This window comes from Candidatus Didemnitutus sp. (genome assembly GCA_019634575.1).
Taxonomy (GTDB): domain Bacteria; phylum Verrucomicrobiota; class Verrucomicrobiia; order Opitutales; family Opitutaceae; genus Didemnitutus.
Window position 1 is genome coordinate 57,187 of the sequence record JAHCAY010000002.1, and the last position, 56,511, is coordinate 113,697.

The following is a 56,511-nucleotide window of genomic DNA, read 5'->3' on the forward strand; positions in this document are numbered from 1 at the left end:
TGAGGGGAATCGAGCTCATGGGTTAAATTCAGGATTGGGTGACGATGATGCGGAAATTGTCGACGCCGACGACGCGCAGCGCCGCGCCTTTCGCGACGTGGCCCGAACGGCTGAACGCCTCGTAGCGGCGCCCGTCGATTTCGACATAGCCGCTCGGCGCGAGCGTGGTGAGCGCGAGCGCATCGCGGCCGACGACGGCTTCGGCCACGGCCGGCGGCGGCTGACTGGTGGCGCTGACGGTGGATTGCACCACCATGCGTTTGCCGAATGCGGTTTTCGGCAGCACGACGAGCTCGAGATAGAGCATCGCGCCGACCAGAGCCAGCGCACCGAAGCTCGCCATCAAGCCGCCGTTGAAGCCAAATTCGCGAAACGACAGCAGGCTGCCCGCCGCGAGCGCCAGGCCGCCGATGATGCCCGCCACCGCACCCGGCAGGAAAATTTCCGCCGTGAGCAAAAGCGCGCCGACGACAAACAACAGGATGATCGCGTTCATGCTTTGTCCTCCTCCACCACGAGGGCGAAATCGTCCCGCGCCCGCACCACGACGCGTGTGCCAGGCGCGATGCTGCCGAGCGCCGCGCGCGCTTCGTAACGTCGCCCGCCGACTTCGATTTGCCCGCCCGGACGCAAGGCCGTCGCGGCAACGCCGCTGGCCCCGATCAAGTCCGAGACGCGTGCGCCGCCGGTCGACGATTGCGCGACCGAGCCCGCAACAGAGTTCACCGTCAGGCGATCCCAAATCCAGCCCTGCGGGAGGAACCGCAGCAGCGCGACGCCGAAGGCCACGGAGAGCAACACGCCGAGACCAACATTCGACAGCGGACGCGCAAACGCCTCGCCCGAAAACTGAATCGGCTCGTTCGGCCACAAATCCGCCATCGACCACACCAGCGCCACGAGCATCAACACGAGACCCGTCACCGCCGGCAGCGCCACACCCGGGAAAAACAGCACTTCCGCGAGGACGAGCAACAGACCGAGCGTGAACAGCAACACCGGCTCGTGCCCCGAAAAGCCCGCCACATAGTGGCCGAAGAAAACCACGAGCAGCAGGAGAATGCCCACGCCGGCGAACAGGCCGTGCGACGGCATCTTGAATTCCAGGAACAAGGCCAGCAGTCCCAAGCCGGTCAGGATCGGCGCGAACGCGGTCAGGTATTGCGCGAGCGATTCCGACCACGTCACGCGAAACTCGCGCACCTCGAAGTTCCCCGCGCCGAATTTCTTCGTGAGCAACGCCGAGATGTCGTTCGCTATTCCAGCACCGAGCAGCGGTTGCGCCGGTTCGCCGTAGGTCTTCATCGCCTCGCTCGCGGTCAACGTGAGCAGCTCGCCTTTCGGTTTCAGGACCGCGTCGCCGACCTTCAGCTCGAAATCCTCGTCGATCATGGCGGAGACGACTTGGCCGCGCAGGCCTTTGCCTTCGGAAATGGAACGCACCTCAGCGCGCAGAAAGCTGACGACCTTCTGCCGCATCGTCTTGTCGATGTCTTTGCCCGAGGAGTCGACCGGCGCGGCGGCACCGATCTTCCCGCGCGGCGCAAACCAGATTTCCTCCGTCGTCGCGGCGATGAACGCACCGGCGGAGAGCGCCTGATCGTCGACAAACGTCGCGGTCTTGCCCGGAAATTTGCCGAGCGCCTCCATGATCTCGAGGGTCGAATCGAGCGCACCGCCCGGCGTCTTCATGTCGAGCACGACCAAGTCGGCCTTCTGCTCGACCGCTTCCTTGAGACCGCGGCGGATGATGTAGAGCGTGGGCTTGGCGATCTCGTCCCGCACGGGAATGACAAAGGCGACGCGCTTGGCCGGCGCGACCGTCGGCGACGAGGCGGCATCGGCGACGGGATCCGCCGCGAACGACACTCCCACCGCCATGAGGAAAAGAGAGGCAAGACGCCCGAGGTTCACAGCCCGACACGATACCGGAGCGCACAGCCGCTGCAAGCGTCCTCAACTTACAATGCGGCGAAGCGTTTCAAATTTTTCGCATCCGACACGCGCGCGCCGCGATTTGGGTTGGTGTGTCGCGGCATTTTTCTTTCAAACCAAGCCCAACATGGAACGCATCCCGTATCTGGGGCACACGATTTATCGCTGGCAGGTCGGGCCGTCGACCTTCCTCGCCCTGCCGGAAAAGGGCGCGCGCCTGATGCACTGGAACGTCACGCTCGGGGACGGCAGCGTCCGCGACCTCATCCACTGGCCGGAATTGGACCAACTCGACGACATCGCGAAGGTGCGCGGCGGTAATCCGATTCTCTTCCCCTTCAACGGCCGCACCTACGATCGCAGCGAAATCGGTTTCTGGCGCGCCGACGACGGCGTGCGCCGGCCGATGCCGATGCACGGCTTCGCGCGCCAAGGCGAGTTTCGCGTGAAGCGCCTCGACGAACGCGGCTTCTCCGCCGTGTTCGTGCCGGGCGCCGAGGCGAAGGAAGGCTACCCGTTCGACTACGAGTTCGTCGTCAGCTACCGCTTCGAGGCGAACGCCGTCTACGTCGAACTCGAGCTCACCAACCTCGGCCAGGCACCCATCCCGTGGTCGGCCGGACACCATTTCTATTTCAACCTGCCCTGGTCCGAGGGCCTGACGCGCAAGGACTACGTGCTCGAAGTCCCCGCCGCGCGGACGGTGCGCCGCAACGAATCCGGCCAACTCGTCGACGGCCCGCGCCTGCAACCGCGCGAGACCTTGGACAATCCGGCGCTCATCGACACCGTCCACACCGCGTTGCGAGGCCACCAGTTCCAAGTCACCGAACGCACGACCGGGGCGCGGCTGCGCTTCCGCACCGGCTTTTCCAACACGACCGCCAAGGATGCCGCCGTCGTCACCTGGGCCGCCGACGACAAGGTCCCCTATTACTGTGTCGAACCGTGGATGGGACCGCCGAACGCGCCGGAAACCAAGATCGGCCTACACCATGTCGGGCCCGGCCAGACACAGAAATTCCTCGTCGACATCACGCACGGCTGAACGGCGTTTTTTCTGTTACCTTTTTCGCCGACACGCGTCTATTTCCCGACCATGAATTTCCCTTTCGCGTTCATCGAAGGCATCGGCGGCCCCGAGCTGATGCTGATCCTTTTCATCATTCTGCTCCTTTTTGGCGCCAACAAACTCCCGGAACTCGCCAAAGGCCTCGGCAAATCCGTGAAGGAATTCAAGAAAGCCGCCGCCGACGTCGAATATCAGTTCAAGGAGGCGATGGAGGAAAAGTCGGAGCAATCCGCCGAAGCGAAGCGCTTCGCCCCCAAGCCAGTCACTCCCCTCGCCCCGCCGCAGAACGTCGCGCCCGCCACCCCGCCGGCGAGCACCGCCCCGGGTGCCGCGCAACCGCCGCCGGATCAGCCCAAGGCCTGAGCCACGGCGGCGACGCCCCGCTCAATCGAAAATCGGCCCGCGGCGAAACCGCCACAGGCTGATCGCCACGAGCACGGCCGACATGCCGAGCAGCACGCCGAGCGTCGGCAACAGCTCGGCGAACGTGCAACCGTTCCAGAGCACAAGAGCGAAGCCTTCCATCGACCAGTAGACGACGGTCAATTTGCTGAGTTTCTGGATGAATTCCGGCATGAACGATGTCGGAAACCACGCGCCGCCGATCGAACTCATCGTGAGGATCAACAGCGTCGCGAGACCCGACGCCGCCGCCTGCGTGCGCGTGATCGACGCCAGCAACATGCCAAACGCCGTGCACGCCATCGCGGCGACGAGGCAGATTACGACGAGATTCCCGAAGTTCGACAGCACATCGATGCCGAACATCAGACGTCCCGCGAAGAAGAGCGTCACGAGTTGCACGAGTCCGAGCGCGATGCCGAAGAGATACTTGCTCCACAACAGGTGCGACCGGCGCACCGGAGCCGAGAGCAGCCGGAGGAAAATGCCGGCCTTCTTCTCCTCGAAGAGCGACGTCGCCATGCCGCTGAGCGAGAAGAGCAGGAACATCATCGCCCAGCCGCCGACCACGCGCGTCGCTGCGGCGTTCGTCACCTGCGCGCCGGCGAGCTGCTCCTTCTCGATCTTGATCACGCGCTCCATGAAATCGCCGAGGCCGCTCGTGCTTGCGTCGCTGCTGCCGTCGGCCCTCGCGGACACAGGCTTCGCACGCGGAATTTCGCCGCGCGCCATCGTCTCACGCACCTTGGCTTCATCGAGGCTGAACGCGCGACTCACGCTGCCCGCGATTTCGCCGTAGAACTTGTCGGTGTCCTTCGCGCCGATGAACTCCACCGCCTGCTTGCGCAGCGATTGCATGAGCAACTGCGGCGCGGCGGTATAAACGGTTTTCTGGAGCAGGCCGGTCACGGTCTGCGTCTCGATCTCGTTGCGCGGATTGGTGAGGAACTTCATGCGCAACCCGAAACGCGCGTCGCTCGTCGCGTCGGCCGGGAATACGAGCGCGAACCGAAAGCGGTCGCTCTTGAAACCCGCGCGCACCACATCCTCGGTCAGCGCCCGCGCCCGCCCTTGTGCGTCGGTCTCCGTCTCCACGACGCGGAACGCCTTTTCGCGTTTCAGCGCGTCGACGAGCGTCGCGATCTCCGGCGCGCTGCTCTGATTGACGATCGCGAGCGGGATGCCGACCGGACCGGTATCCTTGCGATTCACGCCGAACACCTGGCCGAAGATGTAGATCAGCACGATCGGCACGAGAAACGTGAGCCCGACGGCGACGCGGTCTTTCTTGAAGTTGAGGTAATCCTTGCGGAGGAGCGTGAGGACGAGGTGCATGGCGGGGTTATTCGCGCAGGGTTTTGCCGGTCAGATGGAGAAAGAGATCCTCGAGCGTCGGACGCTTCAGCGTGAACGCGCGATCGGGCAGCCCGGCCGCTTGCGTCGCGGCGAAGAAGTCCGCCAGCCGCACGCCCGCGCCGAGGAGCACTTCGCAGCGCTCGTCGTGTTCGCGCAGCGTCCCGAAGCGCGCCAGCACCGCGACAGCGGCGGGCGGCGTGCCGTTGCGCGAGAAACTCACGACTTCCGCCGCCGGCAACCGCGCGAGCAATTCCTCCAGCGTGCCGAGCGCGAGAATCTTGCCGTGGTCGATGATGCCGATGCGCGAGCAGAGGCGCGTCGCTTCCTCCATGTAGTGCGTCGAGTAGATCACGGTCAGCCCCTCGCGATTCAGCCGCTGGAGCAGATCGAAGATCGCGTTGCGCGACTGAGGATCGACCCCGACGGTCGGCTCGTCGCAGAGCAGCAGCGTCGGCTCGTGCAGCAGACTCGCCGCGAGATTCAACCGCCGCTGCATGCCGCCGGAGAAGGTCTTCACCGCGTGCTTGCGGCGATCCGCGAGCTGCACCGCGGCCAGGCATTCGTCGATGCGCGCGGCGAGCGCCTTGCCGGCGAGGCCGTAAAGGCGGCCGAAGATGCCGAGGTTCTCCTCCGCGGTGAGCTCCTCGTAGAGCGCGACCGATTGCGGCACGAAGCCGGTCGCCCGCACGAGCTCGGCCGGCCGGCCTGCAAGATTCACGCCGCCGAGCCGCAGCGTCCCGGCGCTCGGCGCGCGCAATCCCGCGATGAGCGACATGAGCGTGCTCTTGCCCGCGCCGTTGGGTCCGAGCAGACCGAAAAATTCGCCGCGCTCGATCGTGAGCGAGACGTCGTCGAGTGCCGTGAGCGCGCCGTAGCGCTGGGTGAGATGATCGAATTGCAGCATGGCGGGTGAAGCGGGACAGGAGCGAATTCAGCCGGCATCGCCGTCGCCCGCGACGCCCTTTCGGCGTCCGAAAGTCATGGTCAGGCATGACCCGCCCGAAATCGTCCCACGCGTGGGAATCGCCGATACCGCGCGCGTGACGCGAACCCTGGTCTTTGCGAGTTCCCACTTTGGCCCGAAAAAATTCATTCCGCGCAGCCACGGCCACTTACGCAACGCGCCGCAACTTGGCACCGCGCTTGCGTGTAGTGGTGGCATCAACCGATACGAACCATGAAGAAGATCACTTTCATCCTCTCCCTCGTGAGCGTCACCGTCACCGCCGCCTCCGCCGCCGTGCAGAACCAGAACGAAAACGTCATCAATCTCCCGGCCTACACCGTCACCGCCCCGCGCTACACGGAAGCCGAGAAGACCATCGCGCAAAGCCTCGAGTCCTTCCGCAACCAGGCCAAGCCCGCGTTCGCCGTCCGCACCGCGCTACCCTCCCTCAACCTGGTCGCGCAACGCGTCGCGCAGGACGAGCGCTCGGTCGCCATCGCGACGAAGACGCCGACGCAAGTCCGCTCCTGATTTCCCATTTTAGTTGTGTGTGTGTCCAACCCGCCCCACGGGGGGCGGGTTTTCTTTTGCACCAGTCGCGCCGCTCACGTTATGTGCACCCGTGACTGAAGAAGCGGAAGCCCCCGATCCCGTCCGCGTTCCGATTACCGGCGAACTGGATCTGCACACGTTTCGACCCACCGAGATCGCGCCGTTGCTCGACGACTATTTCGCCGAGTGCGTGCGCGCCGGCATTTTCACCGTGCGGGTCGTGCACGGCAAAGGCACCGGCACCCTGCGCGAAACCGTCCACGCCCTTCTGCGCCGCTCGTCGCGCGTCGCCGGCTTCCGCCTCGGGGACGAGCACAGCGGCGGTTGGGGCGCCACGCTCGTCACGCTGCGACGCGACGCTTGACCCACCGTCCGCTCAAGATTCCAGCGGACGCGGCCCCGGGCGCTTCGCCTTCGGCAGCGGCCCCCAGAGCCGCAGCATCAGCTCCGCGAGATTCAGCATGCTCACCCGCTGCCCGCCGCCGGGGCTGAGCGACCGCAGCGCCGGCACCTGCGCCGTCCGCTCGCGAAAATAATCCCAGAGCTCGCGTTCGAGTCCGCGCGCGACGTCGCCGGGCAAGGCGAACCGCTTCGCCGCCTCGACGGTTTTCATCTGCCAATGTCGCAACTCCTCCGGCTGGCGTTGCCAGTAATCGAAGAGCGATTGTTCGGAGCGATTCAGACTCATGGGGCAGAGGTTTTTACACGTTTGGCGGAGCGAAGGCGGCGTTGCATTTGAACATTCTATCTGTCTGACTGTCGGCAGTTATCTCAACCCGACACACACATGTGGCAAAATCTTAAAGCACAAATTCCGGCGGTCATCCTCACCGCCCTTCTCGTTGGCGGCGCGATTTTCTGGTTCCACCAAAAGACCGTGCAGGATCTCGCGACGCGTCAGCAAACCGAGATGAATGCGTTGCGCGAGCAGACCAACGCCGAACTCAAAGCCTCCGCCGAGGAGACCCGCCGCCACATCGAATCCGTCAACACGCTGCTCAAGGACGCCATCGCGAAGCGCTCCGCCGACGTCTTCCTGACCGAGGAGGAAGTCCAGAAGCTGAATCAGGAAAAGATGAACCAGCTCGCCGAGGCCATCGCCGCCAAGGTCATGCCCTACGGCACCAACATTCCGAAGACGCCCGAGGAAGCCGAGAAGCTCCAGAACGAGCAAATCGACAAGGTCGGCGGCCGCCTCGCCGAGAAGATTTCCCCGATCCTCGCGGAAATGTCGAAGGACCAAAACCTCACCCGCGAGTCCATCGCGCAGTATTCGCAACGCATCTCGAATCAGATCAGCGGCGCTCTCACCGCCGAAATGGCCCGCAATCAGGAGCTCAACAACAACGTGATGACCGCCCAGACCATCGCGCAGGATTCCATGAAGCTCTCGCACGAGATCACCGCCCTCTACCTCAGCAGCTTCAAGGATCAGGGCCTCCTCACCCGCCTGCTCTCGCTCCCCGCCAACGTCGTCCGCGACGCCGCCAGCATGAGCATCGTGAACAGCTCCGACCGCAAGAAGATGGAAGAGCGCCTTGTCTCCGAGATGAACGCCCTCCAGAAGCGCCTCGACGAGCTCCAAGCCGCCGCGCCAAAGAAATAACCGGCCCCTCCCACGCGAGATAACTTTCCAGCCGCGCCGCCAGGCGCGGCTGTTTTGTTTTCGGCCACGACAAACTGCGCCGCCTTCCCGGACCGTCGACTGTGCTGCGGCCAAACTTGCCGCCAAGCCTCTCCGGCCAAAGTCTTCCGCCGTGCCGCCGCTCCGCCTGACCACCGACCACGCCCGCCGCTTCATGCGCCGCGCGCTGCTGCTCGACGAGCCCGTCGCCGATGTCGCCGCCGCCCTCGCCCGACTCGGCTATGTGCAGATCGATCCGCTTAACATCTGCGGCCGCATGCACGACCTCATCCTCCGCCACCGCGTGGCCGGCTACCGCGAAGGCGATCTGATGCGCCATCTGCACGGCGACACGTCCGTGAAACCCGCGACGCAACGCGTCGCCTTCGAGCATCATCACCCGCAAACCGGCATCCTCGTCGCCTTCGGCCACGAAGCCTGGCCGCACCTTCTCGCCGCTATGCGCCGCCGCACGCATCGCTCCGGCTCATGGTCCGGTCGCCTTTCCGCGAAGCAAAAAATCCTCGCCGAAAACCTCCTCTCCGCGATCGCCGCCCGCGGCCCGCTCAGCGCGGAAGACTTCGACGACCACGGCCCCTCGCGCCAAGTCTGGGGCGCATCTTCGCTCGTCAAAGCCACGCTCCAGAAACTCTTCTTCCACGGCCGCCTCCTCATCGCCAAGCGAGGCACCGGCAACCGCCGCTTCTACGATCTTCCAGAACGCGTCCTGCCGGCCGAAATCCTCGCTGCACCGGAGCCCGCCGCCCGCGCCACCGCGCACTGGTGCGCCGAGTTGAAACTCCGCCAGCGCCGCCTCTGCACACTCAAACGCGACGAACTTCCCCTCGTCGCCGACCTCGTCCAGCCGATCTCCGTCGAGAACTGCCCGCCCCTTTACTGCCTCCGCACGGACCTGCCGCTGCTCGAGCCCTCAACTCCCGGTCCGCAACACTCGGCTCCCCCGCTCCACCTCCTCGCCCCGCTCGACCCACTGATCTACGACCGACGCGTGACGTCGGCCCTCTGGAGTTTCGACTACACGTGGGAAGCCTATACCCCGCCCGCCAAACGCGTCCGCGGCCACTACTCGCTTCCGATCCTCGCCGGCACCGAACTCGTCGGCCACGTCGACCCCAAAGCCGATCGCGCCACCGGCCGCCTCCGCGTCGAAGGCCGCTCGATCAAACGCGGCCACAAATCCGCCGACGCCGTCCGCGCCCTCGCCCACTGGCTCGGATTGAAATAAAAACTCGCCCGCCTTTTCGCCTCCGCGCTTGATTGCCGCACGGGCCGTCACGCACTCTGCACAGTTTGTGGACGACCTCCTGCTCACGCTCAAAACCACGTTCGGCTACGGCGCTTTTCGCCCGTTGCAGCGCGAGATCATCGAGACCGCCCTCGCCGGAAAGGACGTTTTCGCCCTGCTCCCCACCGGCGGCGGCAAATCCCTCTGCTTTCAACTCCCCGCGCTTCACCGCTCCGGCCTGACCGTCGTCGTCTCGCCGCTGATCGCGTTGATGAAGGACCAGGTCGACCAGCTCCAAGCCGCCGGCGTCGCCGCCACGTTCCTCAACTCCACCCTGTCCGCCGACGAGGCGAAATCCCGCCTCCGCGGCCTCCACCGCGGCGAGTGGCGCCTCCTCTACGTCGCCCCCGAGCGCCTGATGCTCGACGAGTGGAAGGAGAACCTCGCCAACTGGAACATCACCGCGCTCGCCATCGACGAGGCACACTGCGTCTCCGAATGGGGCCACGACTTCCGCCCCGAATACCGCCAGCTCGCCCGCCTTCGCAAACTTCTCCCCGAAGTGCCCGTGATGGCGCTCACCGCCACCGCGACCGAGCGCGTCCGGGCCGACATCGTCAAGCACCTGCAGCTCCGCGAGCCGGCCGTCTTCGTCGCCAGCTTCAATCGCCCGAATCTCACCTACCGCGTCCTCCCGAAGGACCAGCCGCTGAAACAAATCATCGAATTCGTCCGCAAGCGCGAGGACGAGAGCGGCATCATCTACTGCGCCACGCGCGCCACCACCGAGCGCGTCGCCGAGGCGCTCGCCGGACGCGGCTTCTCCGCCCGCGCCTACCACGCCGGCCTCGACGCCGAGGAACGCGCGCGCAACCAGGAACAGTTTCTCCGCGACGACACCAAGATCATCTGCGCGACAATCGCCTTCGGCATGGGCATCAACAAACCCAATGTCCGCTGGGTCATCCACCACGACCTGCCGAAGAACATCGAGGGCTACTACCAGGAAACCGGCCGCGCCGGCCGCGACAGTTTGCCGAGCGACTGCCTCCTGCTCTTCTCCGGCGGCGACGCCGCGAAGCAGACGCACTTCATCGACGAGATGACCGACGAACACGAGAAGACCGTCGCGCGCAACCAGCTCCGCCTGATGATGCACTACGCCGAGAGCGCCGTCTGCCGCCGCAGCGAGCTGCTCGCCTACTTCGGCGAAAAATTCCCGCTCGGCGAATGCGGCGCGTGCGACAACTGCCTCGAACCGCGCGAGACCTACGACGGCACCGTCGTCGCGCAGAAATTTCTCTCCTGCATCTACCGCATCCGCCAAACCGGCCGCTTCGGCGTCGGGCTGAATCACATCATCGAAGTCCTCACCGGCGCCGAAACCGAAAAGGTCCTGCGCTGGAATCACGACCAGCTCACGACCTACGGCATCGGCAAGGAACTCGCCCGCCCCGCCTGGGCCGCCGTCGGCCGCGAACTCATGCGCCTTGGCTACGTCGCGCAAGCCGAGGGCGAGTTTCCCATCCTCGAACTCACTGCGGACGGCATGAACGTCCTCCGCTCGCGCGAAAAGATCACGCTCACCAAACCGCTCTCTCTCCCGAAAGCGAAACGCGTCACCCGCCGTGAGGGCGAGATCGAGTGCGACGAAATCCTGTTCGCCCGCCTGCGCGAGCTGCGCAAGAAACTCGCCGACGAGCGCGGCGTTCCCGCCTACGTCGTCTTCGGCGACGCCACACTGCGCCAGCTCGCCCGCGAGTATCCGATCGACGTGGACCAACTCGACGGCATCACCGGCATCGGCGAGAAGAAGCGCGCCGAATACGGCCCGACCTTCGTCGCCGCCATCGCGCAGTTTCTCGACACGAACCCGCGGCTGAAATTCAGCGACTAAATCCGACTCATGCCTTTGAGCGCGCGCCTCGATTCTAGCGATCCGCACTGAAAGGTGGTCGTCGCCGTCCCCGGCGACGACGGGCGTCAGTCGGGACGCCGACGCCCACCGATTGCCTGATCTCGCCTAAGCACGCCGACGCTCAGCTGCCGCCATCCGCCTGATCGGTGGCGACGAGGACCATGAGCGCAGCGAGAACGATGACGACGGCAATCATACCGCAGATTCCGGCTGCGCGACCACTGCAAGCTCCGTTTCGATTTCAGCCACGCGCGCCGCGATCGCATTCACGACATCCGCGGCGTCTATCCGCCCACGGCGCTCGAGCGCAAACGCCAGGTCGGCCAGTTCACCGCGGAAACGCTGCAACCGGCCAGCCACGGCCGGAGCCACTCCGGTTTCGTTCTGCATGACGGTTTTCACCAGCTGTTCCACCACTCCCGGATGCTGTGCGCCGCCTCCCGCGCGACGGTCGGCAGATTGTGCACCGCATCCTGCGCCATCGGCAGGTGCTTGACCGCGAGCCAAAGCAGCACCGCCACCACGGCGAGCCACACGACCCAATCGACCGCCATCGCCGCCGACCACGCCCACGGCGGTCCGGAAAACGCCCCGTGATAGAACGCCCGCCGCGCCGCCTTCAGCGGCCACGCCACCATGCCATAAGCGAACAACATCAGCAGCAACGCCGCCCACACCGGAAGGCTCGCCGGGAGGGATGCCCCCAGCAGCGTTCCCGTCGCCAGCAATGTGATCACCGCACACACCATCAACACCGCCAGCAGACCGTGCATCACGGAAATGAAAGGCAGCGCAAAGGTCGGCGTCGGCGGCACGCCGCTACCCTCGCCGAAACACGTCGCTCGCCCCCACGCCCCCGCGCGCATCTCGCGCCGGAACGACCGGCGCCAACCGCGCATCTCTTCCCGGAAGCGTCGCTTCCACTCGCGCCGCGCGTGGTGATCGTGGAAATCGCGCATCGCGCCGTAGTAGCCGGCACGAGCGCGCTTGATGAATTCCTGCGCCGTGAACGGCTCCCCCGCCGACGCCGCCCTTTCTTCCGGCGACTTGGCCACTGGAACCACAATCACGAGGAGCAGATAGGCCAGCGCTCCCGCGCCCCACGCGAGCGTCAGCAGCACGAACAGCACGCGCACAATGGTCGGATCCACCCCGAGGTAGGCGCCCAGACCGTTACACACGCCCGAAACCATCGCCCCGTCGTAGATGCGGTAGAGTCGCTTGACCGGCCCCGCACCCGCGGTCTCTTCCGTCCGCGCCGTGCGCTCACCGCGCGGGGACTCCTCCCGCTTCGCGTCGCCGGGCGCCGCTCCGGGTGCCGTGTCGTCCTCGATCGGCCCCATTTCCGCCAAGACGGCGGCGACCTCCGCTGCCGTCACGACGTTCTTGTGTGCACTCAGCCGACCGCGGAATTTCTCCCCGATCGAGGTCTCGATGTCGGAGAGAATTTCGTCGCGATCCGGATTCTGGCGCAGCCGAGCGCCCGCCGCTTCGAGATAAGCGCGCAACGCGTCATAGCCGGTTTCCTCCAGCTGATAGGCCGTGCCGCCGAGATTGATCGTGATCACCTTGTTCATGGGAGGAAGGCCCGCGGGCCGTTCATTTTTGTCCGAGATTCTTCACGGTGGCGCTGATCTTGTCCCAGTAGCCGAGAGTCTCGCGCAGTTGCGCGCGCCCCGCCGCCGTCAGCTCATAGTATTTGCGCGGCGGTCCGGCCTCCGACTCCTGCCACTCGTAGTCGACCAGCCCTTCCCGGCGCATCTTGCTCAGGAGCGGATAGAGCGTGCCCTCCTGCGTGGCGAAATCGGTCTCGCTCAGCTGCGCCAGGATATCGGCCGCATAGACCTTCTCACCGGCGATGATCTTCAACACGAGGAACTCGAGGAGTCCCTTGCGGATCGCGGTGAATTTTTCGTCGATGGCCATGATTTCGGGCTAAACAAGCTACCTTGTTCACGCAAGGTAGCTGGCGACACCCCGCACACAAGCGAAAAATCCATTCCTCTCCTTCCGGAGTCATCGCGCTCTCCGCCTCAGAACGGCATGAGCCCACCGCCGCCGCCGAACAATGCGCGCAGCAGGACAACCGACAGAAATGATCCCACCACGACGGTAAACGTCTTCGACGTGAGCGTGATCGTGACGGCTTGGGCGAGCGATTGGTTGTAACTCACCTTCCGCAGCACCACGACGAGGATGAGCGCCGCCGTCGCCTCGTCGGCATACATTGTCGTGCCCATCCCGAGCGCCCACAGCGCAATCGCTCCGACCACCGCGCGCGCCACCGTGTCCGCGATCGCCGCCATCGCGAGGCCGAACCACGAGATCTCCACGTCCCAATACTTCGTCGTGAGCTTCAACGCCGCGAGCATCATCACCGCCTTGATAATGAGCTCGACGATGAACGTCAGCCAGCGCGGCGGTCCACGATCGTGATCCCGCGCCGGCGGCGGCGGATTCTCGAGCTCTTCAATCTGCTTCTCCATCTTCGTCCGCGCCGCCGCGTCCGCTTCGATCATCTGCTGCTCCACGCTCTTCTCCTTTGCCGCGGAGATCGGCGCGGCTTTCGCCGGCGCTTCGGTTGCCGCCTTCGTTTCGATCGGGCCTGCGGCTGACTCCGCCGCCTTGGGCGTGTCGGCCATCGGCGTTGGCATCGGCGCCGCCACCGGCCCGTCTGTTACCGGCAAACCCTGCACGACCGCGACCTTCCCGCTCTCCAGCTCGATCCGCCCGGTCTTGAAGATCATCACCTCCCGGGCACCGCGCTTCAGTTCTGAGACCGGTTTGCCGAGCTCCTTCACGACCTCCTCGCGCGCCTGGCCGTAATAAACTGCCGACACCGGCGTCACCGACAGCAGCAAGCACGCGACAGCGAGGACGAGGATTCGCATGGCTCCCGAAAAAGTCGCGCCCGACCGACCCCAGCAAGACCTTTTCCGTCAACGCGTCGTCAAACGGCGCGCCGCCCTCGCACGCACCGCGCGGCCTGTCCGCGTCGCGCGAGAACCGGGACATTGCGCCTTGCGCGTGGCGTCGTATCGACAACGGATAACGCATGCCCGCATCCGCGCCGCTGTCCGAGAATCTCCCGTTCGCCTTCCGCGGCGAGCGTGTCGAAGCGGCGCGCGTCGTCGCCCCCTCCGCAGCACAGCGCCTCCGCGCCGCCCGCAACGCCACCGGCAAACCCAACTCCGACGTGCTGCGCGAGTTCATCGGCGTCGCGTCCGACCGCGCGGAACGCCGGCTCGCCGTCGTCGATTTTCCCGCCGCGATGAGCGAAGCCGAAGCGCAGCTCTACGCCGCTCCGTTCGCCGCTCTCGCGCGCACCGGCACACCGCTCCACTCGCCGAGCCGAAACGACGACCTGCGCAACGCCCTCGCCCGGCTCGAGCGTTTCCTCGCCTGCCCCGCCGCCGACCCGGAACCGGCTTTCGCCTGGATCGAGGGCGACGTCCTGCCCGACAACTCGCTCGTGGTGTGGGCGCGCGACGACGACTTCAGCGCCGCCGTGCTGGCATCGCGAGCCTTCGCGCTCTGGAGCGTCCGCGTCGGCAACCCGCTCGCAGCGCTGCGCTCATTCCCGTTTCCGTGGCCGCCCGCGACCGCGTTGAGCGCGCTCAGCCGCGCGCAGGAAGAACAGCGCTTCGCGCTCGCGCGGGCCGCGCGGAGCGACGACAGCGACGCCCTCGAGGCGGCGCTGGCGGCGGCCTACGGCTGGCCGGCGGACCTGGCGGACGCGGAGCTGCTAGCCCGCCTCGACGCGCTGCACGCGACGCGCCGCTAGTTCTTGCCGTCCCGACCGAACAGGCTGCGGCCCACCTTCCACAACCCCGCGGCCACGAAGCCCGCGAGGCACATCACGACGAAGAGCCCGGTGAGAAGCCGCAGCGTGCCGGCGCCGCCCGTGCCGCCGAGCGCCTCGATCTGCGCGAGGATGTCGCGCGCGAGCCGCATCAGCAGCACGATCGCCGCCACGCAAGTGATCGCGACGGCCCAGCGCAGGGCCTTGCTGGATGGGGCCGCGGGCGCGGGCGGGACGTTCTTGGCGGAGCGCGGCTTCTTCACGGGTTCTCGCCCACGAATTTCCATGAGGTGCGGTAGTCGCGCGGGAGCTTGGTGCCGGTCAGATGCGCGCGGACCATTTCGATCGGCATCGAGCCGCCGCGCATGATCGCGTCGTGGAACTCCTTTTCGCCCATCTTGCCACTCTTCACGAGGTCGGCGTAGAGCGCGCGGATCTGGATCGCGCCCATCATGTAGCCGACCTGGTAGAGCGGCGAGTAGTCGCCGTTGAACGAGCGGCGCACCTCGCCGGTGGCGGTGTGGCGGTCGTGGCCGACGCGATCGACGAGGAAGTCGATGCACTGCTGCGGCGTCCATTTGCCGAGGTGGAAATTGAGCGAGAAGATGATGCGGGCGCAGCGGTGCGTGCGCCAGAAGAGCGCGCCGGCGCGGTCGAGCGGCTTCTGCTGGAAGCCGAGGTCCCAGAGGTGGAACTCCCACCACAGCGCCCAGCCCTCGATCCAGAACGGCGTGTCGAAGGTCCGGCGGTGTTGGTTGTAGCGATCGAGATACCAGAACTGCATGTGGTGGCCGGGAATCAGCTCGTGGAAGACGGTGGCGCGGCAGAGGTGGATGTTGTTCGCGCGCAGGCTGTCGAGCTTGTCCTTGTGGTCCATCGTGTCCGTCGGGAACGACACGATGATGCGGTCGCCACCGAGGAAGAACGGGTTCACCTTCTGCCGCTCGGGCGACATCATGGTCATCGTCCAGTCGTCGACCATGTGCGGCGGCACGGTGAGGAGATTGCGCTGCGTCACGAAATCCACCGCCTCATAGGCGAGGCCAGCGATCATCTGCGGCTGGTCGCCGGGCGCGACGTAGTCGTCTTTCATCTTCTCGAGCGCCTTCTTCCAGTCGTCGCCGTAGCCGAGTTCCTGCGCGACCTTCTTCCATTCGGCCTCGCACCAGGCGAATTCCTTCTCCGCGACGGCGATCAGCTGCTCGGGCGTGTAGGGAATCATCTCGTGCTCGAGATCGACCGCGAGGCCGTCGGCGCCGATCGGGTCGCCCACGATCGGCTCGTCCTCGCCGGGCTTGGCTCCGACGACCTTCTCGCGGAGGAATTTCGCGTAGTCGTCCAGCGCGGTCGTGAGTTTCTTGTAGGGTTCGCGCGTCCACCAGCCGAACTCCGGATCGTAGCCGTCGTAATGCTTGAACCAGTCGCCGAGCTGCTTGCCCGTGGCATCGAGCTGGTTGATGGCGCGGAGCGCGACGATCTTGTCCGGCTTGATGGCGTTCTCGGCCGGTTTGTCGCTCAGGCCGGACTCGAGCGCCTTGCGCACCGCCTCGAGCTGCACGCGCGCGTCGGCCAGGACGGCGGCGGAGGCCTTGCCGTCGGGCCGGGCGTATTCGCGGCGCTTTTCCTGAAGGGTCGCCAGCTGCTCGAAGAACGGCAGCAGCGGCACGATCTCGGCCATGCGCTTCTGCTGACGGTCGAGGAGCGCGAGCTGGAACTTCAGCTCGGCGCGCATCAGCTGCCAGTCGATGCGCCCCTCGGCACCGAGCGCGTCGTAGTTCATGCCGTCGAGCTTCGCCTGCCAGGCGCGGTAGAACTCGCCCAACCGACGCAGCTGCAGGGGCGAATTCGCCACCGGATGCATGACGAGCAAGCCCTCACGGTCGGCGTTGTAGCGTTCGACCAACTCGCGCAGCTCGCTCGACTGCGGCTTCGCGTAGGCCGCGAGGTCAGGCACGTAGTCGGCGGCGGAGCGCTGCGATTGCGCCGGCTGGCCGTGGCGAAAGCTGTCGTCGGCCGCGAAGGCGGAGGCTGCGAGTGATCCGAGGGCAAGGAGGCAACGAACGGCGTGGTGCGTCATGGGCAAACGGGGTCCGCGCAGTGTTCCGCGAAACACCCGCGCCGCAAGCGCGGAGTCCTGGCAAGCCGAGGTGGCCGCCGCCGTCCTCGGCGGCGGCTGAGATCTTCGCGGCTTCAGTGATCTTGGAAGCCGCCGCTCGGGACAGCGGCGACCACCGGTCCGAGCGCCGACGCGGGCGGAATGCGCGCGCTACTTCACCGGCCGCCACACCGCCATCGGCGCCACCCCGCGGTTGTTCCAGGCGAAATACGGCACGGCGGTCGCACCGTCGACGTCGAGCACGGTCACGCCGCCGAGCAGGTCCGGGCGCGCCTGCGGCACGAGCTTCGGCGCGCGGGCGACCTTTTCGGGGATCGCCTGGTCGGCCTGCTCGAAACAATAGACGACCGGTCCGCGCTCGAAGGCCACCTGCCCCTCCGTGGCAGCGATCGCGGGATGACCGCGCACGACTTGCGGCGGCATTGCAAGGTCCACCTCGATCGTGTCGCCGGTGCGCCATTCGCGCGTCAGCCACACGTAGCCGTCGGCCTCGATGAGCGCGGCGCGCTCGTTGCCGAAGCGCACGGACCAGTCGGCCGTCTTCGGGTTCTCGTAGCGGTAGAGGTCGGACGGCACAGGCCGGCCCTGCGCCCAGCCGGGGACGCGGAGCTTGAGCGTGAACGTCGTGGGCTTTTCCGGCGCGAACGTCAGTATCACGCGGCCGTTCCACGGGTAGTCGGTCGTCTGCGTCACGCGCACCTTTTGTCCGGCGACGCTGACCTCGCCTTCGCTGGTGGCGTAGAAGTTCACGTAGAGCGCGTCGTCCTTCACCGCGTAGAAATAGCCCGACAGCGCCGCGAGCGTGCGCATGAGGTTCGGCGGGCAGCACGCGCAACCGAACCACGGCGCGCGCCCAGCATGCGAGTGGTTGTTCTTGGCCGCGCCGTCGTAGACGAGCGGGTTGGGATAGAAGAACCGGTCGCCGCTCGCCGAGACGCCGCTGAGGAAGCCGTTGAACGCCGTGCGCTCGAACACGTCCATGTAGCGGCTCTCGCCCGAGAGCAGGAACATCCGGTGCGCCCACATCATGAGCGCGACGGCGGCGCAGGTCTCGTTGTAGCCGTCGTGCGGCAGCTCGTAGTCGGCGCCGTAGGCCTCGCCCTTCGCCAGCGCGCCGACGCCGCCGGTGAGGTAGAGCTTGCGCGAGGCCATGTTCGTCCAGATGCGCTCGATCGCGTGCTGGTAGCGCGCATCGCCCGTCAGCGCGGCGACGTCGGCCATGCCGGAATAAAGGTAGTTCGCGCGCACGGCGTGTCCGATGGCCTCGGTCTGGTCGACGACCAGCGCCTGCTGCTGACTGTAGGGGCTCCCCTTCGGACCGCGCGCATCGAGGAAGATTTGCGCGAGCTTCAGCCAGCGCGCGTCGCCGGTCACGCGGTAGAGTTTCACCAATCCCATCTCGACGATCTCGTGGCCGGGGGCGATGCGGAGCTGGCCGTCGCCGAAGTCACGCCAGAGCAGTTCGGCGTTTTTCAAACAGACGTCGAGCAGCGTGCGTTTGCCCGTGGCCTGGAAATGCGCGACGCCCGCCTCGTAGAGATGGCCGCAGTTGTAGAGTTCGTGGCTGAGCTCGGGGTCCTTTTCCCAGCGCTTCACGCCCACCCATTTGTGGCCGGGCGAGTCGGGATGCATCGTGCGGAACGTGTAGAGGTAACCGTCCGGCTCCTGCGCCGCCGCGATGCGCGCGATCCAGCCGTCGAGCCGCGCCGCGAGCGCCGCGTCGGGCCGCAGGCTGAGCACGTAGGCCGCGCCCTCGATCGCCTTGTAGGCGTCGGTGTCGTCGAACGGGTAGATCGTCGGCGGCTGGATCTGGAAATCCTTCTCGCCCGCCGCGCGGCGGCGCATGACCTCGGCCGCGAGATCGAAGTTCCGCAAACGACCCGACTCTTCGCACTGCTCGAGCGCGAAGGGCACGGTGACGGTGCGGTTCGTCTCCTGCTTCGCCTTCCAAAATCCGTCCGTCACGCGCACGGCCGTGAACGACACGGGACGAATCGGGTAGTCGGCCGCGCGCAACGCGAGCGGGGGAAGCGAAGCCGACACAGCCAAGGCGAACGCTGCAAATCGGGGTGGCAACAGCATGGCGCGAGGCTCCGCCAGTGCGACCCACCGCGCAAGCGCGCGGCGTGTGCACCGACAACACGTCGAGAGTGGCGGGAGCTTCCAGCTCCCGCTACTCTCCCGCTGCTTTTGCGCGACTCAGAACCGCCACTCCAATCCCGCGAAGACGCCGGCGCCGGGCTGCGGGTAGCCATGGACTTCCTCGTAGTGCTCGTTGAGGAGATTCTCGACGCGCGCCTTGACCGTCAGCGTGTTCGTCGCCTGCCACGCCGCGTAGAGGCGCGCGACGGTGTAGTCTTCGGCGTCGATTGTCGCGAACGTCGCCGCGTGCACATCCTCGCGTTGCGCGGCGAACGCCACCCCGGCACCGACGCTGAACCCGCCGCCGAAATCGCGCCAGAGATCCGCCGAGCCGCTGTGCCGCGGACGACGCAGGAGGCGCGTGTGTTGAGTGAGGTTGTCCGCCTCGAGATACGTGTAGGCGAACCGCACCTCGGTCGCGCTCGTGCCGGGCAGCGTGAACTTGCCCGACAGCTCCACGCCGCGCGTGCGCGCGCGCTCGACGTTCTTCACCGTGCTGGGAAACGCGACAAAATCGAAGGTGATGAGATTCGTCAGCCGTGTGTCGAACCACGTCGCGCTGAGCGTGCCGCGATTCTGCGGAAGGTAGAAATCGGCGCCGGCGTCCCAGCCGCGCGCCTTTTCCGGCGCGAGGTTCGGATTGCCGACATAGAATGCGCTCTGGCCGTAGAGATCGAGAAACGACGGCGCGCGGAAGCCGGTGCCGTAGCTCGCGCGGAATTTCACGCGTTGCTGCGCCACTAGCCAAGCGGCGGTGACACGGCCGGTCGTCGCGCGGCCGAAGGTGTCGGAATCGTCGCTGCGCAGGCCGGCGGTGAGGTAGACGTTCTCGACGGGATTGATCTCGTCCTGCACGAACACGGCGAAGAGCTGCTGGTGGCGGTTGATGGCGCCGAAGCCGGTGTTGACCGTGTGGTTGGCCTCGGCCGTGACGCCGCCGGTGACGCGCTGCTTCTCCGCGCCGGTGTAGGTCGCCTGCCAGTCGAGGACGGCGCGGCGGTTTTTCACGACGGTGATCTGCGTGGCCGAGCCGGCGCGCGGGTTTTCCGAGACGAAGCGCCGGTCCTGCCCGCCGAGCACGGCGCGGCTCGTCAGCGTCGGCGACGGCGTGAAGTCGGCGAACACGGTCGCGAGCTGGTTGCTCTCGTAGTCCTGGTTATCGGGATCGTTCGTGAAGCGCGTGCCGGGCGAACCGTAGACGCCGTGGAACCCGCGCCACGTGGCGCCGACCGCGACGGCGTCGCTCACGCGATGATCGACGCGCAGCACGTAGGTCGCGGAATCGAAATCGTTGTTCGCGCGATCGTTGTCGGTATGGCCGCCGAGCGCGGAGAACGAAAAGGCGTTCTTCGCGTCGCCGCGCTGTGCCTTCACCGCGCCCTGGATCGTGCCGAACGAACCGGCCTCGGCGGAGACGCTGCCGCTCAGTGGGCCCGCGCCGCGCTGCGCCCGCAGCGAGACGACGCCGCCGACCGCCTCGCCGCCGTAGAGCGTGCTCTGTGGGCCGTGAGCGATCTCGAGCGAATCGCAGCCGGTGACGCAAGCGCCACCGAGCGCGACGGCGTAGTCGGTGTTCGGATCGTTGAAGCGGATGCCGTCGACGATGAAGAGCGTCTGGTTGCTGTTCGTGCCGCGGAGAAACAGCGACGTGGAACTGCCGGCGCCGCCCGAAGCGAAGGCCGGCGCGCCCGCCACGCCGGCGAGCGCGGAGCGCAGCCCCGTGAGTTGCTGCCGTGCGAGTTCGGCGGCGCTGATCGAATCGATGGCGCTGCCGAGCGTGTTGGCGGCGGCAGGCGTGCGCGTCGCGGTGACGAGGTAGTCGTCGATTTTCGTGGGCGCCGCGTCTTGCGCGAGCGCGAGGAGCGCCGGCGCGAAGCCGGCGGCGAGGAGGAGCGAGCGTCGGAGCGACGCCGCGATCGAGTTGGACATGATCTGCTTTTCCGAGTGGCAAGAGCAGATCCACGCCTGCGCGCCGGCTTTGCTGCGTCGGCGCGCGAAACAGGTTTCCACTCTCACCCTTCATTGGCGGCGAGCCGTGGCCCGCTGCACTGATGCGATGAAGTTTCCGCCGCGCGCTGTGACGCACAGCGGCGGAAGGTGAGACTCGGCAGCCAGATGTTCGGACTCCGCCCTGCGCGCATCTTGCGACGCGCTCCTCCTCCCCGCCTTCACCCCGTGGAAATGGGATTGGCGTATCCGGCGCCTGCCGCCGGTGGGGATTTGTCGGACGTTACCGCAGCGCAACTGTGGCCGGTTTGCACGGCCTTCCCTGCGTCTGCCAAGTTGACGGTGAAAGAACTCAGGAGCGGCAAGAAATCCGGCGCGGCGCGAAACTCGCAAGCGCAATCACTGCGCGCGCATTGCGATGACGCGATGCACAGCGCCCCAGATCGCGCGCTGAGGTGGTCGCCGACGTCCCGGCAGCGACACGACCGTCAGCGCCATCCGCGCGAATCGCGCGCAGGGCCGTTGCGGGCAACGCCCCCACCAGCACGCATCCGCAGCTCGCGCGCCGAATTGTCATAAAATTCCGCTCCGCCCGCCGAGAGCCGCACGCCACTGTTGCCTTTCTCGCATCATCGAATCTTGATGCATCGATACGAACTGACCGCATGCCGCCCGACCGCACTCTTTCTCCCGCCGAAATCGCCCTGCGCCGCACCCTCGCGGAGCGCGTCGTCCTCATCGACGGCGCCATGGGCACGACGATCCGCGGCTACGGCCACACTGAGGAACAGGTGCGCGGCGAGCGCTTCCGGAACGCGCCGAAGGACCTCAAGAACAACGGCGACCTCTACTCGCTCACCCTCGCGCCGACGATCGAGGACATCCATCGCCGCTTCCTCGAAGCCGGCGCCGAGATCATCGAAACCAACACCTTTTCCGCCACGTCGATCGGCCAGAGCGAGTTCTTCATCGAGGACCCGCGCGAGCGCGGTGGCCGCAAGGACCCGGCGTTCTACGAGGAGGTCATCAAGAACCCGTTCCTCGCCGAGCTCGCGCACGACATCAATTTCCAGTCCGCGCAACAATGCCGCCGCTGGGCCGACCGCGTCGCCAACGCCACCGGCCGTCGCCGCTACGTCGCCGGCGCGATCGGGCCGCTGACCGTCTCGCTCTCCAACTCCCCCGATGCCGACGACGCGGGCTTTCGCGTCGTCACCTTCGATCAGGTCAAAACCGATTACACGCGCCAGATCCGCGCGCTCATCAAGGGCGGCGTCGATCTCCTGCTCGTCGAGACGATCTTCGACTCGCTCAACGCCAAGGCCGCCCTCGTCGCGATCGACGAGGTTTTCGCCGCCGACGGCGTGAAGCTCCCGCTGATGATCTCCGCCGCCGTCGGCCGCGGTGGCGAGACGATGATTTCCGCGCAGACCGTCGAGGCGTTCTGGAACGCCGTGCGCCACACGCGCCCCCTCGCGGTCGGACTCAACTGCTCCATCGGTCCCGATCTCATGCGGCCGTTCCTCGAGGAGCTCGGCCAGAAGTCCGACGCGTTCATCTCGTGCTACCCGAACGCCGGCCTGCCCAATCCGCTTTCGCCGACCGGCTTCGACCTCACGCCCGCCGACATGGCGCGTTACATGGGCGATTTCGCGCAACACGGCCTGTTCAACATCGCCGGCGGCTGCTGCGGCAACACGCCCGAGCACATCGCCGCCATCGCCGAAGCGCTCCGCCCGAAACCCGCGCGCTCGCTCACGATCCTCGCGCCGAAGCTCGCGCTGTCCGGCTCCCTGCCGTTCACCCATCGCGAAGGCACCTTCACGATGATCGGCGAGCGCACCAACGTCGCCGGCTCCCCGAAGTTCGCGAAGCTGATCAAGGAAAACAAATACGAGGAAGCCGTCAGCGTCGCCCGCCAGCAGGTCGAGAACGGCGCCAACGTCGTCGACGTGTGCATGGACGACGGCCTGATCGACGGCCCGGCGGCCATGACGCGCTTCCTCCAGCTCTGCGCCTCCGAGCCCGAGGTCGCGAAGGTGCCGTTCATGATCGACTCCTCCAAATGGGAGGTGCTCGAGGCCGGCCTGAAATGTCTTCAGGGCAAAGGCATCGTCAACTCGATCTCCCTCAAGGAGGGCGAAGCGAAATTTCTCGAGCAGGCGCGCGTCATCCGCCGCTACGGCGCCGCCGTGGTCGTCATGGCGTTCGACGAACAAGGCCAGGCCTCCACGCTCGGCGACAAGATCCGCATCTGCGAACGCGCCTACCGTCTCCTCGTCGGCTCGGCCGGCTTCGCCCCGGAAGACATCATCTTCGACCCGAACATTCTCACCGTCGGCACGGGCATCGAGGAGCACGCGAACTACGCCGTCGATTTCATCGAGGCCACGCGCTGGATTAAGCAAAACCTCCCGCACGCGCGCGTCAGCGGCGGCCTCTCCAACGTCTCCTTCGCCTTCCGCGGCAACAACGTCGTCCGCGAGGCCATGCACGCGGCGTTTCTCTACCACGCGATCCGCGCCGGCCTCGACATGGCGATCGTCAACCCGGCGATGCTCGAGGTTTACGAAGAGATTCCCAAAGATCTGCTCGAACTCGTCGAAGACGTCCTCCTCAACCGCCGCCCCGAGGCCACCGAGCGTCTCGTCGACTTCGGCGAAAAGCTCAAGGCCACCGGCGCCGTCAAGGACCAGAAGGCCAACATCGAGATCCTCGAAGCCTGGCGCCGCGGCACCGTCGAGGAACGCCTCTCGCACGCACTCGTGAAAGGCATCGACGCATGGATCGATCAGGACACCGAGGAAGCCCGCCAGAAATACGGCAAGCCGCTCCTCATCATCGAAGGCCCGCTGATGGACGGCATGCGCGTCGTCGGCGATCTCTTCGGCGCGGGCAAGATGTTCCTCCCGCAGGTCGTGAAGTCCGCGCGCGTGATGAAGAAGGCCGTGGCCTACCTCGAGCCCTACATGCAGGCTGAGAAGGAGGCCGCGCGCAAAGCCCGCGAGGCCGATCCGTCCGCGCAAGCCGCCGCGGCCGCCGCCACCGATGCCGCGCGGGGCGACTCCGCCGGCCGAGTCGTCATGGCCACGGTCAAGGGCGACGTCCACGACATCGGCAAGAACATCGTCGGCGTCGTGCTCGCCTGTAACAATTACGAGGTGATCGACCTCGGCGTCATGGTGCCGTGCGAGAAAATCCTCGCCGTCGCCAAGGAGAAGCAGGCCGACATCATCGGCCTCTCCGGCCTCATCACGCCCTCCCTCGACGAGATGGTGCATGTCGCGAAGGAGATGCAGCGCCTCGACTTCAAGCTCCCGCTTCTCATCGGCGGCGCCACGACCTCCGCCGCACACACCGCGGTGAAGATCGCCCCGCATTACGAGGAACCGGTCGTGCACGTGCTCGACGCCTCTCGCGTCATCGGCGTCGTCTCGCAACTTCTCAGCACCGACAACAAGGCCGCGTTCGTCGCCGAGATTCAGGACAAACAGGAGAAACAGCGCATCGAGTTCGGCGACCGCCGCACCGCGCGCAAGCTCCTCCCGCTCGCCGAAGCGCGCCGCCGCGCTCAGCCGACCGAGTGGTCCATCGCCGACATCCCCCGCCCCGAATTCCTCGGCACACGCAGCTTCAGCTCCGCGGAAGCTGCGCCAGCTGAAGTTGAAGAGTTGAAGTTGAAGTCAGAGCCACCCGCCTCCGGAGACTTAAACTTAAACTCTCAACTTAAACCTCAGTTGCTCGACCTCAACGAGGTCGCGCAACTGATCGATTGGGGCCCCTTCTTCTCCGCCTGGGAACTCCACGGCCGCTTCCCGGACCTCCTCACCGATCCCGTCGTCGGCGAAGAGGCCTCCAAGGTTTACCGCGAAGGCCAGGCGATGCTCCAACGCATCCTCGCCGAGCAACGCTACACCGCGAAAGCCGTCCTCGGCTTCTGGCCGGCCAACAGCGTCGGCGACAGCGTCGAAGTCTACGCCGACGAGTCGCGTTCCCAGGTCCTCAAGACCTTCCACTTCCTCCGCCAGCAAAACGAGAAGCCCGAGGGCCAGCACAACCACAGCCTCGCCGACTACATCGCGCCGAAGGACAGCGGCCGCCTCGACTACCTCGGCGCGTTCGCCGTCACCGCCGGCCACGGCGTCGAAGCCTTCGCGCAGGAATTCCGCGCCAAGCACGACGACTACAGCGCGATCATGGCGCAGGCCCTCGGCGACCGCCTCGCCGAGGCGCTCGCGGAATACATGCACAAGCAGGCGCGCGACTTCTCCGGTTACGGCAAACTCGAGCACTACGCGCTGAAGGACATCATCCGCGAAAAATACCGCGGCATCCGTCCCGCGCCCGGCTATCCCGCCTGCCCCGACCACACGGAGAAACCCGCGCTCTTCGATCTCCTCGAGGCCACCGCGAAGACCGACATCACGCTCACCGAATCCTGCGCGATGCATCCCGCCAGCAGCGTCAGCGGCCTCTACTTCAACCACCCCGACTCGAAATACTTCGCCGTCGGCAAGCTGGGCAAAGACCAGATCGCGGACTACGCCGCCCGCAAAGGCATCGCCGTCACCGAAGCCGAACGCTGGCTCGCGCCCTACCTCGATTACTGATCCGTAGCGGGGAGCGCCAGCGACCCGTCACCCAGCACGGCTCGCTCCGCGCTTGCCGCTACTCAGGCGAATCGCCCTCGGGCGGGACCGCTCGGCCCGCCGCAACGATCGCTCGATCCGACCACAGAGCCGGCAGGAGGACCAATCGAGAACACAGAGCACAGCCTCCGTGTCTTCCAGTTCGTCTCCGCTTTCCTCTGTGACAAAGCCCCGGAACCAGAGACGCCCACTAAACACACGAATCACACGAAACCGGGCTGACCAGAAAGCCCCCCAGAATTGCCCACGGAAGACACGGAACACACAGAAATCTGTTCGCGGGCAAAACCTCCTGAAGCGGCGCTGCTTTCGTGTCTATTCGTGTGTTTCGTGGGCCCTTCTTCCGTGTATTCCGTGTGTTCCGTGGGCAAATATCTGCCGGATCACATCTGCCGCTTCACCATCGCTTCTATCCAGATCGGCGCGAAGGGCGACGTGCAGCCTTTCGAGACGGGATAATCGCGATACACGCCGAGCTTCTCGCCGATCGCCACCGCGCGCTTGCGCAGCGTCGGGTGATTGATGCCGATCTTCGCGAGACAGGAATTCATCGTCCACTGCACCTCCGGCGCGGCTTTCACCATCTGCTTTTCGATGCGATCGAGCAACGCCGGCAAATCGAGTCCCTCGGCGTCGTCGGCCGCGCACTCGCCCGTCAGATACCAACCCGCACGCGCCGCCCAGACGTTCTTGTCGTCCATCCAACCCTCGCGCAGCGACTCCTTCGCCGGGTGCTGATCGATGACGTAATTGCACAGCCAGTCCGCCACCCACGACCAGCTGGTCGTGCGCACGAGCCCGTCGAGTTCCTGGGCCGAGAGTTTCTTCGGCTCGAGAATCAACACCGCCAAATGCTGCGCCTCGACGTGGCCCGTCTTCCACAGCGCGAGCCCGAGCTTGTGGTCGACCTTGATCTTCTTCGCCAGCGCCCGGATGTCGCCATGCTTGACGCCAAACTGATTCTCCGGCGCCCCGCGCTTGATCATCTGCGCCCGCAGCTTTTCGTCACCGAGGGACTGGAGTTGGGCGAAAGCTTCTTTGGCGGTCATAATTCGAGGGTGCTGTCCGCCACTAGCTAAACTTTGCGGAATTCAAAACTATCTGTTCGGCTGCGCGAATCATCAACGGTAGGTATTGAAGGATACGCGCATCATTCACGCGCCCGGGCATGATTACGCGGTTTTCGCGCTTCTCTCGCGCGTGAACGAGGCAGTTCCTGATGCGTGTTGCACGTTCAAAAAAAGCAGAACTCCAAGTAGGAGACCAACTGTCGAAGGTTGTGTCCTTGCCGATCAGCCTCTGAAGAGTGAATCCTCCGTCGAACTCGATGTCTTCGGTGAAGAAGCTCCGATTCGACTCGATCTCGCGCCAAAGTGCCTGCGGCTCGCAAAGCTCATCAATCGCTTTTCGAATCCTCACTTCATCGTTCTGGGCGGCCTCCGTTAGAACCGAAAAGAGTTCACCGATTTTATCATCCGCACGGCTAATGAATGACGGCGAACGCACGATTTTCAGCAACGCTGACTTCGTTTTCCAATCGATGAAATGAAAGCCTGCATACTCGAAAATCTGATAACAGTAGATAAACGCCGACCGAACTTCACTACCGCGCGCAACTTCAAGTAGGCTCAAAAGCACCTCGTCCGCTTGTAGGCTTGAGATTTCCGTTGGGAAGGAGTCCTCGATGTAGCGAATGTGCTTCGGATCACTTACATTTTCTTCGTTCTCCGGTTGTCGAAGCACGATTATAGGTGATTTTCGATCGAAATACCTCATCACCAGATTCAGATGCCGACTCACATCATCCCAGACTACCTCTTTCAAAGGACATGATGACTGGATAAAGAAACTCCGCGGTTGGGTGCGCTTTGCAAAATAGTCCTTCGCCGCTTGAGGAAGTCTCTCCAATTGCTGGGAGTCCCTGAATTGAATTAATTGCCCCGCCGCGACCATAGAACGCTCGGTCGGCAATCGCTGGAGATAGCGCGCAAGCCGAAATAGGCGATCAGTCGGCTTCCTGAACGCGCAATCGTATTCGACCCCTTGGTGGTGAAATTTGAAACGCCGATTTTGGAAACCCTGCGACCGCTCGTCGTTAGGATCAAGGAACGCAAAGAGGAATTCGGCTTCGTTCGAATCAAGATGCAGTAGCGCATCGAGCTGAGGATTTATTAATATGTATCCTAAATCCCTAATTGTCTCCGAATCGGATTGTGGGATCGCAAATTCGATTTCGGGAATGCCCCACGGCTTCTCAACGATTAACTGTAAGTTTTCTCTTCGGACGGCCGCGTGCGGGTTATTTGAAGTAAACTCAATAATCGGCAGGGGTGTATTTTCGGGAGATTCCATTGTTCCAGTTTTCGTGGCCCGTGAACCGAACGCGTATGTATCTTGATCGACTTTCGTTCAAGACGGAACAGTCTACTCACAGAGCGATGCACGCCAGATCCTGGTTTGTCGCTTCGTCCTTCGGCCCAACGGGCGGCTATTCCGTTGCTGCCGCGGCGCACCGCTCCAGCCTGCGGCGTATGAACCCCACGAAACGCGCGCCAAGGGTTTGTATCCTTGGCAGTGCTGAACCGGGCTCTGCGGCCAACGAACTCGCCGGCGCGGCCGGCGAAATGATCGCGCGGCGCGAAGTGACGATCAGCGGCGTTTGCGTCAGGCCGCGTTCAGCCGCGACGTCGGACTTCCCTCGCCCCCTCAGCGCGGCGGCTCGGTGGGTTTCGCTTCAGCGGGCTCCGCCTCGGACTCCGCGGGTGGCGTTTTCTTTTTCAGCCGCTCCCACTCCGTGCGCACGGCGCGGACGGTGCGTTCGTGGTCCGAGCCTTCGAACTTCTCCTCGTCGGGCACGAATTGCTCGATGTAGGCGCCGGTGAGCGCGGAGACCGTGTCGTCGTCGAGCCCCGCCCGCGCGCGCACGACGCAGTCGAACATCAGGCCGTGGCGCACGCCCTCGATCGCCTTCCGGATCTTCGGCTTCACCACGAGCATCACGCTCTTCACCGCCATCCGCGCGAACAGCCCCGCGCCATCTTCCTTCATCGCCTCCGCGATGATCTCGTCGAGCACCTGATCGAACGCGTTGCGCGGCGGCAGGTAGAAAACCCAGTCGTAACGCGTGAATAGGTCGCGCTCGAGATCGGCGGCGCGCAACGCCCGCAGTTTCGCCTCCACCTTCGCCGCGTCGAACTTCTCGAACCACGCCAGCTGATAGAGCTGCGCGGCGAGTCCCTCCAACGGCAGCGGCAGCGCGCTGACGATCTTTTCGAATTCGAGATCCACTTCGCCGCCCGCCCCGTCCTTCGACCCGTCCGCCTCGATCTTCACGGATGAGCCGGTCCCACGGTTCTCCGAGCGGCGCTGCCAATGCTCGATCGCCGCCTGCAACTCCGGCACGCGCGCCGCGACCGCCGGATCGAGCTTGCCGGCCTCGGCCAGCGCGAGGAATTGCCGGAAACAGCGGATCGGGTGCGGCTCGCCCTTCTCGCCGATGATGACGAGCCCCCGGCCCGTTCGTTCGCTCACGCCGGTTTCATGGATCACCCGCAGCACCTCCTCGGCGAATTCCTGCGCGTAGCGTCGGTCCCGGGAAGTGCGCGCGTGAATCGAAACCGCGAGCTGCTGCCCGCGCACGACGAACGGCGCGAGCTGCACCATCCGCGAAAATTCATCCTTCGCCGGCACGCCCTCCGGCGGCGCGACTTTCTTCTCCCCGCCCGCGAACGCGAGCCCAGCGCCCAGCAGCGCGACGAAGGTGCAAAAACCGCGCCGAACGGCGCGAGGGAAAAGCGCAAGGGGCCTCATGTGTCCGCAAAAACACCGAAGCCCGCCTCCAGTTGCACGAACTTTCCAAGCCGCGCGTTCCTGCCGGTCGGGCCCGCGGTCGAGATCATGCAATAGGTGGGCGTCGGCGTCCCGGCCGACGCCAGTCGTCGCCGGGGACGGCGACGACCACCTTGCAGTGCAGATCGCAAGCACTACTCCGTTACGTAAGTGCGCTTGCCAGGTAGCGGGTGCTTGCCAGGTAGCCCGCGACCTCCGGGCGCGGGTGCGTCGGACCCGCCCTCGGAGAGGCCGGGCTACCTCCCGTTTTCCGAGCACAAAGAGAAACCCAACGGAGTATTTTTCGAGTCGAGACGTGCGACCAACGGCACGCGTCCGACTCAGCGGCGTTTCGCCCTTCGGCCCAGCAAACGGCTATTCCCTTGTCGCCGCAAAGCCCCGCTCCAGCCTGCGGCGCATGACCCCCACGAAGCGCGCCCCACAAGTCTGCATCCTCGGCAGTGCCGAACCCGGCTCGCCCGCCTACGCACTCGCTGGCGCAGCCGGCGAAATGCTCGCGCGGCGCGGCGTCACGGTCGTCAGCGGCTGCGGCGCTCCGGCGACGCGCGTCGCGGCGGAGCGGGCGCTGGCGGCGGGTGGGACCGTGGTCTCCATTGTGCCGCACGACGACATCGGCGTGAAGGACTGGCCTTGCTCCGTGCTCATCCCGTGCGGCATGGGCGATGCGCGGAATCTCCTCATGGCGCTCGCGGGCGACGCGTGCCTCGTCATCGGCGGGCGCGCGGGCACGAAGTCCGAGGTTTGTCTCGCGTGGCTGCACAAGCGTCCGCTGTTGCCGCTCACCGGTTGCGGCGGCTGGTCCGATTCGCTCGAACGCGATCCGCCGGACGAGCGGAAAAACTCCCCCATCCTCCCGTGGAGCTCGATCGCGGAGCTGGAAACGCAGCTCGCGAAGCTCGGAATCGTTTAGTCCACAGAACACACAGAGCACACGGAAATCGGGAGAGCCCGCGTTCCGAGCGAAGCGACAGCGGACATCGACGCCAATCCCCGCGAATTCGTGATCAGCGCTTGATTAGCGGGCAGTTTGGGCGAACCACCGATCCGGTTTTAACCACGAATGCTTCGCCTGACGGCTTCGCTTTGAAGTCCGCTCCGCCTGATCGGCTACACAGGGGGCTTCGCGGGTCGGCTTATCGCCGACTCTCAACTGAGCCCCTTCCCCAGCGGCGATCAGCCGCTCCCTGAAACCCATACCGGAGCCGATCAGGCGGATGGCTTTCTCAAGCGCAGCCGGTAGGCGGAGCATTCGTGGGCAATCTTCCGTGTAGTCTGTGTATTCCGTGGGTCGTTCTCATCCGTCTCAACTCAGTCCAGCTGTCCCGCGATGTGCGCGAGGAGTTCTTTGCGGCCGTCTTTCGTCTTCGACGAGGTGATGAAGATCGCCGGATCCGCCGCGGAATCCCGCAGCGCCGCCTGACGAAAACGGTCGATCGCGGTGTGCGTCGCGGACTTCGACTGCTTGTCGGCCTTGGTGAAGATCAGCGAAAACGGCACGCGCTCGTCGCCCAGCCAAGCGAGGAAGTCGATGTCGATGCCCTGTGGCGGCAGGCGCGTTGATCCACGAAGAATTCGACAGATCTATATAGGACATTAGCTTTTAGCCCATGAATTTCTTCACGGACAAAGCGCAAGAGTTCAGCGGAGATTTCATCGGGATTATCGAGAGCCGTCTCGACAGGCTCGGAATCAATGAGCACTGGCAACCCGACCCCCATGCCTATTCGCGCTGGGATAAAAGAGAGTTGGACCGGCTGCGCGACGACCTTGAAGGCCTGGAGCGCGGCTCGGCGGCCGACCGGGCTGTCAATGCGATGATCGGGTATCCGCGCGAGCGGTTCCAGATGACCGGCACCGGCCTTGTTGAGGATTTCAACAGTTACGTGAAGATGGGGCTGTTACTGGGATCGCGGAATGTCCTGTGGAGCGCGACCATCCGTCCGTGGCTCGGCCAGGGCGACAGGGCGCGCTTCGGAGCGGTGTGTCACGCAGTGAATTTTCTCGCTTGGAAAGAGGCCATCCGCGGCGGTGGCCTGATCGTGCTGCCGCACCCCCACCAATGGCTGCCGGAACTACAGCACCGCCTCGTTGAGCTGTCGGAGAATCTCCGGGAGCTCCGCACGACGAACCCGACTGCCTACAACGCCCAACTCGGCCTCATGAACGCCTACGCATTGGCGGAGGCCAACATCGGCCTCAACCCCTACTTCATGGCCGAGCCCGGCGGTATCGCGGCGCATGCCAAAGGAGCCTCCGAGCCCCATCAGAGCGGACCGCCCGAATACGAGAACGTATCGTCGATGATCATCAACCAAGAGTTCGGCTTCCTGACCGAGGCCAGTCCGGAGTTGTTTTACCGGTCGATCTGCCGAGCGCAGCGAGAGTGCAAACAAGACCTGCGGGAATCGACCCTCAAGCAGCTGAATCCGGAAATCGCAGATACGCTCGGCCCAGCAGAGCGCCTCGCCCGACAGCAGGCCGCCTTGAGTGCCATCGCCCAGCAGGTGGAGGAGCAAAGTCAGAAACTGGCCGCGCAGGAGAAGGCGGCGCCGCAGGCGCGCGCGGACCTGTATCGCGCCATCCGGACGTCGTTGGGATTCGCGGTCGCCACGGGTGTCTTCGCCGCCAATCAGACGGCGCTGGCATGCATCTCCGCCATTCTCGCCTCACTGGATCTTCACAACGCGAAGCTTCTGATGGACAAATGGCACAAGAAACCCGTCCCGCCCGACGTGATGATCCACGCCTTCGCCCTAATGAAACATGGGCAGGACCGGGTAGATAAGATCAAATCATGATATTCGACTGGCGACGATGGCTCGCTCGGGCCGATCACTCAGTCCAGCTGTCCCGCGATGTGCGCGAGGAGTTCTTTGCGGCCGTCTTTCGTCTTCGACGAGGTGATGAAGATCGCCGGATCCGCCGCGGAATCCCGCAGCGCCGCCTGACGAAAACGGTCGATCGCGGTGTGCGTCGCGGACTTCGACTGCTTGTCGGCCTTGGTGAAGATCAGCGAAAACGGCACGCGCTCGTCGCCCAGCCAAGCGAGGAAATCGAGGTCGATGCCCTGCGGCGGCAGACGCGAGTCGATGAGCACGTAGGTGTGCTGGAGCGATTCGCGGCCGGTGAGGAAATCGGCGACGGCCTCGTTGAACGTCGCGCGCTCCTGCTTCGAGACATGCGCATAGCCGTAGCCGGGCAGATCGACGAGTCGCCAGGTGCCGTTGAAGGTGAAGAAATTCATCAGGCGCGTCTTGCCCGGCAGGTCGGACACCTTCGCGAGGTCGCGCTTCTCCGCGAGGAGGTTGATGAGCGAGGATTTGCCGACGTTGGAGCGGCCGATGAAGGCGAACTCCGGCAGCGGCAAGCGCGGACAGGCGGCGAGGTTGGGAGCGCTGAGTTCAAAGGTGGCCGATTTGATTTTCATGGAGTCAGACCGCATTGGGACGCGCTGCGCCGGAATAGCGAACTTAACCGCCCACGGCAACCGGACTGCTCTGCAGTTCACTTTTCAGTCTAGCCTTTAAAGAGAGGTGGTCGCCGATTTCCAGATCGGCGACTGGCGTCGGTAGGGAAACCGACGCCCACCCCAACGGCATGAGCGCCGCTCAGTTCTGTTCGTCCACCTTGACCCGGGCGGCGAAAGCCGCATCGGGGGAGACGCGAATCTTCCGGCCGCTGGCGGTGGTGAGGTGACGGATCGTCACTCGCTCGGTGAGTCGGTAGGGAAAGGGCCGGGCGGTTGACGCCGGCTCGTTGCCGTCGGGGTCGCTGAAGAGGCACGGGCCTGCGTAGTCCTTCGGGTGCTGGCTGTCGTCGATGATCAAGCCGTCGATGGTGATCTCCCTCGGCATGAAACAGGGATAGCCGAAATCGTGCCGCCCGCTATTGCTGGCGTTGAGCAAATGGGGCTGGGCCGACGCGCCGACACCGGGAATCCATTTGCAGCGGCGGATCACGACCGGGCCCTCCCACGTGCTGCCGTAGTCCGAGCGCAGCGTGATGAACGCGCGACCATTCGAGGTCGTATCCTCCACCAACAGCGTGCCGCGACCGATGGCGTTGATGCCGACGTAGCCGATCGTGCAGCCGCGGATCGTGTAGGTGCCGGAGACGCCTTGATGGGTGTCCATGCGCGACAGGGTGCAGTTCTCCAACAGGATGTTCTTGCAGAAATTCGTGGCGGCCACGCCCCAGCGCGACAAGTCGAGGATGTTGTCCATGCGGACGCCGCTCATGGTGAAGCTGACGACCTCGTTGGCGAGCAGGTCGTAGGTGCCCATGCTCACGGGTTTCCCGGCGGCGCCGATCGTCGAGTAGGTTTTGTGGCCGGTGACGAAGCAGTCGCGGAACGTGACGTTGGCGCAGCCCTGGGCGGAGAGGAAGCCGTTGTAGGGATGGCCAAACTCGCCCTCGCCCACGATGTGGTGCGTCAGGCCCACGACGGTGGTGTTGGAGCGCGTGATGGCGATGTTGCGCAGCCAGTAGTTGTAGCCCTTCTCCTGTTTCATCCGGTTGGCCGTCGTCGTGAAGACGCCGCCGCGGAGGACGAGCGGATGGTCGTCGATCGGACGCACCTCAACGTCGGTGACCACGTCGTAATCCCAATCGATATCGCCCTCGATGGAGCCATCGCGCCGGAGGATGAAGCAATCGCGCTGGGCCGAGCCGTTGTTCTGGTTGAGACCTTCGCGGATGTAGCGCCGCCGGTGACTGTTCTCGACCTTGACCCAACAGTCGCGCGGCGGCCTCACCTCGATTTGTCGCTGATCGCGCATCAGCCGGGAGATCGTCAGCTTCACCGGCTCCAGCAGGGACTTTACGGCAAAGAGCGAGAGGCGGTGGTTTTCGACGTCGGTGTCGTCGATGAGGAAGCGCGACGTGCCCCAGTCGGTATCGGTGGCGATGATGGCTGTGAGCGCGCGGCGCCCGAGGTGGTAGGTGGCTCCGGGCCTGGTCTTCACCGGCAGGCCGTGGGCATTGGCGAAGGCGTGGGCCTTGACGATGGCCGGCAGGTCGTCGGCCACGCCGTCGCCGACCGCGCCAAAGGCCTCGTAGTCGACGGCTTGGTCCGCCGGCGCTGCCGGCTCGGCGGCGAAGGCGACGAAAGACAGGGCCGCAAACAGGGTGAATCTTGAGAAAAACCGGACAACCAATCGCGAGGGACAGGACATGGCGAAAGCAGGACGAACGTGGAATCAAAACACTCCCTCGTCGCGATGTCGTCAAACCCTACCCTGCCGATCGACTGCGAAAACCCATCCCGCTGGCCGGCCGGGTCACGCGGCAAATCTCGCCGCGACGATCGCAGCGGCCGTCGCACGACGGCGTGGTCCCGGCGTCACTTCTTCTTCGGTTCGACGGCCGGATGCGGGAAGGTCTGGCGGTAACGCACGCGGCGCTCCTCGGCGCCGGTGACCGCACCGCCCTCGCCAACCTTGAATTCGACCGTCAGCTGGCCGCCCTCGGAAACGAAGAGGCGCTCGCCGGCGGGATGGAGCACGATCGGTTTGCCGCGGCGACTTTGCCACAGCCAGGTGTCGTTTTCGCGCACGAGCGCGCGGCTCGGTTTCGCCTGCTTATCCTTCTTGTCCTTTTCCAGCGTGCCGTAGTCGCCGACGAAGCGCGTGTAGGCGGCGGGATCGAACTCCGTCAGACGCACCGGGCGCACGAACGGGTCCTTCGCATACTCCGCATTCTTGACCTTCTGCTTCTCGATCGCAGCCATCACGCGCGTGTGTGTCTGCTCTTCGCCGTCGTTGAATTTGAAGTCCGGCATCAGCACCTGCATGTAGGCTTCGGTGAGCGCCTTGATGTCGTCCTTGCTCCAGCCGCTGCGCGCCTGGAGGACCGACATGTAGAGCATGCCCTTGCGGAAACCTTCGACGGCTTTGCGGATGGCCGGCTTGAGCACCACCATCGCGGTGCGGATGAGCATGCGTTTGCCTAGACCCATCTTCTCGTGCTTCATGGCCTCGGTCATGATCTGGTCGATGACGGGATCGAACGCGTTGCGCGGCGGCAGGTAGAACACCCAATCGTATTTCGCGAACAAGCTGCTCTCGAGATCCGCGACCGTCAGCGTGCGCATGCGCGCGGCGAGCTTGGCGTCGTCGAACTTCTCATCCCAGGCGAGTTGGTAGAGCTTGGCGGCCACGCCTTCTAGCGGCACGGGCAGCGCCGGCATGATCATGTCAAAGGTGATGTTAGGACCTTCGCGGTCCGCCTCCTGATTCTTAGCGTCGAGATTCAGCGTCGCCTTCCATCCCGTGAGCTTGGCGTCCAGAGAATGCGCCAGCTCGGCCATGCCAGGCTGCAGCTGGCCAGCCTCGGCCATGGCCATGAACTTCCGCATCATCACGACGGGATGCGGCTCTCCCTCGCGGCCGACGATGACCAGTCCTGCGCCGGTGGACTTGTTGTCCATGGTCTCGTAGGCGACGCGCACGACCTCCTCGGCGAAATCCGTCGCATAGCGCCGGTCGGCGTTCGTGCGCGCGTGGATCGAGAGGGCGATCTTTTCGCCGCGCACGACGAACGGCGCGAGCTGCACGTTGCGGCCGAAGTCGTCGGCGGCGGTCGGTGCGATCGGGTTGGCCGGCGGAGCGGCGAGAGCCGACGCGGCGAGGCAACCGGCGAACAGGAGGTGGAGGAAGGGACGAATCACGGAGCGCTGGGGACGCACCAGTTTGGTCCCGTGATCTCGCCGCAAGTTCCCGCCAGTCCGCCCGGTGTCGTCCCTGGCCTGCACCGCGCACAAGTTTTCGGCGATCGGCATTGGGCGTGCCTTCGGCGCAAAACTCCTCGGCCTCTCTGCGTGGGGACCAGCATCCGTTCACTCCGCCAAACTCGTCTTCTCGGCGCGGGTGTAGAAACGTTCGTGCGCGAGCAGCTTCAGCTGGTGAATCACATAGCTAAGATCGGCGAACAGCGCGAGGGCCTCCGCGTCGGAAGGATCGGCGCGCAGACGGTCGTCCATGCGATGGAAGCGCTCGCCGAGCGAGCGCTGCTGCTCCGCGTCGCCCAACCGCTGCAACAGGCGCCGCGCGCGATCGGCGAGGCGCCGGGTCTTCGCGACGAGGCGCAGCGCGGGGGCGAGTTCGACTTCGCCGGCGCGGGTTTGCTTGTAGAGCTTGCACTCGAAGCTGCGGCACTGCCCCGGACGCTCGCGGTAGAGACGGCAGGTGCGGTCGGCGCACAGCGCGGCGCACGGCTGCGGGAAGCGACCGACCGGTTTGCGTCCGCGTGAAAACGCCACGGGCAGACCCCGCGCCCGCAGGCGAGCCGCGTCGTCGCCCGGTTCGAGCTGCACGCCATCGAAGAGCGTGCCGTCGCAGCACAGCCCGCAGGCGAGACAGAGTTGTTCGGTCGGAGTCACGCCGCAGCATCCTGCAACGACGCCGCCCGGCGCAAGCCCCGGCGCGGGGAAACCGACGAGGCGGAAATTTCCGGCTCACAACCGAGTCGACCGCGGCCTCTGTCTGCGTCCACGGCATCGCTTCCTCGCCGGGCAAGCGATCAATCCCGACTGCTCGCTCGCCGTCCGTGCAGCTCCGCGAGCTGTCACGATAATGTGACCGCTCCGCGGCAGGATGGCGCTTGCCAGAGTGGGCGGGTGCGGCATTTCCGTGGCCCGCAAATGGTGACAGCCATCGGCAACGTCAGCGGTGTTTCCCGTCAGCGGGCGATCTACGAACGCTATTTTCTCCCCGCGTTTCGTCCGGCGGCCGCGCCGCACATCCCGGAGATGTCGGCCGACGCGCGCGCCCGTGTGCGCCACGCGGTCCAGGCGCACGGCGCGTTGTTGCGCGTCGCCGCCGAGATTGCCGGCCGCGAGGCCGCCGCACGCTGAGTGCGCGGCTCGGCGGGACGCGGCGCCCGCGGCGTTGACGCCGGTGCGCCGTTCGGGAAACATGCCGGCATGCCAGCCTGTCGCGTGTATGCCCTGCTCGCCGTCGCGCTGCTGATTTTCGCCGCCGGTTGCGCCTCGCCCCAATCCGCCCGGAGCAAGCCGCGCTTCCGCGATGTCCCCGGCAGTTTCGGCGACCTCGCAGCGCGCGACAACTACATCGCCGCGCGCGTGCGCCAGTTCACGAAGCGAGGCCTCAGCGAGGACGCGGCGCGGGGCCGCGCCTCCCGCGAGTGGTTTGCCAGCGCACCGGTCGCGTCCCAAGAGCCGACCGCATACGAGCGCGAACGCCGCCAGGCGCAGGCCGACCTCGACAGCTATCTCGCCGACTACCGCGTCGGCGCCCGGCGCGCTCAGTGATGCAACGCCGCGGCCGGCGGCGTCGTCGGGGCGGCGGCCGAGGTGTCGCTCTTGAATTCGACCGGCAGCAGCGGCCACTTTTCCGGCACGCTGAACAGCTCGCCGGTCGACGACGGCGAGTTCGCCACCATGCGCGTCAGCACCATCAGGTAGAGCGTGCGCGCGCCGGCCTTCGTCTCGATGCGGTGCGGCTGGAGCGAGCCGTCCACCGGGCGGAAATCGGAAAACGTCGTCTCGATCAGCACGCGCTTGTCGTTCGCCGTGCGAAACACGCCGCGCTTCACCATCTCGAAGCTCTTCGCGTCGATCCACAGGAAGAAAACGTCGCCCTGGGCGTTCATCACGAGGAGCTTTTTCGCCGGCCGCCCGTCCACGACCTCATCGCCAGCGTAGTCGACCGAATAGCCCTTGGCGGCGAAGTCGACGAGCGGGCCGTCGAAATCGGCGTTCGCGATGAATTCCTTTCGCTCGCCTGCGCTCATGCGCAACGGCCGGCCGTTCTCCACTTCACTGTGGGTGATGACCGGCTCATGCCGGCCGTCGTAGATTTGCGTGACCTTGCGCTTCCCCGTCTGACTCTCGACCCGCAGTTTGTTCGGCCGCTCCGCCCACATGCGGATGTCGACAATCTCGCCGCCGATGAGCGTCTTGCCCTCGATGAAAAGGGTCCGCACGTCGCGGTATTTCCCGCCGCCACGCTCCGCGTGCTTCCGGGCGATTTCGTGGCCGACCTGATCCGCCCGTGCCGCGAGCGTTGCGGCCGTTAAACCGAGAATGAGGAAAAGCAGGCGAACCATGCGCGCATCGTGCGGGTCCCCGGCGGCGCGTCCATCACGTTCCGCGCGCAAGCGGCTTGCCGTCCCGCCCTCGCGCCCCACACTGCCGCGCATGGAATTCGGCTGGTGGGAAAAAGACGATGAAGGCAAAAAGTGGAACATCACCGTGCGCTTCCACGGCGGCAACGTGACGTTCAGCAAGAAAACCGGCCATCACAACCCGTGGATCGATTTCGACGGCAACGACGACCAATGGGACCGCCTGCTCAAGGAAGCCGAAAAGCGCCTCCCGCGCCGCCTGATGAGCCAGAAGGAATTCGACCGCCTCAAGGGCTGCCGCCCGCAGTGAGGAAGTCGCGCAGGCTGGAAGCCTGCGCCGCGCTCGCCAGTTGTCGTCGCCGGGGCCGGCGACGATCGCCTCACCGCATCCCGCGCACCTGCGGCCAAAGGAACAGGAACGATCGCGCGAACTCATCCGGCCGCGCCGCGAGCCAGCGATCGACCTCCGCCGGCGCGAACCATGCCCCGCGCTGGATCTCGGCGGGCTCCAGCCGGAACGGCCCCTCGGCCTCGACACGGTAGACCCAGACGAATTCCTCGCCGGTTTCCGGTCGCGCCTCGATCTTGAACAACCGCCGCGGCGCCGCCGCGGGCACGCAGCCGAGTTCCTCTTCCAGTTCCCGCAGCACCGTCTCGTCGTAGTCGTCGCCCGCGCCCACGTGGCCCGCGCACGATGAATTCCACCGCCCGGGAAAAGTGTCCTTCGTCAGCGAGCGTTGATGGAGAAACACCTCGCCCGCGCGATTCGTGACGAACACATGCACCGCGCGGTGCCGCAGCCCGCGCGCGTGCACTTCGCCGCGCGGCGCCTGGCCGATCACGCGATCGTGCTCGTCCACCACATCGAAAAGCTCGCTCAGGTCCTGTCCCACGCCCGGCACCGTGGAGGCACCGCGCCGCCCGGTCAACGCGCGCGTCACGCGGCACCGCGCGCTCCGCCGCGCCGGCGAAAATCCGTTTTCGGCCATGGTCGGCGCGCCAACCCCAATGGACGCCGCGCACGCGTTGCGAGTCGCCGCGCGCCCGGCGTTTTCGCGGACGGAGGGCGAGGCAATCCCGCCCCGCCCGACCCACACCACAACCACATGATACCTCCCCGCACCTGCACCACGCAGGCGGCGCTCCGCCGGCTTTACTGCCTCGGCGTCGCTGTCCTGCTTTCCGCGCCCGGCTTCGCGCTCGCACAAGCGGCCCCCGCTCCCGCGGACGCCGCGAAGGACGACACCGTCAAACTCGACAAATTCGTCGTCACCGGCTCGCTCATCCCCATCGCCGCCGACACGCCCGCCGTGCCGATCACGGTTATGACCGCCAACGACATCGCCAACTCGGGCTTGGGCAACGACCTCACGGACGTGATGAAGAAGATCAACCCCTTCTTTTTCGGCCGCGCGAATCTCGGCGAAGACAACGGCAACACGCGCGCCGGCGGAACCAACGGCGCCTCGACCGTATCCCTGCGCAACCGCTCGACGTTGGTCCTGATCAACGGCCGTCGCGCCGCGATTTCCCCCGTGGCCGCTGCGGGCGGCGGAACCTTTGTGGACGTCAGTTTGATCCCGATCTCCGCCGTGGAACGCATCGAAGTCCTGAACGACGGCGCCTCCGCGACCTACGGCACCGATGCCGTCTCCGGCGTCGTGAACATTATCCTGAAAACCAACTTTCGCGGCGTCGAGACCGGCGGCGGCTACACTTGGTCGCCCAACGCGAGCAACCGCGCGACGCGGCGTGCGTTCACGACCTTCGGCATCGGGAACGAGAAGACTCAGGTTACCGTCTCGGCCGAATGGCGCAGCTCCGACCCCCTCTACCAATTCGAACGCCCGTGGGGTAAGAACCAGTTCCGCACCGCCTCTTTCGCCGGCGTCATCTCCGGCGATGGCGGCGCGACATTCTACTACCTAAAGCCCGGCCTGAATGCCCCGCCCCAAAATCTCGACCTGTCTCTCGCCGACTTGGTCGCACAAGGCATCTACACCGGCCCCTACGATGCATCGCAGATCGTGAGCTTCTTCGATTTGTCCCAGAAGGCCACGATGGCCATCAAGACGATCCGGCGCAGCGGCAGCATCGCACTCCAGCACCAGCTCACGAGCAATGTCACCGCGTTTGCCGATATGCTGGTCACGAACAGCTACACGATGAGTTCGTTGAATGCCCAACCGGTCACCGGCAATGTGGTCGGCAGCAATGCGAACAATCCCACCGCGATCACGCTCAGCGTTCGTAACCGCTTCGTCGATTTTCCCCGCCTGCGCGATAGCAACACGCTCGGCCTGCGGAGTGTCTTCGGCCTGAAGGGCAGCCTGGGCAACACCTGGACGTGGGAAGCTGGCGTGGGCCTCAATCGCAGCACCCAACACCTCGCCCAGCAGAACCTGATCGATACGAATGCCTACAATGCCGCCGTCGCGAACGGCACCTACAACCCCTTCGCTCGCGTGCAAGCGGCCGGAGTCATCGAGCAATTGGAAGGCAACGGCTATCAGGATTTCGTCAGCCAGCTCATCAGCTTTGATGTTCGTGCCTCTGGCGAAATCTTCCAATTGCCCGCCGGCGCCCTCCAACTCGGTCTCGGCGCGGAAACACGCTCCGAGCGCACCTCCATGGTGAACGATCGCAACGATCGCCTCGGTTTGTGGCTGCAGGCGACGCCGACCCTCCCGTTCTCCGCCAAGCAATCCGTCGATGGGTTCTCCGCGGAACTCCGCATTCCGGTCTTCGGTGGAAATTTCACTCTGCCCGGCTTCAAGACCCTCGAGATCGGCCTCGCCGGCCGCAAGGAACTCTACACGTCCACCACCGACCCGTTCGTGCCGAAATATTCCGTGCGCTGGATGCCGTTCAACGACGAGTTCGTCATTCGCGGCACATACGGCGAGTCGTTTACCGCGCCGACGCTCTTCAGCTTGTTTGGCCCATCGAACTCCGGCTTCACAAACTCGCTCATCATTAACCGCTACGATTCATCCGGGAATTTGATCGGCCCCTCGAACCAACGCCAATACCGTTCGCGCGGTGGCTCGAATCCCAACCTGATTCCGTCGCAATCGCGCAACTGGACCGCCGGCTTCGTTTGGTCGCCACGCGCGCTGAAAGGCTTCAGCCTTACCGTCGACTGGTTCAACATCGATGAGCGCGACCTCGTTGGAACGGTTCCCTCCACGACGATTCTCCAGTCGGTCGAGCAGTTCGGACCTGCTTCGCCCTACGCAAATCAAATCCGGCTGGGCACGAGTGTGGCCGGCGAGAACCATTTCGAGGACGGTGCCCGCGTCACCGGCCCCGGCCAGATCACGAGCGGGGCCAGCGATGCGGTATGGCTCACCAATCCGGCACTAAACATCGCTGGCACGTGGCAGGACGGCGCCGATGTGCGTCTGGACTACCATTACGACACGAAAACAAAGGGGCGCTTCAACGTCTCGGTCTCGGGAACTTACATCCACAGCTATGTGATTCAAAACCTGCCGACCACCGCTCCTTTTGATTTCGCCGGATCGTTCTCGGGCACGAGCACCTATCCCACTTGGCGCACGTTTACGCAGTTGGAGTGGACCTACCAAAACTGGATCCTCGGCGCCTCGCAGACCCTCATTCCGAGTATCGACGATCAAGGTGGCGTCACGGTCTCGAAAGTCGGTTCATACCAATCCTACGACTTCCGGGCCAGCTACTCGTTCAAGAGCTGGAGCAATCGATGGCTGCAGGGTCTGCGCCTTACCGTCGGCGTGAACAACGCCTTTGACCGCGATCCGCCGTTCATCCCCAGCGAGCAAGACCAAGGGCGCGATATCAACACCTACGACATGTTTGGCCGCACGTATTTCGTGTCCGCGACCTATAAGTTCTAAGCCGTATCAAGCTGCGAGCTCCGAACCCCGTTGCCTGAGCAACGGGGTTTTTTCATGCACCCGATCGCCACTCCGCCACGTGCATCAATTCACATCGACGCTACAAGCCTACGAAAGCACAACTTGCTCACCGCAAAAGCCACCGCGGGGTCGAACGCGTATAGGCCGTCCAGTCCTCCCCAAAGGTGCGCGCCAGCCATGGCTCTTCGCCCCAGATGACGCGGCACTGGAAGGCGATTGCCACCGCCCCGGCGTAGGCGACCAGCGTCGTGCTCGACACGAGCAGGCACCAACCGGCGAGAATCGTCAGCACGGCCAGATACATCGGGTTGCGCGACCACCGATAAAGTCCGACGACCACCAGCCGTTTCGGCGGATCCCACGGCGCGAGCGTGCCGCGTCCGCTCGCGTAGAAATCCCGCACGCACCACAACAACAGGCCCGTCCCGACCGTGATCACGGTGGAGCCGAGCGCCGGCCCCTGAAGCGCTGCGCCGCCGCGAGCGACGATCGCTCCGGGAATCACGCCGGCCACCACCGTCGGTTGCGCGATGAACGCCAGCCCGGCCCGCCAGGCGAGCGCGCGTCCTTGCTCCGCTTCGCCGTCGCGGCTCACGCGGGGCTGCTCGCCGCCAGCCGTCCCAGGAGTCGGTGCGTGATGAAAGCAATCACCGGACCGACCACCGTGATGTGCGCGATGAAGATCGGCACCCAGTGCGGCGGCGGGAACGTCGTCCGCGGCATCAGCGTGAGGCGCAGCACCACCAGTTGCATGAAGGTGTAGAACAGCGCGCCGAACAGGACGCCCGACCCGAGCCATTGCCAGCGCACCCACGGCAGCGTGCGGTAGAGGAGGAAATACAGGGTCGCGGCCATCAGCGCCACGCCGATGTGCAGCGTCAGTCCGAGCGCGGCGGTGGCCACGCCGCCGTCGTAGGTCGCCTTGCCGAGCACGCTGTAGGCGATGCCCTGGAGCATGCGGAACGGATTACCGCCTTTGCTCCACACGAGGATGATCACGTAACTGATGTCCGCCGCAGCGCACGCGACGCCCGCCGGCGCGATCACCGAGACTGCTGCCACTAAAGGGTTCACGTGGGTCGGGGAGCTCATGCGCCCATGCAATCGCGAGCGTCGGCGCCGGTCGCAAACCCGGAGCGACAAGCATGGATATTCGCGCGATGTCGCGCCGCCGGGTCAGGCGTTCGAAAGGCTCTTCACGCGATCGAGATTTCGCCGGAACGCCGGGCCGATCAGCAGTGTCGTGCCGTCGTCCAACCGCGCCGCCTGCGTGCAGGACGAGGTCGCGACGATGCGCTCGAGAAACGCCGTGTTGATGATCGTCGATTTGTGGATGCGCACGAACTGCGCCGGGTGCAGCAGCTGCTCGATTCGCTTCATCGGCATTCGGATCAACAGCCGGCGATCGACAAGGTGCAGGTTCAGGTAATCGCCCTGGCTCTCGACCCAGCGCAGATCGCGCTGCTTCACGAAATGCAGCTCGCCGTCCACCTTCACCGCCAGCCGTGCGTTTTCGTAGCTCGGTGCCACGGGCTCGGTCGTGGCCGCGGTCGAGGTGGTCGCGCGCTGGATTTGCGCGGAGAGCGCGCGCAAGGCGTTCTCGGCCGCCGAGAAATTGCCGTGGTGGATGCGCCCCTTCACCCGATCGATGGCACGGCGAAAACGCGCATCGGTGAACGGCTTCACGAGATAGTCGACCGCATGATAATCGAACGCGCTCAACGCGTGGTGATCATGCGCCGTGACGAACACGACTTCCGGCCGCTCCGCGGGCGGCAGCGCGGACAGGACATCGAGCCCGGTCTTGCCCGGCATCTGCACGTCGAGCAGCAGCAACCGCGGCTGCTGCGCGCGGATCTGCTCGAGCGTTTGGTGGCCGTCCATCGCCTCGCCGACGAGCTCGAGCTCCTCGTCGGCGAGCACGAGTTGGCGGAGGATGCGACGTGCCGGCTTCTCGTCATCGGCAATGAGGGTGCGAATCTTCGTCATGCGTGGAGGGACGGAGCGGCAGCGGACGCCGCCCGGAAGGGAAACTCGATCCGGACGCGCGAGACGCCGTCCTGGTTGAACGCGATCGCGAAACGGAGGCTGCGCCCGAAAATCCGCTCGAGCCGCGCGCGGGTCGAGCCGAGCCCCACGCCGCGACCGCGCGCGGTGGACTCGGCGAACTCCGAGGCGTCGTTCACCACTTCGATCGCGAGCCTGTCGCCGTCGCGCCGCGCCGTCACCGTGAGCGTGCCGGGGTTGCGGCGCTGGGCGATGCCGTGCCGCACGGCGTTTTCGACGATGGGTTGGAGAATCAATGTCGGCACGCGCGCGTCGAGGCAGTCGTCGTCGATCAGGAAATGCGTCACGAGCCGCTCCTCGAGGCGGAGCTTTTCGATGGCGAGGTAGGCCTGCGCGTAGTCGAGCTCGCGCCAGAGCTCGATCTCGGGTTTGCCGGCGTGCTCCATGAGTTGGCGGAGCAGCGCCGAGAGCTGCGTGATCGCGTCGATGGCCTTGTCGTTCTCGCGTTCGCGGATGAGCGCCGCGACGGCGTTGTGGGCGTTGAAGAGGAAATGCGGTTGGATCTGCTGGCGCAGCGCGGCGAGTTCCGCCTGCGCGAGCTGGGCGCGCAGCCCTTCCTCGCGCCGCTCGTCGTCGCGCCGCTGCGCCATCAGGTCGCTGATGTAGCCCACCGCCACGAGCAGCGCGTAGAGATACAGGTCGATCAGGCTGCGCGCATCGAGCTGGGCCAGGACGAAGGACGGCGATTTGTCCTCCGGTCGAAAATAGCCGAAGACGAGATACAGCGTCCAAAGCCGGATCAGGTTGCCGACCGCGAAGAACGTCAGCGCCGCCAGCAGGTGCAGCGCGAAGCGCACGGCTACTTGCGGATGTTGCGCGGCGAGGTAACGCCGCAGCCAGAACACCACAGGCGTCAGCGCCGCCCAGATCCACGCCCGCAACATCTGCGCGAAACTCGTGTAGAGATGCCCGCGCAGCGATGCGCCCGGATTGCCGCCGACGATCAGGTAGGTCTGGATGACGAGCAGCACGCCGACGACGGTCCAAATGCCCCACACCGTGCGCCACGGCAACGGCGGCGCGGGAGGCGTGAAAAAGCGCGGAGCAGCGCGCATCGGCGAGCGAGGTTGAGCGGGCAAAGGCGGGAGTCAACGCACCGTCGCCGGCCCGCGCCGGCCCGCCCAACACCCCGCGACGACCACTGGGAAAAACGCGACCACCATAGCGGAAACGCGGCCGGCATCGCTTCGTCGCCCCGCGACTTTGTCACCTAATAAGTGACAAACTCCCGCCCGTCCGCCCGTGGACGGCCCGCAGCCGGCCCGCGCTGCATCGAAGTTTGATTTGAGTTTCCCGGGACTTCGTGTGTTTCGTGGGAGTTTCCCGTTTTCCCAATGGCCAAAATCGAAGTCAGCCAAGTCGCCGAGATCCTCAAGAAGCACAAACTCGAGCCCGAGCTCCTGCGAGAGATCGTGGAAGCGATGAACGAGGCCACGCAGCCCGCGGCCGACGAGGATATCAAGCCGCCGCCGCCGAAGAAGCAGTTCGTCATCCTGCTCTCCGACCCCGAGGGCAAACTGCCTGAAAAGGACATGGTCGGCTGGGTCGTGCAGATTCCGGAGAACGCCAGCCCGTTCTCGACTACCGATCGCATCTTCAAGGGCGCCTACGATTTCAACGCCTCGAAACGCGGCCGCATGCTGCCGGTCAAATCCGTCGGCGAAGCACTCGAAAGCGCCAGCGCGAAGTATTTCAAGGAGTCCGAGCTGTGGATCAAAACCAAGCTCCCCGTCGCCGTCGTGAAGACCGACAACGTGCTCCCGAAGGATGAGTTCAAGGTCGAGAAGGTCGACCGCCGGAAAAAAGACCCCGCCGCGGACGAGGAGTGAGCCAACCGCGCAGCGTTGCCTTCACCGCGCGCTCGATCCACCGCTTCCCTCCTCAGCGCAACCCCGCCGCCGCCGGGTCGAGTCCGCGCGCCTTGAGCGCGTCGCGCACGGCCTTCAGGTCGAGCTTCACACCGGGTTTCACGCCGCGGTCCTTGAACCACCCTTGGTTCATCTCGAGCGCGAACTGCATGTCGCGTCCGCGCGATGAGACCGACCGCTCGTCGAGCGGATACATCGGGTAGACTTCGCGCAGGACGCCGGATGCGTCGATGTAGCCGATGTCGAGCGGCAGCGTGGTGTTGCGCATCCAAAACGCCATCGGCTGCGGGCTCGTGAACACGAACAGCATGCCCTCGTCGCGCCCCATCGTCTTGCGGAACATCAGGCCGCGCTGCTGCTCGGCGGGCAGCGCCGCGATCTGCATCTTCACGACCTGATCGCCAATTTTGATCGGGAAATAATCGTCCGCGGTCTTGGGCGGCTCCTTGTCTTCGGACTTGCCGCCACAGGCCGTGAGGGCGCCGAGCGTGAACGCGCAGGAAAGGACAAGGAACGTGAAGCGGGAAAACATTTTTGCGTTTTGTTCGCCGCCATGGCTAGACACAGCCCCTCAAAACTCAACCCTCGTTCCACCGTGCCCAAGCTTCCGCCTCCCCTGCTCTACTCCGACACCGCCTCCAGCGCCGACATGCTCTATTTCGGCCAGGTCGAGGTGCACGATCCGTTCGTCGCCTTCGGCATCGGCGCGAAGAAATACACCGTGCAGGGCGCGCTCGAGTTCGGCCGCGTGAAGAAGACCAGCGCGTTCGACGTCGTCCTCTCGCGCGAAGAGTGGCTCGACGCCGCGAAGAAAAAACACGGCCCGCGCGCCGGCATCGCCGAGATGATCCTCTGCCTCGCGCAGCACTTCAAACAGCGCGCCTTCCGCGTTGCCGACGACTTTCCGGCGTCGCTCTACGTGAAGCTCACGAAGGCCGGCCTGCGCCTGCAATTCGCCGACGGCATGCTCTTCCCCGCGCGCGAAATCAAATCCGACCGCGAAGCCGCCGCCATCCGCGAAGGCAACCGACTGAGCGCCGTCGGCTTCAGCACCGCCGAAAAAATCCTCCGCGCCGCGCGCATCAAGGGCCGCACACTCATCTATCAGGGCAAGCCGCTCACCTCCGAGCGCCTGCGCTTCTTCATCGACGTCGCCATCAAGGAAGCCGGTGGCGAAGCGCGCGACACCATCGTCGCCGGCGGCGACCAGGCTTGCGATCCGCACGAGCGCGGCCACGGCCCGCTGCGCCCGCACGAGCTCATCATCCTCGACATCTTCCCGCGCCACGTCGCCAGCGGCTACTACGGCGACATGACGCGCACCTACCTGAAAGGTCGCCCGCGCGAAGTGCAGCGCCGCATGGTCGCCACCGTGCTCGCCGCGCAGCGCGAAGCCATCCGCGCCATCCGCGCCGGCATCGACGGCCGCGACGTGCACCAAGGGGTCGTCGATCACTTCATCGCCGAAGGCTACGAAACCAAGCGCGGCGCGAACGGCGCCGTCGGCTTCTTCCACGGCACCGGCCACGGCCTCGGCCTCGCCGTGCACGACCCGGGCTGCCGCTTCAGCACCGTGTCCTCGATTTTGAAGCCAGGCGCCGTCGTGACCGTCGAGCCCGGCCTCTATTATCCCGGCCTCGGCGGCTGCCGCTGGGAGGACGTCGTCCAGGTCACCGCCACGGGAGCAAAAATGCTCTCGCGTCATCCCTACAACTGGGAGATTCGCTAAGCCCTTTCCCCCGCGATGAAGTCCCTGCTGAAGAAGATCTCGAAACTCCACGTCCTCGTCATCGGCGACGTGATGCTCGACCACTACGTCTGGGGCGACGCCCAGCGCATCTCGCCCGAGGCGCCGGTGCCCGTCGTCGACATCGATCGCGACACCTACAGCGCCGGCGGCGCGGCCAACGTCGCGCTCAACATCGCCTCGCTCGGCGCCAAGGCCACCCTCGCGGGCTTCTTCGGCAAGGACGACGCCGGCAAACGCCTCAGCGGCATCCTCACCCAAAAAGGCATCGCCACCATCCCGACGCCCGGCAGCGGCTCCACCATCGTGAAGACCCGCGTGCTCGTCCGTCGCCAGCAGCTCTGCCGTCTCGACCGCGAATCGCCGCAGCACGACTACGCCATCGACAGCGGCAAACTCGAAGCGACCTTCGAGAAGGCGATCCGCAAATGCGACGCCGTCATCCTCTCCGACTACGCCAAGGGTCTCCTCACCGACGACCTCGTCGCCAAAGTCACCGCCCTCGCCCGCGAACACGGCAAGCTCATCGCCCTCGACCCCAAGCCGCGCCGCAAACTCCGCTTCCATTCGCCCGATATCATCACCCCGAACCGCAAGGAAGCGCTCCAACTCGCCGGCATCGAACCCGAGCCGCACCAACCCTTCCCCGCCGCCGAGGTCTGCGCCCGCATCTACGAGCAATACCAGCCGAAGCACCTCGTCATCACCCTGAGCGAGGACGGCATGCTCCTCTCGCACAACGGCAAGGCCGGCCGCGTCATCCCGACGATGGCGCGCGAGGTCTTCGACGTCTCCGGCGCCGGCGACACCTCCATCGCCGCCCTCACGCTCGCACTCGCCGCGGGCTCCGTGCTTGAGGAAGCCGCCCAATTCGCCAACGCCGCCGCCGGCGTCGTCGTCGCCAAGCTCGGCACCGCCACCGTCTCGCCGGAGGAACTCCTCCAGCACGTCGCCGAGGAGAAGTAAGCTCCGATGGCCAAAGCGCTCTTCCTCGACCGCGATGGCACCATCATCCACGACCGCGACTACCTCGCGGATCCCGCCGGCGTCGAACTGATCCCCGGCGCCGCCGTCGCGCTCCACCGCGCGCGCGAGCTCGGTTACCTGCTTTTCCTCTTCACGAATCAGTCCGGCATCGGCCGCGGCTACCACACGATCGAGGACACGCACCGCTGCAACGCGCGCATGGAGGAACTCCTCGCGTTGCCCGCGCCGGCGTTCGCCGGCATCTGCATCGCCCCCGAGGCGCCCGAGCAGCCGTCGCTCTACCGCAAGCCCTCGCCGCGCTTCATCCTCGAGACGATCGCGCAACACCGCCTCGACCCCGCGCAATGCTGGATGGTCGGCGACCGTGAGAGCGACATCGACGCTGGCCTCGCCGCCGGCATCCGCTCCGCCGCCGTCTGCACCGGCAAATACGACGCCGCCGCGTGGGCGCCGCGCCTCCGACCCGGCGTGCCGCTCTTCGCCGACCTCGCCGCGTTCGCCGCGTCGCTGACCTGATTTCGTTCGCCCGTCCCCGCCCCTCGTCCGCTCAACCTGACCGCGTTGCCGGTGCAACCCCGCGCGGTTTGTTTCTCCGCCCTCCATGAAACTGCTTCGCTCCACGCTGCTCGCGCTCGCGCTCGTTTCCGCCGCCTCGGCGCAGACGAATCCCCTCGTCGATCCCTACATCACCGTCCGCGCGCCGGTCGTCGCGCTCACGCACGCGCGCGTCGTCGACGGACTCGGCCACGCTCCACTCGAAAACCAGACGCTCGTCCTTCGCCATGGCAAGATCGCCGCCCTCGGTGCGGACGGCAGCGTCGCGATCCCCGAAGGCGCCACCGTCAATGATCTCACCGGCAAGACCGTGCTGCCGGGCTTCGTCATGGTGCACGAACACCTCTTCTACTCCTCGATCACGAAGGGCCCGTTTCACGTGAACGAAATGGAGTTCTCCTTCCCGCGCCTCTACCTCGCCGCCGGCGTCACCTCGGCGCGCACGACCGGCAGCATGGAGCCCTACACCGATCTTCAGTTGAAAAAGCAGATCGAAGCGGGCCAGGCCATCGGCCCGAAACTCCACCTGACCGCGCCCTACTTCGACGGCGAAGGCACCGGCATCACGCAACTCCACGCCGTCGCCAACGCCGCCGCCGCCGAACGCATGGTGAACTACTGGGCCGACGAGGGATTCACGTCGCTCAAGATGTATCAGAACCTGCCCCTCGACATCATGGCCGCCGCCATCAAGGCCGCGCACGCGCGCGGGCTGCACGTCACCGGCCACATCGGCAAGGTCAGCTACCGCGAAGCCGTCGAGACCGGCATCGACAATCTCGAGCACGGCTTCATGGCCATGTCGGACTTCAACGCCGGCCGCAAAACCGGCGATGCCTCCAACGCCCTCGCCAACTACCACGCGCTCGAGCAGCTCGATCCCGCGTCGCCGGAATTCGAGGCACTCGTGAAACTCCTCGTCGACCACCACGTCGCGCTCACCTCCACGCTCGCCATCTTCGAGACGTTCACGCCCGGCCGCCGCGTCGCCAGCCAAGCCGAACTCGACACCCTCGCCCCACCGCTGCGCGAGAGCTACCTGACGCGCTGGGCCGCGATCCAAACGCAGAACAACCCGCTCTTCCGCGCCTCGTTCGCCAAGAACCTTCAACTCGAGGCGAAGTTCTTCCGCGCCGGCGGCCATCTCGTCGTCGGCACCGACCCCACCGGCTACGGCGGCTGCATCGCCGGCTACGGCAACTGGCGCGCCATCGAACTCCTCGTCGAAGCCGGACTCACGCCCGTCGAAGCGATCCAAGTCGCCACGAACAACGGTGCCAGGCTCCTCAAAATCGACGCGACCGTCGGCAGCATCGAAGTCGGCAAGGCCGCCGACCTCGTCATCGTGAACGGCGATCCGTCCAAAACGATCTCCGACCTGCGCAAGACCGAGACCGTCTTCAAGGACGGCGTCGGCTACGACACCCGCAAGATCCTCGAATCCGTCAAAGGCCTCGTCGGCATCCAATAGTTCTTCGGTCTTCGCGTCGCCGTCGGGCAAAGTTCTTAATGCGTAACTTTGCCTTCCGCCGGCTCCCGCGGCTTGCGCGCAACGCGAACGCGTGTTGAGTGCGCGGCATGCCGGAGCTCGCCGAAGTTGAATTCTACCGCCGCCGCTGGTCCGTCGGCCATGGTGCGAAAGTCACCCGCGTGCTCGTGCACGAGCGGGCGAAGATCTTTCGCGGCACCGACCCGGCGAAAATCGTCCGCACCCTCACCGGCGCGACGCTCGTCGATTCCCAAACCGCGGCAAAGCAGATGCTGTTTCACTTTCGCGGCGGCAACTGGCTCGGCGTGCACCTCGGCATGAGCGGCGAACTGCGCGTCGAGCCGCCGGACTACGCGCCGCGCAAGCACGACCACCTCGTGCTTGTGCAGCGCGAGCGTCAGCTAGTCTTCGCCGACCCACGCATGTTCGGCGCGGCGCTCTTCCACCACGGCAAAACCGCACCCGACTGGTGGACGCGCATCGCGCCGGCGATTCTCTCGCCCGCCTTCACCATCGCCGCGGTCGGCGACTTCCTTGCCCGTCGCCGTCGTGCGCCGATCAAGGCGGTGCTGCTGATGCAGGAACGCTTTCCCGGCATCGGCAACTGGATGGCGGACGAAATCCTCTGGCGCGCCCACCTCGCCCCCTCGCGTCTCGCCGGCACGCTCACGCCGGCGGAGGTCCGCACGCTGCAACGCGAGTGTCGTTTCGTCTGTCGCGGCGCGCTGCGCTACAACGCCGGCGTCGGCGGGCGGATGCCGTCGGAGCTGAACGAACTCATGCCGGCGTCGTGGCTGTTCAATCACCGCTGGGCCAAAGGCGGGCATTGCCCGCGCTGCGAGACACCGCTGCGCCACGCCACCGTGGGCGGACGCACGAGTTGCTGGTGTCCGCGTTGCCAGCCGGCCAGTTGATCGAGGTGCGCGGGGGCGTCCCCGTCGGCGACCACCTTTGACTTCGCACGCGTGGCCTCTTTCGCTCTGCGCATGGCCTCCGGCAAACAACGCCTCGACGAACTGCTCGTGACACGCGGGCTCTGCGCCTCGCGTTCGCAGGCGAAGGCTTTGATCATGTCCGGCCGCGTGCGTCACGGCACCGAGCGGCTCGACAAACCCGGGAAGGAATTCCCCGCCGATTTCGAAATCACGATCGATCAGCCGCCGCGCTTCGTCAGCCGCGGTGGCGAGAAGCTCGCCGCCTACCTCGAGCAGTTCCCCCTCGATCTCCACGGCGCACACGTGCTCGATGTCGGCGCGTCCACCGGCGGCTTCACGGATTGCGCGCTCCAAGCCGGCGCCGCCTCGGCGACGTGCGTCGATGTCGGCACCGGACAGTTGCACGACAAAATCCGCCGCGATTCGCGTGTGACGTCACTAGAGAAAACCAATGCGCGCCACCTCGCGTCCGGCGCGTTGCCGCGGGCGAGCTACGACGCCGTCGTGATGGACCTGTCGTTCATTTCCCTGAAGAGCGTGCTGCCCGCCGTGTGGCCGTTCCTGCGCCCGGGCGGCACGCTGATCGCGCTCGTGAAACCGCAATTCGAGGCCGGCAAGGCCGAGGTCGACCGCGGCCAAGGCGTGATCCGCGACGACGCCGTGCGTGCGCGCGTGATGAGCGAAGTCCGCGAGTTCGCGCTGCGCGAGCTGCCGGGCGCGAGCGTCCAGGGCGAACGCGAATGCCCGATCCACGGTGCGGACGGCAACCGCGAGTTTCTACTGGGGCTCCGAAAATCCGATTAAACGCGCTTACAGCCGGAAGCGCGCAGAGATTCCTGTTTCCAACCCCGCCCCGTCCCCACTACCTTCCCCGCGTCATGGAGCAACTCCGCCGCATCGCCTTCGTCGTGAACCCGGATCGTCCCGGTGCCGCCGAGCTCGGCGCGGAGTTGATGGCGATCGCCGGTAAAGCCGCGGCGAAGCGCACCGAGCTCAACCAAGGCCGCAAGCTTCCGCGCGGCTACTTCAAAGGTTGCGACGCCGTGTGCGTGATCGGCGGCGACGGCACGCTGCTCGGCGTGGTGCGCGCCGCGATGCGCGAGAACGTGCCGATCATCGGCGTCAACCGCGGCAGCCTCGGCTTTCTCACGACCTACTCGGCCGAGGAAGCGCGCACGCATTTCCCGGCACTGCTCAAGGGCGACTACCGCATCGCGCGCCGCACGTTGCTCGATTGCCGCGCCGGCCCGGGACACCACGACATCGCGCTGAACGACGTGTTGATCAAGAACGAGGTGAACTCCCGCCTCGTGCGGCTCGAGGTCTTCGCCGACGACGAGCTCGTCACCGACTACTACTGCGACGGCATCATCTTCTCCACGCCGACCGGCTCCACCGCCTACAATCTGGCAGCCGGCGGTCCGATCATGCACCCGGCGGCGCAGACGATCGCGATGACGCCGATCTGCCCGCACACGCTGAGCAATCGCACGATCATTTTCCGCGACCGCGTGAAGCTCCGCATCGTCAACCGCACCGAGGATGCGCGCCTGCTGGTGGCGATGGACGGCCAGCGCAACTCGCTCGTAACGGGCGGCTCGATCGAGATCTCCCTCGCCCCGCGCCGCATCGCGCTCGTGCAGCCGCGCGCCTACTCGCACTTCTCGGTCATGCGCACGAAGCTCAAGTGGAGCGGCGGGCTGGCGGACAAGAAGTAAGGCCACGGGCGCAGCCCCAAGACCGTCGGCGTAGATTCGGGACAAGCGTCGATCGCACAGTCTCAGCGGTGCCGCAGCTTTGGGGGAGCGAGCTTGCTCGCGACTTCACCCGCTCCGGGCAGAGTCGCGTGCAAGCACGCTCCCACATCGCCGGTCCAAGCCGGAGCAAGCTCCGGGGTGGCAACCCCTCAGGGAATAAAAAAGCCCCGGCACGGTGCCGGGGCTGAAATTCGGCGGCGCGAGTCTTCCGCGCTCAATTCTGGTTCTGCGGCTTCGCCTCGTGGCCGGCCTTTTTGGCTTCCTTGGCGGCCTGCTTCTCGGCCTTGGCCTTTTCGCGCTCGGCCTTCGCCTTTTCCTTGTCCGCCTTCTCGGCCTCGGCCTCGGTCTTGTCGATCTTGCCGTCGTGGTTCGTGTCGTATTTTTCCAGGCGCGCCTTCTTCTCGGCTTCGCGCTTGGCGTCGCGATCCGCGTTCATCTTCGCGGTCTCGGCCTCGTCGAGTTTGCCGTCCTTGTTGGCGTCGTATTTCTCGAGGGCGGCCTTGCTTGGGCCTTTTTCCTTGTGCTCGGGCTTGGCGTCCTGGGCGGGGGCAACGGCGATCAGCGCGCAGGTGGCGGACGCGACCGCGAGGATTCGGGGCAATGTCGTTTTCATAAGGGTGCGGCGAGCGTGCCGGTTCGCTGTGCGCGCGGCAAGCCGGCAGCGCTCCCCTTCCTGCGGGAGTTTCACGGCTTGACGACCAACTGCGTGCGCGTCTCGGCGGTGAAGTATTTCCGGGCGAAGTCGCGAAGGCGCTCGATGGTGACCGCGTCGATCTGCGCGTCGTAGAGCGCGCTGTCGTTGACCGGCAGCTCGTTGACGGCATTGAGCGCTGCCTGCATTGCGCGGGACGAGTTGGTCTGCTGGCTCATGCGCTTGCCGGCCTTGAGGCGCGTCTGGCAGCGGCGCAATTCGTCGGCGCCGACACGGCCTTCCTGCACGCGCGCGATCTCGAGCGCGAACTCATCCAACACCTCGCCGTGCCGCTCCGGACTCGTGCCGGCGAAGAAGTAGAACATGCCGACGCGCTGCCCGGTGACGCGGCTGGAGCGCACGAAATACGCGAGGCTCTTCTGTTCGCGCACGCGCTCGAAGAGATTCGACGACATGCCGCTGAACAGCTCCTCCGCGACTTCGGCGACGTAGTAGTCCGATGCGAGCAAACCCGGCCCGGGAAACGCCTGGAAGACGATCGCCTGCTGGCGCGGTTGCGTCTCGACGAACTCGCCGGCCACCGGCGCGAGCTTCGGCTGCGGACGCGCGAGCGTGCCGCGCGGCAGGCGGGCGAGAAACGCCTTCAGTTGCGGCACGAGCTTCTTTGCGTCGAAGTCGCCGGCGACGGCCAACACGGCGTTCGACGCGACGACGAGGCGGGCGTGGAGCGCCTTGAGATCCGCGGGCGCGATGGCGCGGAGACCGGCTTCGTCGCCGATGCTCTCGATCGCGAAAGGATGCGCGCCGAAGAATTTCTCGCGGAGTTTTTTGCGACCAACCGAAACCGGGTCGTCCATCGATTCGCGCAGGCTGGCGAGGGCCGACTCGCGCTCGATCTCGAGTCGGTCGGCCTTGAACGCCGGCCGCAGCGTGGCGTCGGCGAGCAACTCGAGGGCGAGCGCGGCGTCGCCGGGCAGCACGTCGGCGTAGAGGCCGAAGCTGTTGTTGCCGGAGAAATCGGCGAACGTGCCGCCCACTTCCTCGATGGCGAGTGCGACCTGTTCGGCGGTGCGCTTGCGGGTGTCCTTGGCCAACAGGCCGGACATCAACGCGCACAGGCCGCGACGGTCGGCGGGCTCGAACAACGGGCCGCCGGCGAAGGCGAGGCGCAGGTGGAGATTCGGCAGGTTGCGGTTCGGCTGGAGCAGCAGGCGCGCGCCGTTCGGCAGCGTGAGCTCCTCGAACTCGGCGGCGGCGCTCGCGACCGAGGGTGCGGCCGACGCGGCGGTGGCCGCGGACTTCGGGTTGCTCGAGACGACGGTGAGTTTTTCCGGAACGAGATATTTTCTCAGCACGCGAACCAAGTCCGCGGGGCGGAGCGCGGTGAGGCGCTCGAAGTAGCGGCGCGTGTAGTTGACGTCGCCGACGACGACTTCGGCGGCGCCGAGGCGCGACGCCTGGCCGGACATCGTCTTGTGCATGTTGACCTCGGCGGTGACGGCTTGGCGGACGGCCTTGGCGAGCGCGCGCGGGCTGATGCCGCGCGCGGCGACGCGGGCGACTTCGCGGAGCACGGCGGCTTCGGCGGCGGCACGTTTGTCGGCGTCGGCCATGAAGGAGACGTAGAACAGGCCGCTGGTGCCGGGGCTCCACGTCATCACGTCGATGGTGTGGACCAGACGCGCTTTCTCGCGGACGGCCTGCCAGAGGATCGACGCGTCGCCGTGGCCGAGGACCATCGCGAGCATGTCGAGCGCGGCCATGTCTTCGTGGGCGAGGCCGGGGATTTGCCAACCGAGGCCGGCGCGGGAGATTTCGACGTCTTCGAAGAGGTGTTGGTCGCGGCGCGAGAGTTGCGGCGTCTCGTCCGGGACGAGCACGGGCGCGAGGCGGCGGCGCGGCGTGCCGCCGAAGT

General features: G+C 65.7%; 54 protein-coding genes and 1 riboswitch (2 of these 55 cut by a window edge). Of the genes, 23 read left to right on the top strand and 31 right to left on the bottom strand.

The genetic code is table 11. The features are described 5' to 3' along the window. The 3 genes in view from floA to KF715_15255 are tightly spaced (at most 9 nt apart) and all read right to left on the bottom strand, a layout consistent with a single transcriptional unit that may run on beyond the window. Positions 1–19: the 5' end (the start) of a flotillin-like protein FloA gene (gene floA, locus KF715_15245; protein ID MBX3738048.1), read on the bottom strand. It extends 986 nt beyond the left edge of the window; only the first 19 of its 1,005 coding nucleotides appear in the window; its start codon is at positions 17–19; the stop codon falls past the left edge of the window. Positions 20–28: 9 nt separating this feature from the next. Next, entirely contained in the window at positions 29–496 is a 468-nt protein-coding gene (locus KF715_15250) for a serine protease (GenBank protein MBX3738049.1), read from the bottom strand. Next, positions 493–1,881, bottom strand: a complete 1,389-nt coding sequence (locus tag KF715_15255) for an ATP-dependent Clp protease proteolytic subunit (GenBank protein MBX3738050.1) — start codon at positions 1,879–1,881, stop codon at positions 493–495. Before KF715_15255 ends, KF715_15250 begins: the two co-directional genes overlap by 4 nt. A gap of 181 nt (positions 1,882–2,062) precedes the next feature. Between KF715_15255 and KF715_15260 the strand changes: the two genes are divergently transcribed. Both KF715_15260 and tatA read left to right on the top strand, forming a co-directional pair. Further along, positions 2,063–2,983, top strand: a complete 921-nt coding sequence (locus KF715_15260; protein MBX3738051.1) for an aldose epimerase — start codon at positions 2,063–2,065, stop codon at positions 2,981–2,983. Between the two features lie 51 nt (positions 2,984–3,034). Next, complete coding sequence (tatA, locus tag KF715_15265) at positions 3,035–3,370, top strand: twin-arginine translocase TatA/TatE family subunit (GenBank protein ID MBX3738052.1); 336 nt, start codon at positions 3,035–3,037, stop codon at positions 3,368–3,370. Between the two features lie 21 nt (positions 3,371–3,391). On the opposite strand, the gene KF715_15270 is transcribed toward tatA, so the two are convergent. Further along, complete coding sequence (locus KF715_15270; protein ID MBX3738053.1) at positions 3,392–4,744, bottom strand: ABC transporter permease; 1,353 nt, start codon at positions 4,742–4,744, stop codon at positions 3,392–3,394. A 7-nt stretch (positions 4,745–4,751) separates the two neighbouring features. Continuing rightward, entirely contained in the window at positions 4,752–5,669 is a 918-nt protein-coding gene (locus KF715_15275) for an ABC transporter ATP-binding protein (protein ID MBX3738054.1), read from the bottom strand. A 273-nt stretch (positions 5,670–5,942) separates the two neighbouring features. Between KF715_15275 and KF715_15280 the strand changes: the two genes are divergently transcribed. Both KF715_15280 and KF715_15285 read left to right on the top strand, forming a co-directional pair. Beyond that, positions 5,943–6,242, top strand: a complete 300-nt coding sequence (locus KF715_15280; protein MBX3738055.1) for a hypothetical protein — start codon at positions 5,943–5,945, stop codon at positions 6,240–6,242. 91 nt (positions 6,243–6,333) lie between these two features. Continuing rightward, the gene (locus KF715_15285; GenBank protein MBX3738056.1) at positions 6,334–6,627 is read left to right on the top strand and encodes a Smr/MutS family protein; all 294 of its coding nucleotides are present in this window, start codon (positions 6,334–6,336) and stop codon (positions 6,625–6,627) included. Between the two features lie 12 nt (positions 6,628–6,639). On the opposite strand, the gene KF715_15290 is transcribed toward KF715_15285, so the two are convergent. Continuing rightward, positions 6,640–6,951, bottom strand: coding sequence for a hypothetical protein (locus tag KF715_15290; GenBank protein MBX3738057.1), 312 nt, complete (start codon positions 6,949–6,951; stop codon positions 6,640–6,642). A gap of 99 nt (positions 6,952–7,050) precedes the next feature. Between KF715_15290 and KF715_15295 the strand changes: the two genes are divergently transcribed. From KF715_15295 to recQ, 3 genes are all read left to right on the top strand, one after another. After that, positions 7,051–7,869, top strand: a complete 819-nt coding sequence (locus tag KF715_15295) for a hypothetical protein (protein MBX3738058.1) — start codon at positions 7,051–7,053, stop codon at positions 7,867–7,869. A gap of 193 nt (positions 7,870–8,062) precedes the next feature. Next, positions 8,063–9,133, top strand: coding sequence for a YcaQ family DNA glycosylase (locus KF715_15300; GenBank protein MBX3738059.1), 1,071 nt, complete (start codon positions 8,063–8,065; stop codon positions 9,131–9,133). Between the two features lie 67 nt (positions 9,134–9,200). Then, entirely contained in the window at positions 9,201–11,030 is a 1,830-nt protein-coding gene (gene recQ, locus KF715_15305) for a DNA helicase RecQ (GenBank protein ID MBX3738060.1), read from the top strand. Positions 11,031–11,243: 213 nt separating this feature from the next. On the opposite strand, the gene KF715_15310 is transcribed toward recQ, so the two are convergent. The 4 genes from KF715_15310 to KF715_15325 form a co-directional block, all read right to left on the bottom strand. Further along, the gene (locus KF715_15310) at positions 11,244–11,453 is read right to left on the bottom strand and encodes a hypothetical protein (GenBank protein ID MBX3738061.1); all 210 of its coding nucleotides are present in this window, start codon (positions 11,451–11,453) and stop codon (positions 11,244–11,246) included. After that, positions 11,450–12,628 carry a PspC domain-containing protein gene (locus tag KF715_15315; protein MBX3738062.1) on the bottom strand — a complete coding sequence of 393 codons (1,179 nt, stop codon included), beginning with the start codon at positions 12,626–12,628 and terminating at the stop codon, positions 11,450–11,452. The genes KF715_15310 and KF715_15315 overlap by 4 nt, the downstream gene beginning before the upstream one ends. Before the next feature lie 22 nt (positions 12,629–12,650). Beyond that, the gene (locus KF715_15320; GenBank protein MBX3738063.1) at positions 12,651–12,977 is read right to left on the bottom strand and encodes a PadR family transcriptional regulator; all 327 of its coding nucleotides are present in this window, start codon (positions 12,975–12,977) and stop codon (positions 12,651–12,653) included. 107 nt (positions 12,978–13,084) lie between these two features. Continuing rightward, the gene (locus KF715_15325; protein ID MBX3738064.1) at positions 13,085–13,942 is read right to left on the bottom strand and encodes a hypothetical protein; all 858 of its coding nucleotides are present in this window, start codon (positions 13,940–13,942) and stop codon (positions 13,085–13,087) included. A 164-nt stretch (positions 13,943–14,106) separates the two neighbouring features. Between KF715_15325 and KF715_15330 the strand changes: the two genes are divergently transcribed. Continuing rightward, a complete protein-coding gene (locus tag KF715_15330) occupies positions 14,107–14,835 on the top strand; it encodes a hypothetical protein (protein ID MBX3738065.1) in 729 nt (242 codons plus the stop codon). Here the strand turns inward: KF715_15330 and KF715_15335 are convergent. From KF715_15335 to KF715_15350, 4 genes are all read right to left on the bottom strand, one after another. Beyond that, positions 14,832–15,116 carry a hypothetical protein gene (locus KF715_15335; GenBank protein MBX3738066.1) on the bottom strand — a complete coding sequence of 95 codons (285 nt, stop codon included), beginning with the start codon at positions 15,114–15,116 and terminating at the stop codon, positions 14,832–14,834. The genes KF715_15330 and KF715_15335 overlap by 4 nt on opposite strands. After that, a complete protein-coding gene (locus KF715_15340; protein MBX3738067.1) occupies positions 15,113–16,930 on the bottom strand; it encodes a DUF885 family protein in 1,818 nt (605 codons plus the stop codon). Before KF715_15340 ends, KF715_15335 begins: the two co-directional genes overlap by 4 nt. 189 nt (positions 16,931–17,119) lie before the next feature. Next, entirely contained in the window at positions 17,120–19,051 is a 1,932-nt protein-coding gene (locus KF715_15345) for a glycoside hydrolase family 127 protein (GenBank protein MBX3738068.1), read from the bottom strand. Positions 19,052–19,168: 117 nt separating this feature from the next. Further along, positions 19,169–21,040, bottom strand: coding sequence for a TonB-dependent receptor (locus tag KF715_15350; GenBank protein ID MBX3738069.1), 1,872 nt, complete (start codon positions 21,038–21,040; stop codon positions 19,169–19,171). Between the two features lie 163 nt (positions 21,041–21,203). Further along, positions 21,204–21,428: riboswitch (cobalamin riboswitch) on the bottom strand. A gap of 379 nt (positions 21,429–21,807) precedes the next feature. Here KF715_15350 and metH point away from each other — a divergent pair. Then, positions 21,808–25,668 (top strand): methionine synthase, encoded by a 3,861-nt coding sequence (gene metH, locus KF715_15355; protein ID MBX3738070.1) that lies wholly within the window; start codon positions 21,808–21,810, stop codon positions 25,666–25,668. A gap of 422 nt (positions 25,669–26,090) precedes the next feature. On the opposite strand, the gene KF715_15360 is transcribed toward metH, so the two are convergent. The 3 genes from KF715_15360 to KF715_15370 form a co-directional block, all read right to left on the bottom strand. Then, a complete protein-coding gene (locus tag KF715_15360; GenBank protein MBX3738071.1) occupies positions 26,091–26,756 on the bottom strand; it encodes a DNA alkylation repair protein in 666 nt (221 codons plus the stop codon). A 22-nt stretch (positions 26,757–26,778) separates the two neighbouring features. Further along, the gene (locus KF715_15365; protein ID MBX3738072.1) at positions 26,779–28,059 is read right to left on the bottom strand and encodes a hypothetical protein; all 1,281 of its coding nucleotides are present in this window, start codon (positions 28,057–28,059) and stop codon (positions 26,779–26,781) included. 354 nt (positions 28,060–28,413) lie between these two features. Next, positions 28,414–29,517, bottom strand: coding sequence for a hypothetical protein (locus KF715_15370; GenBank protein ID MBX3738073.1), 1,104 nt, complete (start codon positions 29,515–29,517; stop codon positions 28,414–28,416). 436 nt (positions 29,518–29,953) lie between these two features. Between KF715_15370 and KF715_15375 the strand changes: the two genes are divergently transcribed. Continuing rightward, the gene (locus tag KF715_15375) at positions 29,954–30,466 is read left to right on the top strand and encodes a hypothetical protein (protein MBX3738074.1); all 513 of its coding nucleotides are present in this window, start codon (positions 29,954–29,956) and stop codon (positions 30,464–30,466) included. A 398-nt stretch (positions 30,467–30,864) separates the two neighbouring features. On the opposite strand, the gene KF715_15380 is transcribed toward KF715_15375, so the two are convergent. Continuing rightward, the gene (locus KF715_15380; GenBank protein ID MBX3738075.1) at positions 30,865–31,053 is read right to left on the bottom strand and encodes a hypothetical protein; all 189 of its coding nucleotides are present in this window, start codon (positions 31,051–31,053) and stop codon (positions 30,865–30,867) included. Positions 31,054–31,163: 110 nt separating this feature from the next. Here KF715_15380 and KF715_15385 point away from each other — a divergent pair, with 110 nt between their 5' ends. After that, positions 31,164–32,354, top strand: coding sequence for a hypothetical protein (locus KF715_15385; protein ID MBX3738076.1), 1,191 nt, complete (start codon positions 31,164–31,166; stop codon positions 32,352–32,354). Between the two features lie 38 nt (positions 32,355–32,392). Here the strand turns inward: KF715_15385 and yihA are convergent, their stop codons facing one another. The 4 genes from yihA to KF715_15405 all read right to left on the bottom strand — a co-directional run bounded on the left by yihA (position 32,393) and on the right by KF715_15405 (position 36,934). Then, positions 32,393–32,983 carry a ribosome biogenesis GTP-binding protein YihA/YsxC gene (yihA, locus tag KF715_15390; protein MBX3738077.1) on the bottom strand — a complete coding sequence of 197 codons (591 nt, stop codon included), beginning with the start codon at positions 32,981–32,983 and terminating at the stop codon, positions 32,393–32,395. A gap of 181 nt (positions 32,984–33,164) precedes the next feature. Then, entirely contained in the window at positions 33,165–34,730 is a 1,566-nt protein-coding gene (locus KF715_15395; GenBank protein MBX3738078.1) for a hypothetical protein, read from the bottom strand. Positions 34,731–34,897: 167 nt separating this feature from the next. Next, positions 34,898–36,223: a hypothetical protein gene (locus KF715_15400; protein ID MBX3738079.1), complete on the bottom strand. Its 1,326-nt coding sequence runs from the start codon at positions 36,221–36,223 to the stop codon at positions 34,898–34,900. Between the two features lie 168 nt (positions 36,224–36,391). After that, positions 36,392–36,934 carry a YkgJ family cysteine cluster protein gene (locus KF715_15405; protein ID MBX3738080.1) on the bottom strand — a complete coding sequence of 181 codons (543 nt, stop codon included), beginning with the start codon at positions 36,932–36,934 and terminating at the stop codon, positions 36,392–36,394. Between the two features lie 261 nt (positions 36,935–37,195). On the opposite strand from KF715_15405, the gene KF715_15410 reads away from it, so the two are divergent. After that, on the top strand, positions 37,196–37,408 hold the full coding sequence (locus tag KF715_15410) for a hypothetical protein (protein ID MBX3738081.1): 213 nt from the start codon (positions 37,196–37,198) through the stop codon (positions 37,406–37,408). 69 nt (positions 37,409–37,477) lie between these two features. After that, positions 37,478–37,825 (top strand): hypothetical protein, encoded by a 348-nt coding sequence (locus tag KF715_15415; GenBank protein ID MBX3738082.1) that lies wholly within the window; start codon positions 37,478–37,480, stop codon positions 37,823–37,825. On the opposite strand, the gene KF715_15420 is transcribed toward KF715_15415, so the two are convergent. Beyond that, entirely contained in the window at positions 37,819–38,622 is an 804-nt protein-coding gene (locus tag KF715_15420; GenBank protein MBX3738083.1) for a hypothetical protein, read from the bottom strand. The genes KF715_15415 and KF715_15420 overlap by 7 nt on opposite strands. Positions 38,623–38,713: 91 nt before the next feature. On the opposite strand from KF715_15420, the gene KF715_15425 reads away from it, so the two are divergent. After that, positions 38,714–38,950, top strand: a complete 237-nt coding sequence (locus KF715_15425) for a hypothetical protein (GenBank protein ID MBX3738084.1) — start codon at positions 38,714–38,716, stop codon at positions 38,948–38,950. Positions 38,951–39,020: 70 nt separating this feature from the next. Here KF715_15425 and KF715_15430 read toward each other — a convergent pair whose 3' ends face one another. After that, positions 39,021–39,629 carry an NUDIX domain-containing protein gene (locus KF715_15430; protein ID MBX3738085.1) on the bottom strand — a complete coding sequence of 203 codons (609 nt, stop codon included), beginning with the start codon at positions 39,627–39,629 and terminating at the stop codon, positions 39,021–39,023. 117 nt (positions 39,630–39,746) lie between these two features. On the opposite strand from KF715_15430, the gene KF715_15435 reads away from it, so the two are divergent. Further along, positions 39,747–42,518: a TonB-dependent receptor gene (locus KF715_15435; protein MBX3738086.1), complete on the top strand. Its 2,772-nt coding sequence runs from the start codon at positions 39,747–39,749 to the stop codon at positions 42,516–42,518. A 127-nt stretch (positions 42,519–42,645) separates the two neighbouring features. Here KF715_15435 and KF715_15440 read toward each other — a convergent pair whose 3' ends face one another. From KF715_15440 to KF715_15455, 4 genes are all read right to left on the bottom strand, one after another. Beyond that, on the bottom strand, positions 42,646–43,134 hold the full coding sequence (locus KF715_15440) for an isoprenylcysteine carboxylmethyltransferase family protein (protein MBX3738087.1): 489 nt from the start codon (positions 43,132–43,134) through the stop codon (positions 42,646–42,648). Continuing rightward, positions 43,131–43,631: a hypothetical protein gene (locus KF715_15445; protein MBX3738088.1), complete on the bottom strand. Its 501-nt coding sequence runs from the start codon at positions 43,629–43,631 to the stop codon at positions 43,131–43,133. The genes KF715_15440 and KF715_15445 overlap by 4 nt, the downstream gene beginning before the upstream one ends. Before the next feature lie 84 nt (positions 43,632–43,715). Beyond that, a complete protein-coding gene (locus KF715_15450) occupies positions 43,716–44,528 on the bottom strand; it encodes a response regulator transcription factor (protein MBX3738089.1) in 813 nt (270 codons plus the stop codon). Further along, on the bottom strand, positions 44,525–45,661 hold the full coding sequence (locus tag KF715_15455; GenBank protein ID MBX3738090.1) for a histidine kinase: 1,137 nt from the start codon (positions 45,659–45,661) through the stop codon (positions 44,525–44,527). Before KF715_15455 ends, KF715_15450 begins: the two co-directional genes overlap by 4 nt. 279 nt (positions 45,662–45,940) lie before the next feature. Here KF715_15455 and KF715_15460 point away from each other — a divergent pair, with 279 nt between their 5' ends. Next, positions 45,941–46,435: a hypothetical protein gene (locus tag KF715_15460; GenBank protein ID MBX3738091.1), complete on the top strand. Its 495-nt coding sequence runs from the start codon at positions 45,941–45,943 to the stop codon at positions 46,433–46,435. Positions 46,436–46,487: 52 nt separating this feature from the next. Here the strand turns inward: KF715_15460 and KF715_15465 are convergent, their stop codons facing one another. Then, positions 46,488–47,006, bottom strand: coding sequence for a DUF192 domain-containing protein (locus tag KF715_15465; protein ID MBX3738092.1), 519 nt, complete (start codon positions 47,004–47,006; stop codon positions 46,488–46,490). Positions 47,007–47,027: 21 nt separating this feature from the next. On the opposite strand from KF715_15465, the gene KF715_15470 reads away from it, so the two are divergent. The 7 genes from KF715_15470 to KF715_15500 all read left to right on the top strand — a co-directional run bounded on the left by KF715_15470 (position 47,028) and on the right by KF715_15500 (position 53,905). Next, positions 47,028–48,203, top strand: coding sequence for an aminopeptidase P family protein (locus KF715_15470; protein ID MBX3738093.1), 1,176 nt, complete (start codon positions 47,028–47,030; stop codon positions 48,201–48,203). Positions 48,204–48,218: 15 nt separating this feature from the next. After that, positions 48,219–49,187, top strand: a complete 969-nt coding sequence (gene rfaE1, locus KF715_15475) for a D-glycero-beta-D-manno-heptose-7-phosphate kinase (protein MBX3738094.1) — start codon at positions 48,219–48,221, stop codon at positions 49,185–49,187. A 6-nt stretch (positions 49,188–49,193) separates the two neighbouring features. Then, entirely contained in the window at positions 49,194–49,724 is a 531-nt protein-coding gene (locus KF715_15480; GenBank protein MBX3738095.1) for an HAD-IIIA family hydrolase, read from the top strand. An 85-nt stretch (positions 49,725–49,809) separates the two neighbouring features. Further along, positions 49,810–51,234, top strand: a complete 1,425-nt coding sequence (locus KF715_15485; GenBank protein ID MBX3738096.1) for an amidohydrolase family protein — start codon at positions 49,810–49,812, stop codon at positions 51,232–51,234. A 107-nt stretch (positions 51,235–51,341) separates the two neighbouring features. Further along, on the top strand, positions 51,342–52,166 hold the full coding sequence (locus KF715_15490; GenBank protein MBX3738097.1) for an Fpg/Nei family DNA glycosylase: 825 nt from the start codon (positions 51,342–51,344) through the stop codon (positions 52,164–52,166). Positions 52,167–52,232: 66 nt separating this feature from the next. Continuing rightward, complete coding sequence (locus KF715_15495; protein MBX3738098.1) at positions 52,233–52,991, top strand: TlyA family RNA methyltransferase; 759 nt, start codon at positions 52,233–52,235, stop codon at positions 52,989–52,991. Between the two features lie 74 nt (positions 52,992–53,065). After that, a complete protein-coding gene (locus KF715_15500) occupies positions 53,066–53,905 on the top strand; it encodes an NAD(+)/NADH kinase (protein MBX3738099.1) in 840 nt (279 codons plus the stop codon). A 253-nt stretch (positions 53,906–54,158) separates the two neighbouring features. On the opposite strand, the gene KF715_15505 is transcribed toward KF715_15500, so the two are convergent. Both KF715_15505 and KF715_15510 read right to left on the bottom strand, forming a co-directional pair. Then, positions 54,159–54,557: a hypothetical protein gene (locus KF715_15505; GenBank protein ID MBX3738100.1), complete on the bottom strand. Its 399-nt coding sequence runs from the start codon at positions 54,555–54,557 to the stop codon at positions 54,159–54,161. Between the two features lie 71 nt (positions 54,558–54,628). After that, positions 54,629–56,511 carry the 3' portion of an insulinase family protein gene (locus KF715_15510; GenBank protein MBX3738101.1) on the bottom strand. Its footprint extends 676 nt past the window's final position, so 1,883 of the gene's 2,559 nt are visible here — the last part of the coding sequence; its start codon lies beyond the right edge, outside the window; it ends in the stop codon at positions 54,629–54,631.

Coding starts and splice junctions, on each gene's coding strand:
- KF715_15470 (MBX3738093.1), top strand. CDS start 47,028: ATGGCTAGACACAGCCCCTCAAAACTCAACCCTCGTTCCACCGTGCCC.
- KF715_15420 (MBX3738083.1), bottom strand. CDS start 38,622: ATGGTTCGCCTGCTTTTCCTCATTCTCGGTTTAACGGCCGCAACGCTC.
- KF715_15280 (MBX3738055.1), top strand. CDS start 5,943: ATGAAGAAGATCACTTTCATCCTCTCCCTCGTGAGCGTCACCGTCACC.
- KF715_15410 (MBX3738081.1), top strand. CDS start 37,196: ATGGTGACAGCCATCGGCAACGTCAGCGGTGTTTCCCGTCAGCGGGCG.
- KF715_15480 (MBX3738095.1), top strand. CDS start 49,194: ATGGCCAAAGCGCTCTTCCTCGACCGCGATGGCACCATCATCCACGAC.
- KF715_15415 (MBX3738082.1), top strand. CDS start 37,478: ATGCCAGCCTGTCGCGTGTATGCCCTGCTCGCCGTCGCGCTGCTGATT.
- KF715_15365 (MBX3738072.1), bottom strand. CDS start 28,059: ATGGAATCTCCCGAAAATACACCCCTGCCGATTATTGAGTTTACTTCA.
- tatA (MBX3738052.1), top strand. CDS start 3,035: ATGAATTTCCCTTTCGCGTTCATCGAAGGCATCGGCGGCCCCGAGCTG.
- KF715_15250 (MBX3738049.1), bottom strand. CDS start 496: ATGAACGCGATCATCCTGTTGTTTGTCGTCGGCGCGCTTTTGCTCACG.
- KF715_15330 (MBX3738065.1), top strand. CDS start 14,107: ATGCCCGCATCCGCGCCGCTGTCCGAGAATCTCCCGTTCGCCTTCCGC.
- KF715_15255 (MBX3738050.1), bottom strand. CDS start 1,881: ATGGCGGTGGGAGTGTCGTTCGCGGCGGATCCCGTCGCCGATGCCGCC.
- KF715_15385 (MBX3738076.1), top strand. CDS start 31,164: ATGAATTTCTTCACGGACAAAGCGCAAGAGTTCAGCGGAGATTTCATC.
- yihA (MBX3738077.1), bottom strand. CDS start 32,983: ATGAAAATCAAATCGGCCACCTTTGAACTCAGCGCTCCCAACCTCGCC.
- KF715_15500 (MBX3738099.1), top strand. CDS start 53,066: ATGGAGCAACTCCGCCGCATCGCCTTCGTCGTGAACCCGGATCGTCCC.
- KF715_15430 (MBX3738085.1), bottom strand. CDS start 39,629: ATGGCCGAAAACGGATTTTCGCCGGCGCGGCGGAGCGCGCGGTGCCGC.
- KF715_15460 (MBX3738091.1), top strand. CDS start 45,941: ATGGCCAAAATCGAAGTCAGCCAAGTCGCCGAGATCCTCAAGAAGCAC.
- KF715_15320 (MBX3738063.1), bottom strand. CDS start 12,977: ATGGCCATCGACGAAAAATTCACCGCGATCCGCAAGGGACTCCTCGAG.
- KF715_15295 (MBX3738058.1), top strand. CDS start 7,051: ATGTGGCAAAATCTTAAAGCACAAATTCCGGCGGTCATCCTCACCGCC.
- metH (MBX3738070.1), top strand. CDS start 21,808: ATGGGCACGACGATCCGCGGCTACGGCCACACTGAGGAACAGGTGCGC.
- KF715_15375 (MBX3738074.1), top strand. CDS start 29,954: ATGACCCCCACGAAGCGCGCCCCACAAGTCTGCATCCTCGGCAGTGCC.
- KF715_15350 (MBX3738069.1), bottom strand. CDS start 21,040: ATGTCCAACTCGATCGCGGCGTCGCTCCGACGCTCGCTCCTCCTCGCC.
- KF715_15325 (MBX3738064.1), bottom strand. CDS start 13,942: ATGCGAATCCTCGTCCTCGCTGTCGCGTGCTTGCTGCTGTCGGTGACG.
- KF715_15435 (MBX3738086.1), top strand. CDS start 39,747: ATGATACCTCCCCGCACCTGCACCACGCAGGCGGCGCTCCGCCGGCTT.
- KF715_15450 (MBX3738089.1), bottom strand. CDS start 44,528: ATGACGAAGATTCGCACCCTCATTGCCGATGACGAGAAGCCGGCACGT.
- KF715_15315 (MBX3738062.1), bottom strand. CDS start 12,628: ATGAACAAGGTGATCACGATCAATCTCGGCGGCACGGCCTATCAGCTG.
- KF715_15505 (MBX3738100.1), bottom strand. CDS start 54,557: ATGAAAACGACATTGCCCCGAATCCTCGCGGTCGCGTCCGCCACCTGC.
- KF715_15290 (MBX3738057.1), bottom strand. CDS start 6,951: ATGAGTCTGAATCGCTCCGAACAATCGCTCTTCGATTACTGGCAACGC.
- KF715_15485 (MBX3738096.1), top strand. CDS start 49,810: ATGAAACTGCTTCGCTCCACGCTGCTCGCGCTCGCGCTCGTTTCCGCC.
- KF715_15465 (MBX3738092.1), bottom strand. CDS start 47,006: ATGTTTTCCCGCTTCACGTTCCTTGTCCTTTCCTGCGCGTTCACGCTC.
- KF715_15260 (MBX3738051.1), top strand. CDS start 2,063: ATGGAACGCATCCCGTATCTGGGGCACACGATTTATCGCTGGCAGGTC.
- KF715_15455 (MBX3738090.1), bottom strand. CDS start 45,661: ATGCGCGCTGCTCCGCGCTTTTTCACGCCTCCCGCGCCGCCGTTGCCG.
- rfaE1 (MBX3738094.1), top strand. CDS start 48,219: ATGAAGTCCCTGCTGAAGAAGATCTCGAAACTCCACGTCCTCGTCATC.
- KF715_15345 (MBX3738068.1), bottom strand. CDS start 19,051: ATGCTGTTGCCACCCCGATTTGCAGCGTTCGCCTTGGCTGTGTCGGCT.
- KF715_15370 (MBX3738073.1), bottom strand. CDS start 29,517: ATGAGGCCCCTTGCGCTTTTCCCTCGCGCCGTTCGGCGCGGTTTTTGC.
- KF715_15445 (MBX3738088.1), bottom strand. CDS start 43,631: ATGAGCTCCCCGACCCACGTGAACCCTTTAGTGGCAGCAGTCTCGGTG.
- KF715_15270 (MBX3738053.1), bottom strand. CDS start 4,744: ATGCACCTCGTCCTCACGCTCCTCCGCAAGGATTACCTCAACTTCAAG.
- KF715_15340 (MBX3738067.1), bottom strand. CDS start 16,930: ATGACGCACCACGCCGTTCGTTGCCTCCTTGCCCTCGGATCACTCGCA.
- KF715_15395 (MBX3738078.1), bottom strand. CDS start 34,730: ATGTCCTGTCCCTCGCGATTGGTTGTCCGGTTTTTCTCAAGATTCACC.
- KF715_15360 (MBX3738071.1), bottom strand. CDS start 26,756: ATGACCGCCAAAGAAGCTTTCGCCCAACTCCAGTCCCTCGGTGACGAA.
- KF715_15425 (MBX3738084.1), top strand. CDS start 38,714: ATGGAATTCGGCTGGTGGGAAAAAGACGATGAAGGCAAAAAGTGGAAC.
- KF715_15300 (MBX3738059.1), top strand. CDS start 8,063: ATGCGCCGCGCGCTGCTGCTCGACGAGCCCGTCGCCGATGTCGCCGCC.
- KF715_15490 (MBX3738097.1), top strand. CDS start 51,342: ATGCCGGAGCTCGCCGAAGTTGAATTCTACCGCCGCCGCTGGTCCGTC.
- KF715_15275 (MBX3738054.1), bottom strand. CDS start 5,669: ATGCTGCAATTCGATCATCTCACCCAGCGCTACGGCGCGCTCACGGCA.